46 protein-coding genes, 1 tRNA gene, 2 rRNA genes and 1 pseudogene (2 of these 50 running past the window's edge) are annotated in these 57,671 nt (G+C 58.8%); 35 read left to right on the top strand and 15 right to left on the bottom strand.

What is annotated here, in order from left to right; translation table 11 throughout:
• The 3 genes from ACZ1HV_RS18350 to ACZ1HV_RS18360 form a co-directional block, all read left to right on the top strand.
• A 23S ribosomal RNA gene (locus ACZ1HV_RS18350) occupies nt 1-1,920 on the top strand; it begins 805 nt to the left of the window's first position.
• A 380-nt stretch (nt 1,921-2,300) separates the two neighbouring features.
• A 5S ribosomal RNA gene (gene rrf / locus ACZ1HV_RS18355) occupies nt 2,301-2,415 on the top strand.
• Nucleotides 2,416-2,660: 245 nt separating this feature from the next.
• Nucleotides 2,661-2,737 (top strand) — tRNA-Met (locus ACZ1HV_RS18360).
• Nucleotides 2,738-3,206: 469 nt separating this feature from the next.
• On the opposite strand, the gene ACZ1HV_RS18365 is transcribed toward ACZ1HV_RS18360, so the two are convergent.
• Nucleotides 3,207-3,371 carry a hypothetical protein gene (locus ACZ1HV_RS18365; protein ID WP_472715939.1) on the bottom strand — a complete coding sequence of 55 codons (165 nt, stop codon included), beginning with the start codon at nt 3,369-3,371 and terminating at the stop codon, nt 3,207-3,209.
• A gap of 224 nt (nt 3,372-3,595) precedes the next feature.
• Between ACZ1HV_RS18365 and ACZ1HV_RS18370 the strand changes: the two genes are divergently transcribed.
• A complete protein-coding gene (locus tag ACZ1HV_RS18370) occupies nt 3,596-4,285 on the top strand; it encodes a GntR family transcriptional regulator (protein ID WP_298984688.1) in 690 nt (229 codons plus the stop codon).
• 17 nt (nt 4,286-4,302) lie between these two features.
• On the opposite strand, the gene ACZ1HV_RS18375 is transcribed toward ACZ1HV_RS18370, so the two are convergent.
• A complete protein-coding gene (locus tag ACZ1HV_RS18375) occupies nt 4,303-4,722 on the bottom strand; it encodes a nuclear transport factor 2 family protein (RefSeq protein ID WP_472715940.1) in 420 nt (139 codons plus the stop codon).
• A gap of 236 nt (nt 4,723-4,958) precedes the next feature.
• Between ACZ1HV_RS18375 and ACZ1HV_RS18380 the strand changes: the two genes are divergently transcribed.
• The 5 genes and pseudogenes from ACZ1HV_RS18380 (at nt 4,959) to ACZ1HV_RS18400 (ending at nt 12,776) form a co-directional block, all read left to right on the top strand.
• Nucleotides 4,959-6,146, top strand: a complete 1,188-nt coding sequence (locus ACZ1HV_RS18380; protein ID WP_298984427.1) for an ABC transporter substrate-binding protein — start codon at nt 4,959-4,961, stop codon at nt 6,144-6,146.
• 94 nt (nt 6,147-6,240) lie between these two features.
• Nucleotides 6,241-7,109, top strand: a pseudogene (locus ACZ1HV_RS18385) (branched-chain amino acid ABC transporter permease).
• Nucleotides 7,110-7,113: 4 nt separating this feature from the next.
• Nucleotides 7,114-9,639, top strand: coding sequence for a branched-chain amino acid ABC transporter ATP-binding protein/permease (locus ACZ1HV_RS18390; protein WP_472718469.1), 2,526 nt, complete (start codon nt 7,114-7,116; stop codon nt 9,637-9,639).
• On the top strand, nt 9,636-10,895 hold the full coding sequence (locus ACZ1HV_RS18395) for an amidohydrolase family protein (protein ID WP_298984428.1): 1,260 nt from the start codon (nt 9,636-9,638) through the stop codon (nt 10,893-10,895). Before ACZ1HV_RS18390 ends, ACZ1HV_RS18395 begins: the two co-directional genes overlap by 4 nt.
• 312 nt (nt 10,896-11,207) lie before the next feature.
• Nucleotides 11,208-12,776, top strand: coding sequence for an amidohydrolase family protein (locus ACZ1HV_RS18400; protein WP_472715941.1), 1,569 nt, complete (start codon nt 11,208-11,210; stop codon nt 12,774-12,776).
• Here ACZ1HV_RS18400 and ACZ1HV_RS18405 read toward each other — a convergent pair.
• Nucleotides 12,751-13,680 carry a LysR family transcriptional regulator gene (locus tag ACZ1HV_RS18405; RefSeq protein ID WP_472715942.1) on the bottom strand — a complete coding sequence of 310 codons (930 nt, stop codon included), beginning with the start codon at nt 13,678-13,680 and terminating at the stop codon, nt 12,751-12,753. The two genes, ACZ1HV_RS18400 and ACZ1HV_RS18405, sit on opposite strands and share 26 nt — an antisense overlap.
• Before the next feature lie 139 nt (nt 13,681-13,819).
• Between ACZ1HV_RS18405 and ACZ1HV_RS18410 the strand changes: the two genes are divergently transcribed.
• The 26 genes from ACZ1HV_RS18410 to cysG all read left to right on the top strand — a co-directional run bounded on the left by ACZ1HV_RS18410 (nt 13,820) and on the right by cysG (nt 46,007).
• The gene (locus ACZ1HV_RS18410) at nt 13,820-15,445 is read left to right on the top strand and encodes an ABC transporter substrate-binding protein (RefSeq protein ID WP_298984431.1); all 1,626 of its coding nucleotides are present in this window, start codon (nt 13,820-13,822) and stop codon (nt 15,443-15,445) included.
• A gap of 5 nt (nt 15,446-15,450) precedes the next feature.
• Complete coding sequence (locus tag ACZ1HV_RS18415; RefSeq protein WP_298984432.1) at nt 15,451-16,476, top strand: ABC transporter permease; 1,026 nt, start codon at nt 15,451-15,453, stop codon at nt 16,474-16,476.
• Entirely contained in the window at nt 16,473-17,348 is an 876-nt protein-coding gene (locus ACZ1HV_RS18420) for an ABC transporter permease (protein WP_472715943.1), read from the top strand. Before ACZ1HV_RS18415 ends, ACZ1HV_RS18420 begins: the two co-directional genes overlap by 4 nt.
• Complete coding sequence (locus ACZ1HV_RS18425; protein WP_472715944.1) at nt 17,345-18,997, top strand: dipeptide ABC transporter ATP-binding protein; 1,653 nt, start codon at nt 17,345-17,347, stop codon at nt 18,995-18,997. Before ACZ1HV_RS18420 ends, ACZ1HV_RS18425 begins: the two co-directional genes overlap by 4 nt.
• 24 nt (nt 18,998-19,021) lie before the next feature.
• On the top strand, nt 19,022-20,845 hold the full coding sequence (gene atzF / locus ACZ1HV_RS18430) for an allophanate hydrolase (RefSeq protein WP_472715945.1): 1,824 nt from the start codon (nt 19,022-19,024) through the stop codon (nt 20,843-20,845).
• Between the two features lie 17 nt (nt 20,846-20,862).
• On the top strand, nt 20,863-21,846 hold the full coding sequence (locus tag ACZ1HV_RS18435) for an isopenicillin N synthase family dioxygenase (RefSeq protein WP_472715946.1): 984 nt from the start codon (nt 20,863-20,865) through the stop codon (nt 21,844-21,846).
• A gap of 251 nt (nt 21,847-22,097) precedes the next feature.
• Complete coding sequence (locus ACZ1HV_RS18440) at nt 22,098-23,210, top strand: BMP family ABC transporter substrate-binding protein (protein WP_298819585.1); 1,113 nt, start codon at nt 22,098-22,100, stop codon at nt 23,208-23,210.
• 118 nt (nt 23,211-23,328) lie between these two features.
• Nucleotides 23,329-24,444: an ABC transporter permease gene (locus ACZ1HV_RS18445; protein ID WP_472715947.1), complete on the top strand. Its 1,116-nt coding sequence runs from the start codon at nt 23,329-23,331 to the stop codon at nt 24,442-24,444.
• A 17-nt stretch (nt 24,445-24,461) separates the two neighbouring features.
• Nucleotides 24,462-25,364, top strand: coding sequence for an ABC transporter permease (locus tag ACZ1HV_RS18450; protein ID WP_298820155.1), 903 nt, complete (start codon nt 24,462-24,464; stop codon nt 25,362-25,364).
• An 11-nt stretch (nt 25,365-25,375) separates the two neighbouring features.
• Nucleotides 25,376-26,395, top strand: coding sequence for a formamidase (locus tag ACZ1HV_RS18455; RefSeq protein ID WP_472715948.1), 1,020 nt, complete (start codon nt 25,376-25,378; stop codon nt 26,393-26,395).
• Nucleotides 26,396-26,400: 5 nt separating this feature from the next.
• Entirely contained in the window at nt 26,401-27,138 is a 738-nt protein-coding gene (gene biuH / locus ACZ1HV_RS18460) for a biuret amidohydrolase (protein ID WP_472715949.1), read from the top strand.
• Nucleotides 27,135-28,676 (top strand): ABC transporter ATP-binding protein, encoded by a 1,542-nt coding sequence (locus tag ACZ1HV_RS18465; RefSeq protein WP_472715950.1) that lies wholly within the window; start codon nt 27,135-27,137, stop codon nt 28,674-28,676. The genes biuH and ACZ1HV_RS18465 overlap by 4 nt, the downstream gene beginning before the upstream one ends.
• Nucleotides 28,676-29,341, top strand: a complete 666-nt coding sequence (locus tag ACZ1HV_RS18470; RefSeq protein ID WP_472715951.1) for a cysteine hydrolase family protein — start codon at nt 28,676-28,678, stop codon at nt 29,339-29,341. Before ACZ1HV_RS18465 ends, ACZ1HV_RS18470 begins: the two co-directional genes overlap by 1 nt.
• 11 nt (nt 29,342-29,352) lie before the next feature.
• On the top strand, nt 29,353-29,538 hold the full coding sequence (locus ACZ1HV_RS18475) for a DUF4089 domain-containing protein (RefSeq protein ID WP_298819607.1): 186 nt from the start codon (nt 29,353-29,355) through the stop codon (nt 29,536-29,538).
• The gene (locus ACZ1HV_RS18480; RefSeq protein ID WP_472715952.1) at nt 29,535-30,953 is read left to right on the top strand and encodes an AtzE family amidohydrolase; all 1,419 of its coding nucleotides are present in this window, start codon (nt 29,535-29,537) and stop codon (nt 30,951-30,953) included. The genes ACZ1HV_RS18475 and ACZ1HV_RS18480 overlap by 4 nt, the downstream gene beginning before the upstream one ends.
• A gap of 2 nt (nt 30,954-30,955) precedes the next feature.
• A complete protein-coding gene (locus ACZ1HV_RS18485) occupies nt 30,956-31,726 on the top strand; it encodes a 5-formyltetrahydrofolate cyclo-ligase (protein WP_298984446.1) in 771 nt (256 codons plus the stop codon).
• Nucleotides 31,726-32,112, top strand: a complete 387-nt coding sequence (gene hpxZ, locus ACZ1HV_RS18490; RefSeq protein ID WP_472715953.1) for an oxalurate catabolism protein HpxZ — start codon at nt 31,726-31,728, stop codon at nt 32,110-32,112. Before ACZ1HV_RS18485 ends, hpxZ begins: the two co-directional genes overlap by 1 nt.
• 261 nt (nt 32,113-32,373) lie before the next feature.
• Nucleotides 32,374-32,961, top strand: a complete 588-nt coding sequence (locus ACZ1HV_RS18495) for an ANTAR domain-containing response regulator (RefSeq protein ID WP_298822400.1) — start codon at nt 32,374-32,376, stop codon at nt 32,959-32,961.
• A 59-nt stretch (nt 32,962-33,020) separates the two neighbouring features.
• The gene (locus ACZ1HV_RS18500) at nt 33,021-34,124 is read left to right on the top strand and encodes a CmpA/NrtA family ABC transporter substrate-binding protein (RefSeq protein ID WP_472715954.1); all 1,104 of its coding nucleotides are present in this window, start codon (nt 33,021-33,023) and stop codon (nt 34,122-34,124) included.
• A gap of 514 nt (nt 34,125-34,638) precedes the next feature.
• Nucleotides 34,639-36,039, top strand: a complete 1,401-nt coding sequence (locus tag ACZ1HV_RS18505; RefSeq protein ID WP_472715955.1) for a CmpA/NrtA family ABC transporter substrate-binding protein — start codon at nt 34,639-34,641, stop codon at nt 36,037-36,039.
• A gap of 96 nt (nt 36,040-36,135) precedes the next feature.
• Complete coding sequence (locus tag ACZ1HV_RS18510) at nt 36,136-37,218, top strand: ABC transporter permease (protein ID WP_298822403.1); 1,083 nt, start codon at nt 36,136-36,138, stop codon at nt 37,216-37,218.
• 11 nt (nt 37,219-37,229) lie between these two features.
• Complete coding sequence (locus ACZ1HV_RS18515) at nt 37,230-38,990, top strand: ABC transporter ATP-binding protein (RefSeq protein ID WP_472715956.1); 1,761 nt, start codon at nt 37,230-37,232, stop codon at nt 38,988-38,990.
• Nucleotides 38,991-39,007: 17 nt separating this feature from the next.
• Entirely contained in the window at nt 39,008-41,461 is a 2,454-nt protein-coding gene (nirB, locus tag ACZ1HV_RS18520; RefSeq protein ID WP_472715957.1) for a nitrite reductase large subunit NirB, read from the top strand.
• Nucleotides 41,458-41,805, top strand: coding sequence for a nitrite reductase small subunit NirD (gene nirD, locus ACZ1HV_RS18525; protein WP_298822406.1), 348 nt, complete (start codon nt 41,458-41,460; stop codon nt 41,803-41,805). The genes nirB and nirD overlap by 4 nt, the downstream gene beginning before the upstream one ends.
• Nucleotides 41,806-41,854: 49 nt before the next feature.
• Nucleotides 41,855-44,545: a nitrate reductase gene (locus ACZ1HV_RS18530; protein WP_472715958.1), complete on the top strand. Its 2,691-nt coding sequence runs from the start codon at nt 41,855-41,857 to the stop codon at nt 44,543-44,545.
• Nucleotides 44,520-46,007 carry a siroheme synthase CysG gene (gene cysG / locus ACZ1HV_RS18535; RefSeq protein WP_472715959.1) on the top strand — a complete coding sequence of 496 codons (1,488 nt, stop codon included), beginning with the start codon at nt 44,520-44,522 and terminating at the stop codon, nt 46,005-46,007. The genes ACZ1HV_RS18530 and cysG overlap by 26 nt, the downstream gene beginning before the upstream one ends.
• A gap of 2 nt (nt 46,008-46,009) precedes the next feature.
• Here cysG and ACZ1HV_RS18540 read toward each other — a convergent pair whose 3' ends face one another.
• The 12 genes in view from ACZ1HV_RS18540 to ACZ1HV_RS18595 are tightly spaced (at most 56 nt apart) and all read right to left on the bottom strand, a layout consistent with a single transcriptional unit that may run on beyond the window.
• On the bottom strand, nt 46,010-46,597 hold the full coding sequence (locus tag ACZ1HV_RS18540) for an HAD family hydrolase (protein ID WP_472715960.1): 588 nt from the start codon (nt 46,595-46,597) through the stop codon (nt 46,010-46,012).
• A 1-nt stretch (nt 46,598) separates the two neighbouring features.
• The gene (locus ACZ1HV_RS18545; RefSeq protein ID WP_472715961.1) at nt 46,599-47,861 is read right to left on the bottom strand and encodes a glycerate kinase type-2 family protein; all 1,263 of its coding nucleotides are present in this window, start codon (nt 47,859-47,861) and stop codon (nt 46,599-46,601) included.
• Between the two features lie 2 nt (nt 47,862-47,863).
• A complete protein-coding gene (locus tag ACZ1HV_RS18550) occupies nt 47,864-48,871 on the bottom strand; it encodes a LacI family DNA-binding transcriptional regulator (RefSeq protein WP_298987052.1) in 1,008 nt (335 codons plus the stop codon).
• Nucleotides 48,872-48,888: 17 nt separating this feature from the next.
• The gene (locus ACZ1HV_RS18555; RefSeq protein WP_472715962.1) at nt 48,889-50,052 is read right to left on the bottom strand and encodes a dihydrodipicolinate synthase family protein; all 1,164 of its coding nucleotides are present in this window, start codon (nt 50,050-50,052) and stop codon (nt 48,889-48,891) included.
• Nucleotides 50,053-50,081: 29 nt separating this feature from the next.
• The gene (locus tag ACZ1HV_RS18560; RefSeq protein WP_472715963.1) at nt 50,082-50,396 is read right to left on the bottom strand and encodes a Dabb family protein; all 315 of its coding nucleotides are present in this window, start codon (nt 50,394-50,396) and stop codon (nt 50,082-50,084) included.
• Nucleotides 50,393-51,985 carry a GMC family oxidoreductase gene (locus ACZ1HV_RS18565; protein WP_472715964.1) on the bottom strand — a complete coding sequence of 531 codons (1,593 nt, stop codon included), beginning with the start codon at nt 51,983-51,985 and terminating at the stop codon, nt 50,393-50,395. Before ACZ1HV_RS18565 ends, ACZ1HV_RS18560 begins: the two co-directional genes overlap by 4 nt.
• A gap of 9 nt (nt 51,986-51,994) precedes the next feature.
• Entirely contained in the window at nt 51,995-52,753 is a 759-nt protein-coding gene (locus tag ACZ1HV_RS18570; RefSeq protein WP_472715965.1) for a 3-ketoacyl-ACP reductase, read from the bottom strand.
• Nucleotides 52,750-54,234 carry a GMC oxidoreductase gene (locus ACZ1HV_RS18575; RefSeq protein WP_472715966.1) on the bottom strand — a complete coding sequence of 495 codons (1,485 nt, stop codon included), beginning with the start codon at nt 54,232-54,234 and terminating at the stop codon, nt 52,750-52,752. Before ACZ1HV_RS18575 ends, ACZ1HV_RS18570 begins: the two co-directional genes overlap by 4 nt.
• Nucleotides 54,235-54,237: 3 nt before the next feature.
• A complete protein-coding gene (locus ACZ1HV_RS18580; RefSeq protein ID WP_298987064.1) occupies nt 54,238-55,347 on the bottom strand; it encodes an ABC transporter ATP-binding protein in 1,110 nt (369 codons plus the stop codon).
• Nucleotides 55,348-55,351: 4 nt separating this feature from the next.
• Nucleotides 55,352-56,224, bottom strand: coding sequence for a carbohydrate ABC transporter permease (locus ACZ1HV_RS18585; RefSeq protein ID WP_298987067.1), 873 nt, complete (start codon nt 56,222-56,224; stop codon nt 55,352-55,354).
• Nucleotides 56,224-57,129 (bottom strand): carbohydrate ABC transporter permease, encoded by a 906-nt coding sequence (locus ACZ1HV_RS18590; RefSeq protein WP_298965567.1) that lies wholly within the window; start codon nt 57,127-57,129, stop codon nt 56,224-56,226. The genes ACZ1HV_RS18585 and ACZ1HV_RS18590 overlap by 1 nt, the downstream gene beginning before the upstream one ends.
• A 56-nt stretch (nt 57,130-57,185) precedes the next feature.
• Nucleotides 57,186-57,671, bottom strand: the end of a protein-coding gene (locus tag ACZ1HV_RS18595; RefSeq protein WP_472715967.1) for an ABC transporter substrate-binding protein. It continues 759 nt past the right edge of the window; the window shows 486 of its 1,245 coding nt (coding positions 760-1,245); its start codon lies beyond the right edge, outside the window; it ends in the stop codon at nt 57,186-57,188.

Consider the following 57,671-nt stretch of genomic DNA (forward strand, 5'->3'; position numbering starts at 1 on the left):
CGTCGGATGAATACTCTCGGGGGTAGAGCACTGGATGGGCTATGGGGGCTTACCGCCTTACTGATCCTAACCAAACTCCGAATACCGAGAAGTACTATCCGGCAGACACACAGTGGGTGCTAACGTCCATTGTGGAGAGGGAAACAACCCTGACCGCCAGTTAAGGTCCCTAAGTTATGGCTAAGTGGGAAAGGATGTAGGACTCCCAAAACAACCAGGATGTTGGCTTAGAAGCAGCCATCATTTAAAGAAAGCGTAACAGCTCACTGGTCTAAATAAGGGGTCCCGCGCCGAAAATGTACCGGGGCTCAAGCCATACACCGAAACTGCGGGTGCATCTTTGATGCGCGGTAGCGGAGCGTTCTGTAAGTCTGCGAAGGGAGACCTGTGAGGGCTCCTGGAGATATCAGAAGTGCGAATGCTGACATGAGTAACGATAAAGAGTGTGAGAGACACTCTCGCCGAAAGTCCAAGGGTTCCTGCGCAACGCTAATCGGCGCAGGGTTAGCCGGCCCCTAAGGCGAGGCCGAAAGGCGTAGTCGATGGGAATGCAGTTAATATTCTGCAGCTTGGTGGTAGTGACGGATGCCGTGTGTTGTATCTCCTTATTGGATTGGGGGTGCAGCGAAGGTGTTCCAGGAAATAGCTCCACCGTATAAACCGTACCCGAAACCGACACAGGTGGACTGGTAGAGAATACCAAGGCGCTTGAGAGAACTATGCTGAAGGAACTCGGCAAAATGCTCCCGTAAGTTCGCGAGAAGGGAGACCTCAGTTCGGGCAACCGGATTGGGGTGGCACAGACCAGGGGGTGGCGACTGTTTATCAAAAACACAGGGCTCTGCGAAGTCGCAAGACGACGTATAGGGTCTGACGCCTGCCCGGTGCTGGAAGGTTAAGAGGAGGTGTGCAAGCACCGAATTGAAGCCCCAGTAAACGGCGGCCGTAACTATAACGGTCCTAAGGTAGCGAAATTCCTTGTCGGGTAAGTTCCGACCTGCACGAATGGCGTAACGACTTCCCCGCTGTCTCCAGCATAGACTCAGTGAAATTGAATTCCCCGTGAAGATGCGGGGTTCCTGCGGTCAGACGGAAAGACCCCGTGCACCTTTACTACAGCTTCACACTGGTATTCGTCACGACATGTGTAGGATAGGTGGTAGACGTTGAAGCCTTGGCGCCAGCTGAGGTGGAGTCACCCTTGAAATACCACCCTTGTCGTCATGGATATCTAACCGCGGTACAACAATATCCGGGACCGTGTGTGGCGGGTAGTTTGACTGGGGCGGTCGCCTCCCAAATGGTAACGGAGGCGCGCGAAGGTGGGCTCAGAGCGGTCGGAAATCGCTCGTTGAGTGCAATGGCATAAGCCTGCCTGACTGCGAGACTGACAAGTCGAGCAGAGACGAAAGTCGGCCATAGTGATCCGGTGGTCCCTCGTGGAAGGGCCATCGCTCAACGGATAAAAGGTACGCCGGGGATAACAGGCTGATGATGCCCAAGAGTCCATATCGACGGCATTGTTTGGCACCTCGATGTCGACTCATCACATCCTGGGGCTGGAGCAGGTCCCAAGGGTTTGGCTGTTCGCCAATTAAAGTGGTACGTGAGTTGGGTTCAGAACGTCGCGAGACAGTTCGGTCCCTATCTGCCGTGGGTGTAGGAGAATTGAGAGGATCTGTCCCTAGTACGAGAGGACCGGGATGGACGTACCTCTGGTGGACCTGTTGTGGCGCCAGCCGCATTGCAGGGTAGCTATGTACGGAAGGGATAACCGCTGAAAGCATCTAAGCGGGAAACCCACCTCAAAACCAGCTCTCCCTGAAGAGCCGTGGAAGACCACCACGTCGATAGGAAGCGTGTGGAAGTGCGGCAACGCATGAAGCTTAGCTTTACTAATAGCTCGTTCGGCTTGATCCTCTCATTAGTCAATGTTCATCTTTTAAAGGCGCCCATGGCGCATTTAAAAGATCATGCGGTTTTGTTCTCACGGACGTACCGGTCCTCACGGACCTGTCCTGCGAACCACGCGGCCTGACCGGCCGGCGCGCACTTGCGCTTGCGGAGTAAAGCTCCGGAACGTGCCCAAACCGAAATCGATCAATAATTAAGAAAAGACCAGTGTTCTCAAAGCCTTCAGGCTCTTGATCTGCAAGGAAAAAGAGCCCGGACCGAAGGGTCCGCAAGGCTGACCGGCCGCCGCGCATGCTTGCGCGCCCCGTCCGGAGGTTAGGGCGAAGCCCGCTCAACCGTGAGGATAAACTCATCTTACCAGTTCACAACAAACTGCGCTTCGCCGGCCTGGTGGCCCCAGCGGGGAGCCCCCACCCGATCCCATCCCGAACTCGGCCGTGAAACTCCCCAGCGCCAATGGTACTGCATCTTAAGGTGTGGGAGAGTAGGTCGCCGCCAGGCCTGCTAAACGCAGTTTGAAACTCTTCAATTTGCTGTCGCTCACGCGCGTACCGCCCTTCGGGCTGCGCTCCGCGAGGGCGGCCTGACCGGCCGGCGGCCTCTTGGCCTTGCCTCCGCTGCGCTCCGGATCTTAAGTCCCATGTCAGCGCAGTCCTCCGGTCAACCCGAAATCACGGGCATGCCCCACATGGAGCAGCCCACGCGACGACCGAAGATCCAAAAGATCGAGGACGCGCAAAAAATAACGCGGGATGGAGCAGTCCGGTAGCTCGTCAGGCTCATAACCTGAAGGTCGCAGGTTCAAATCCTGCTCCCGCAACCAAATTCGACAACAGCCTCATCCCGTAAGGGGTGGGGCTGTTGTCGTATTCGGGTAACGGATACAGGATGTGGACCCAGCAAAGCGGGCCAAAAAGGCCCGATTTGCGGTTCACGACAAGGGCGAAGCCCGAAGGCGCAATGGAGCAAAGCGAACATAAAATCCTGCTCCCGCAACCAACAAAAACAAGCCGACCCTCCAGGGCGGCTTTTTTGTTGGAAGGGGTCGCCGATTTTAACCTCCCCGGGCCCCTTCAAGGAGGCCAAAGCCAAACGCAGAAACCAAATCCTGCGCACGCAAACAACAAAAACAAAACCAAAAATCCAACATGGGTGCTTCACTCAAGCGGGCTCTTTGACGTTATGGACATCAAAGCAACAACTGAAGAGTATCGATTAAATTTCAGACCCGGCGGGACTGACTGTCCAAGTCGGCAGAAAATAGATTCGCGGCTTTGGAGTTTCATTTGCCTTTAGAGGTCAGGCTGGGGCTGCCGCGGCTGGTCATGATAGAGGCCGCTATCGTAGTTATCGGCCTCTACACGCGCCATGGAGAGGACGCGGGAGATTATGGCCTTGCCGTGTTTCCCGGACGCTAAAGCGAAATGCGGTCCGACATTTGCGACGCGGTTGTTCATGCGGCCAGACCGGCCATTCTGGTCTGGTTGATGCGGAATGCAGATTGATCCGTCCTCCCTGGTGACAGGCTCAGGGCCTTCAAGCGGTAACAGTGATAGCCCAGACCGTCGTCAATCAACAAGCTGGCGTAGTTGAAACGCTTTGCTCTCGGCATACGGAGGCTTGAGAAAGCCGGCAGGATTTGCTTTTCTTGTCAGGACGTTCCCCGAGACCCGCACCATCCATGAACAGATCCGAACAAATCTGCGCAGCCCTGCGTACCGCCATTCTCGAGCGCGCACTGCTGCCGGGCATGAAACTACCCGAGGACACGTTGGGCGAACGCTTCGGCTCGAGCCGGACCATCGTGAGGCAGGCACTTGAACGCCTTGCCGCTGAAGGGCTCGTGGAGCTTCGGCGAAACCGGGGAGCGGTCGTCGCGACGCCGAGCCTTGAAGAGGCACGGGACCTTTTCGACCTTAGAGGCCAGATCGAGGACCTGGTGGTCAGCCGTTTGATCAAGGAATTCTCGAAGGACCATCTCCAGTGCCTCAACGCCCATCTGCAGAAGGAAATTGATGCGGAGACCGGGCCCGAACCGGTGTCGATCCGGCTGGCGACGGAATTTCACATCCTGCTGGCCCAGCTGACGGAGAGCCCCGTGTTGATCCGCTATGTCGAGGAAATCGGTTATCGCTGCGGCCTGACGCTGGCCCTCTATTCGCGGCCCCATTCCACCGATTGCGGTATTCAGGAACACCGGGAGATTATCGACGCCTTGTCGAGGGGCGACGAGACGCGCGCCCGCGAGCTGATGAGACGTCATCTCGGCGCTGTCGCCGACCGCGCCCTAATCAAGCCGGAGATCGAAGGTGCGCCGCTCTACCTGGACGCGCTGGAACCCTATGTCCGTGCCGTGCGCGAGGACGGCTGAGAGCGGCCAGCCATAAGTCAGGCCTTGATGCCCATCCGGGTCAGGATCCGTTCCGCGCTGTCATTCCAGACATCCATCCTGACGATCTTGCCGTCTTCCACCTCGAAGCGATCGACATACCGATTACCTTCGAAGGGGGTGCCGTCAGGCCATTCGCCGTAGAGTGTGCCGACAGAATAGACCACGGTGCGCTCGCCGTTTGTGGCAACGTCGAACGTATCCATCTTCTTTTTCACCCAGCTGTAGCGGCCCGCATTGAAGGCCGTTGGGCCGGACGGGTGTTTAAAGACCCGGCCGCCGGTGAAGGTGATGACGACGTTGTTGGCAACGAAGGTCGCCGCCAGGTCCGGATCCGGCTTCATCGAGGCGTCCAGGTAATCACGCACGATCCTGGCTTCTTCCGGCATCTCCAGTGAAAGTTGTTCTTCCAAGCTCATGTTTTGTCTCTCTGACTGGTTGGCCTAGTCCGAGCATACGAAGATGGTGATGGCTTTGCATGCAAATTTTGTATGCAAAAATTGCATGCAATTTAGGCGATGGGCACTGACCCGCTGACGGGGTCACAAGGAATTTTTACATAAGTTATTGAAAAATATAGATTCAAGAGTCTGGCATCGCATTTGCTCAGAGAGGTCGTTCGGACGTGAGGTTCGAACGACCAGAGGAGTCAGTTATGAAGTCAGCACAGTTTCTTCCGAAGGTGACCCGCCGCGTCCTGATGTCCGGTGTTGTCGGTCTCGCCGTCGCGACCAGTCTGCCCGCCTTCGCCGCCGATACGATCAAGATCGGCCTTGTCGCCGCCCTCAGCGGGCAGTCCGCGAAATCCGGACAGGCAATCACGCGCGGGCTCACCATCGCGATCGATGAAATCAATGAAAAGGGCGGCGTGCTCGGCAAACCGCTCGAACTGGTAAGCCGCGACGATGAAAGCAATCCGGGCAAAGGCCTTGTGGCAGCGCGGGAACTGGTGCAGCGAGAAGGCGTCGCCGCCCTGATCGGCGGGCTGGATACGCCGGTGTCCTTCGCCATCGTGCCCTTCGCCAACCAGGCCAAGGTCCCGTTTGTCGGTCCCTGGGCGGCCGGAACGGGCATCACCAAGAATGGCGCCGAGGAAAACTACATCTTCCGGGTTTCGGCCGTGGATGAGTATGTCGATGAGGCGATCACAGAATACCTGATTTCCAACTACGGCTCCAAGAAGCCGGGCATGATCCTGATCAACAATCCCTGGGGCGAATCCAACGAGAAGGGCCTGACCAAGGCGCTCGAGAAGCGCGGCATGGAGCATGCGGGCATTGAGAAGTTCGAGAGCAACGACGTCGATGTGGTGCCGCAGCTCACGCGCCTCAAGGAGAACGGTGCCGACGGTCTGTTCGTGGTGGCAAACGTTGCTCCGACGGCGCAGGTGGTGAAATCCCTAGACCGGATGGGCTGGGACGTGCCGATGGCCTCGCACTGGGGACCGGCCGGCGGCCGCTTTACAGAGCTGGCCGGCAAGAGCGGTGAAAAGCTGCACTTCATCCAGACTTTTCTCTTCACCGAGGGAGATGCCAAGGGAGAGGCGATGTTCGCCAAGCTTCAGGAAACCTTCCCGGAGATCAAAACCATGGCCGATGTGACACCCGCGACCGGGATTGCCAATGCTTATGACGCCATGCTGCTGCTGGCCGCCGCCATCGAGAAGGCCGGTTCCACGGACGGCCCCGCGATCCGTCAGGCGATGTACGAGATCGAGAACATCGAGGGGTTGATCAAGACCTATACAGACCCGTTCTCGCCGGAAGATCAGGACGCGATTGCGCCGGAGGATTATGTCTTCGCGCATTTCGTCGAGGGTGAAATCATTCCGATCAAGGACTGACGGAACACGCCTGCCGCCTCCCGCATTCCGCATGCGGGAGGTCTCTGTTTTCGGGCCGCAACGGTCCACCAAGACTTGGATTTGTCACATGACCCTGATGATCGCAGCGCTGGTGACCGGCATTGGCCTCGGCAGCATGTATGGCCTGATAGCGCTCGGCTTCCAGATTACCTATTCCGTTTCCTCCACCGTGAATTTCGCGCAAGGCAGCGTGGTGATGCTGGGCGCCGTACTGGGCTACGTCTTTACCGAAAGGCTCGGTCTTGCCTGGTGGCTTGCCTATCCGCTGGCGATCCTGTGCTGCGGTCTCTTCGGCATGCTGGTGGAAGCCCTGCTGGTGCGTCCTTTCGCTTCGCGTGGATCGGAGGCCTGGCTGATGGCAACCGTCGCCGGGGGTATCTTCCTTGACAATGCCGTCCTGTTTTCCTTCGGCAACGAGCCGCGGTCTCTGTCCTCGCCGCTTGTCGAGACCACCTGGCAATTTGCCGGAACGGGCCTCTATCCCCAGCAGCTGCTCATTCCCGTGGCCGCCATCGGCGTCGCACTGACCCTGCACGTCCTATTCCGCAGGACTCTGCAGGGAAGGGCCCTTTGGCAGTCGTCCAGAACACACTGGCAGCCCGGCTGATGGGCATCAACACAACTCTGATGATCTCCGGCTCCTTTGCCATTTCCGCGATGCTGGCCGGATGCGCGGGCCTGCTGATCGCTCCGCTGTTCTCGGTCCATTCCGACATGGGTACCCTGTTCGGGCTGAAGGCCTTTGCTGTCGCAATCCTTGGCGGCATGACGTCGGCATCTGGCGTCATGCTGGCCGGCTTTCTCTACGGCCTGACCGAGGCGCTGGTCACCGCATATCTCGGCTCTTCGTCGACCTATATCGTCGTCTTTGCCCTCGTGATCCTGGCGCTGACTTTGAAGCCTGATGGTCTGTTCGGCCGACCGGCAGTCAAGAAAGTCTGAGGTGATGCTGATGTTGTTTTCGGGCAAACGCCTCGGGCTGGATCTCACGATCCTGGCGGCGACGCTTGCGGGGACCGCCGCGGCGCTCGCAGCCGGCGGCTACACCCAGTTTGTGATCGGCCTTGTCGCGCTGACCACCATTCTGGGAGCCGGCCTCAACGTGCTTTACGGACTCACTGGCCTGGTCTCGCTCGGCCAGGTCGGCTTTTTCGCCATTGGGGCCTATGCCAGCGGCATCGCCACGCTGTCCGGACTGTCCTTCTGGGTCGCGCTGCCTCTGTCCGCCGGCATTGCCGGTGTCGCGGGCGGCTTGCTGGCCGTGCCCGCCGTACGCATGGCCGGACCGTTTCTGGCCATGGTCACGATCGCCTTCGCCTTTATCGTCGAACACGGAGCGGTCGAGTGGAGGTCTCTTACGGGCGGCCAGAACGGTCTGATGGGCTTTCCCATGCCCGCGATCGGGGGTTACCTCTTTTCCGAGCGTGATCTTGTGTTGCTGTCCGTTGTTCTGGCCGGGCTTTCGCTCTATCTGTTCCGGCGCCTTGCAGACAGCGGCTGGGGCATGGCCATGACCGGTATGCGCGATGCGGAGATCGCCGCATCCTCGCTCGGCTATCGGCCGTTCGTTATCAAGTCCGCGGCCTTTGTTATTGCGGCGGCCCTGGCTGGTCTGGCAGGTGGCCTGTTCACGCCGCTGATGATGTTCATCGCGCCGAGCAATTTTCCGTTCTCGCAATCGATTTTGTTCCTGTTTGCGATCCTGATAGGGGGCTCCGGTACCGTGCTCGGACCGCTCGCGGGCGCGCTGGTTACCGTGCTGCTGCCGGAATTCCTGTCCGGACTGGCTGAATACCGGCTCCTGTTCTTCGGCGGACTGCTGATCGGCGTTCTGCTGCTGGCGCCGCGCGGGATTGTCGGGACGGTGTCCTCTTTTATGCCCACGCGGAGGCAGGAGATCGCACCAGCATCAGTGGCGGATGTGGAAACGGTCCTTTGCAAAGAAGGCTCCGGGGTCCTGCTGGAACTCGACACACTCGGCATCTCCTTCGGCGGAGTGCGAGCGGTCGACGATGTTTCGCTGTCCATCAGACCGGGTGAGGTGACCTCGATCATCGGGCCGAACGGGGCTGGCAAGACGACCATTCTCAACATGGTCAGCGGGTTTTATGCGCCCTCCGACGGGCGGATCCTGCTGGGTGGAAAGAACCTGGCGGGAGCCCCAGCCCATGCGGTGGCACGCGCGGGGATTGCGCGCACCTACCAGACGACCAAGCTGTTCGAAAACCTGTCCGTCGTCGCCAATGTCGTCTCCGGGCTTTCCCGGGGCGCACTTGGTAATCCCTGGATTGACGTGCAATCCGCCGGGAACCTTGAACTGGCGGCCGGCCTGTTGCGTTTTTGCGGCTACCAGGGCGACCTGGAAAAGCGGGCCGGAGACCTGCCGCATGTCGACCGACGTCTCGTCGAGATTGCCCGGGCCATGGCAATGCGGCCGGAGATCCTGCTTCTGGATGAACCTGCCGCGGGCCTGATGCGTGCCGACAAGGAGGCGCTCGGCAACCTTCTTAGCCGGATCGCGGGTCTCGGCCTTTCGGTGGTTCTTGTCGAGCATGACATGGATCTTGTCATGGGTATTTCCGACCGGATCCTGGCGGTGGACGCGGGAACGCCGATCGCCTTTGGCACGCCCGCCGAAATCCAGGTGGACGAGACCGTTATCGCCGCCTATCTGGGTGATGGATCGTCTTCGGCCCATCCGCGTTCCGTACTGCTCGAGACGGTGGAGACACCTGTCCTGTCGACCCTCAGGTTGACCGCGGGCTACGGCGCGGCGCCTGTCCTGACAGAGGTCTCCGTGAAGGTGCGTCCCGGCGAGATGGTTGCGCTTCTGGGCGCGAACGGTGCGGGCAAATCCACTTTCCTGTCGGCGCTTGCCGGACTGCACCGGCCCGTCGGCGGCCGGATCATTCTGAACGATGCCGCGGTCCATGACCTGGCGCCGCATGATCTGGTGAAACGCGGTCTGGTGCTGGTGCCCGAAGGGCGCCAGGTGTTTCCCGAACTCACCGTTCTGGAGAATATCGAACTTGGTGCCTACAAACGCCGCAAGGACATATCGCAGGACGAAATCGCGGCCCACCTGGACCGGTTTCCGCGCCTCAAGGATCGGCTTTTCAGCCGCGCCGGACTGCTGTCCGGGGGCGAGCAGCAAATGATGGCAATTGCACGTGGTCTCATGGCCAAGCCTGAAATCCTGCTGCTGGACGAGCCATCGCTGGGGCTGGCGCCGGCTATGGTCAACGAGCTATATGCCATTCTTGGCGAGCTGCGGGACGAAGGCAAGACCATCCTTCTGGTCGACCAGATGGCGACCATGGCGCTGTCTGTCGCCGACTACGCCTATGTGCTTGAACAGGGCAGGGTGGTCGTCGAAGGGCCGGCCGGCGAGCTCGCCGCCGACCCGCGTCTGACGGCAGCCTATCTGGGGGGCGGCGAACCGGACGAAGCTGTAAAGGAGGCCATTGCATGAGTGAATGCGTCATTCGTGACGTCAGGCTTCCGGATCATGCGTCCCGCGTGGATCTTCTCGTCCGCAATGGCCTGATCGCGGCAATCGGGCCGCGTATCGTGACCGACGTCCGGCAGGTTTCAGGCAACGGGGCGCTGCTGACGCCCGGGTTCGTCGAAAGCCATATTCATCTCGACAAGGCCTGTATCCTGGACCGCTGTCACAACGAGACAGGTACGCTTGAGGGGGCGATCGCCTCTGTCGGAGTGGCGAAGATGGGCTTCACGGAGGAGGATGTCTACGCGCGCGGTGCCAGGGTTCTTAAGAAGGCGATCGTCCAGGGCACCAACGCCATGCGCACCCATGTCGAGATCGATCCGGTGATCGGCCTGACCGGTTTTAATGCCGTTCTGCGGTTGAAACGGGACTTTGCCTGGGCGCTCGACCTGCAGATATGCGTCTTTCCTCAGGAAGGCATGACCAACAATCCGGGAACTGAGGAACTGCTCGAGGCGGCGCTTTCGAAAGGGGCGGATGTGCTCGGTGGCTGTCCCTATACCGACACCGATCCGAATGCCCAGATCCGGCTCCTGTTCGAGATGGCAACGCGCCATGACGTCGATCTGGATTTTCATCTGGATTTTGATCTGGATCCGGGCTGGCGGCATTTGGACGAGATCGCGCGCCAGGCCATCGCCTTCGCCTGGCAGGGCAGGGTCGCCATTGGCCATGTCACCAAGCTGTCGGCCTTGCCGCCGCGCCAGCTTCGGGAGTCTGTCCTGCTGATGAAGGACGCCGGCATCGCTCTTACGGTGCTGCCGGTAACGGATCTCTTCCTGATGGGTCGGAACCGCGATCATCTTGTTCCGCGGGGTGTCGCGCCGGCGCATGTATTCCATGCTGCCGGTGTCTGTTGCACAGTCGCGACCAACAATGTGCTCAACCCGTTCACGCCCTATGGCGACTGTTCGCTGACGCGCGTGGCCAATCTTTATGCCAATGTGCATCAGCTGAGCACAGCGACCGAGCTGGAAGCCTGTTTCGATATGGTCACGGCGGCGCCCATGCAGCTGATCAGCCGGCCCCGTTCATTGGTGGTCGGCGAAGAGGCGACTTTCGTCGCCTTGCCCGCCGAGACGGGCGCACAGGCAATCGCCGAGATTGCGCGGCCTAGCTGGGGCATGAAGCTGGGACGCATCAGCTTCGAACAGCCGGCAGCGCGGCTGCTGACGCCGGAGACGGTCCAGGGACACGAGGTCGAAACGGAGACCGTTTGACAATTCCGGACAAGAAAAACCGATCCACGCTCCCGGAGCGCGCTGTCACAGAGCCCGAGCGTGCCTTCCTCGGCAAAGAACCATTCCTGATGCGAATAGCTTGCAATCGCCGATACTGAAGAAAAGTTTCGAGTACACAAAATGAGGTAGGCATGGCTTCCGGAGATGCGAGACGACACGCGATTGTCGTTCTATCAACCAGCAGCAGATGGAGATGGTCGATAGAACGGTCGCGGGCAGGCAGGCAGACAGCCGGGAAGCACTGCTGCGGCGCGCTGAAGGATTGTGCCGCACAGCATGGGGACAAGGGGCATGAGTGACTGTCCGGCCGACCGGGAATTCCTGATCCGTACCCGTGCCACGATCACTGGCGTCGACGATGCCTCAACTGGTGAGGTGGTCGAAGGCGCGGCTATCCATGTCCGGGACGGGCTTGTCGTCGCCGTGAAACCCTTTGGGGATCTGCGCACCGACCATCCGGACCTGCCGGTCGAGGGTGGGCCTGACGCAATTGCCTTTCCAGGCCTCGTCAACAGCCATCACCATTCGGGGCTGACGCCGCTCCAGCTCGGGGTTCCCTACGGGCCGCTGGAGCTTTGGCTGCCGCAGTTCCGGGGCATGCGTTATGTAGGGCACAGGCTCGACACGCTCTATTCGGCGATCGAGATGCTGGAATCAGGTACGACGACGGTCCAGCATATTCACCCCGGCCTTACAGGTGAACCGGACACCTGGACCAACCTGTCAAACAAGGTGATCGGGGCCTATCGCGACATCGGTATGCGAGTGTCCTTCTCCTTCATGATCCGGGACCGCAACCAGCTCGTTCACGAAGACGACGAACCGTTCCTGTCCGGATTACCGGAAGATGAGGCTGCCTACTGGCGGCCGAAGCTTGCCGCGAGCAAGGCGCCGATCTTATCCCACATGAGCTGGTTCGAGGAGCAAAAGACTGTCTGGGCAAAATCGGATCCGGACGGGGTGTCCTGGCAGCTCGCACCGGCCAACCTGCACTGGTGCTCAGATGACTGCCTGAGTGCCATTTTCGACACGGCGGCACGCACGGGTTCGAAGATCCACATGCATTTGGTGGAAACCCGGCTGCAGGCGGAATTTGCCCGGCGGACCTATGGCAAGTCAGCCATTCGCCATCTTGCGGATCTCGGCTGCCTGACCGGCAACCTTACGCTCGGCCACGGCATCTGGACCGACCCGGAAGACCTTGACCTCGTTCGCAACTGCGGCTGTACCATCTGTCACAATGCCAGTTCGGGCCTGCGTCTAGCCAGTGGCATCGCGCCTGTCAACGAGATGCTGAAGAGGGGTGTGCCCGTCTGCCTCGGCATCGACCAGGCCGGGATCAACGATGACCGCGACATGCTTCAGGAGATGCGGCTGGCCTGGGCGCTGCACCGGGAGCCTGGGTTGGACACCTTCCGCCCGTCTGCCGGGCATGTTTTCAGGATGGCGACGGAACACGGCGCGGCGAGCACGGGCTTCGAGGGGCGTATCGGGCGACTGGACGCTGGCAAGGCGGCGGACGTTGTCCTGGTCGACTGGGCCGACATTGCCCGTCCTTTCATAGATGACAGTGTGCCTCTGGTAGATGCGGTCCTGCAGCGCAGCAGGCAGATGGCCGCGCGGACGGTCTTTGTGGGCGGCTGCAAGGTCGTCGCCGATGGCAGGGTGATCTCGATAGACCGAGATATGGTTCTTGAGGAAATCGGCGCCTTGCTGTCCGCGCCCTTCACTGTGTCCGAAATGGAAGCACGGAACCGAACGGCGCGCCTTGTCCGATACATGGCGGACTGGTTCGAAGCCCGCTATCCGGAGACGAGCCCGCCGTCTTACCGGTTCAACGCGATTGCTGGGCAAGCCTGATCAGTTCGTTCGGCAAGCTGTTGAGGGCCGCCGCAAGCTGGTTGGCGAATCGAGCCGAGGCGACGGACAGGGTCCGGCCACGCATCTGCATCAGGGTCAGGTTGCCATAGGGCACGTCTTCCTTGGCGAGCGGGCGGAAGGTCAGGCGGTCATCGCCGGACAGGTTGAGCCCGATGGGGAACTGGAAGCCGACGGCCGCTTCCTGCTGCACATAGTGACGCATGAATTCAAAGGAATCGGCTTCTGCGGTCGGCTCCATCTTCTGGCTCATGCTGGCAACGGCAAGGTCGAGAAGGTAGCGGATGCCGATCCGCTTCGGCGGAACAATGTGCGGAAAGCCGAGGCAGTCCCGCAGGCGGAGCTTTTCCTTCGCCGCAAGGGGATGGTCCCTGGCCATGACCGCGTAAACCGGCTGTTCCACGGAGAGGAGCACATCGAAATCTCCCAGGTGAACCGGTTCGAATACGAGGGCGAGGTCGCTTTCGAAGGCGCGCAGGTCTTCTTCCGCCGCATCCCGGTCGCGCACGTGGACGGAGAAGGAGACGCTGGGATGTTCCGCCCGGTAGGCGGCAATCTGGGCTGGCATGAAATAGGGCTGAATCGCCTGGGAACAAGCGATGCTGACATGGCCGCGGCGCAGGCCCGATAGGTCGGCCACCTGGCTGCGGACCCGCTCGAGATCGGCGATCTGGCCGCGGATGTGCTGGATCAGCAGCTCACCGGCCGGGTTGAGGCGTACGCCGCCATGCAGACGCTCGAAAATGGGTGCGCCGAATTCCTCCTCGAACCCCAGGATGCGCCTATTCAGGGCGGACGAGGTGATGTTCATGTCTTCGGCGGCCTTGCGAATGGAGCCTGCCTTGTTCACCGCGTCGATCAGCTTGAGTGTTTGAAGGTGTTTCATTTTCAATGCCTTGCGTATAGTGCTGCAAATTACGAAGCACAAAGGTGCAAAAATAGCAATAGAAGTACTCACCAAAGACGCGCATCGTGAAGGCCAGTGGGAAGGGCCTTCTCCCCTTTCCTGCCAAGAGGGGATTGCTATGACCTATAAAACTTCACGCCGCGGGTTCCTGACAGGTGCCGGTGCAACGGTCCTCGGAGCGTCCGTTTTACCCTTTCTGAAAGTGCTTCCGGCCTCCGCAGCGGCAGGTGATGTGGTGGTGGCTGTTACTGGCCAGACCATCAACAGCCTTGACATTCAACGCACGGGCACGAACCGCCCGAGCTACCAGGTTGCGGTCAACGTCTATGACCGGCTGGTCAGTTTCGGCACCAAGACGCTCGAGGACGGCAGCCTGTCCTACGACTACTCGGTGATCGAGCCGGAAGTTGCCGAAAGTTGGGAATTCACCGATGACGACATGGCGATCGTCTTCAAGTTGCGTCCCGACGGCAAGTTCCAGGACGGTTCGCCGATCACCGCCGAGGATGTGAAATGGTCCTTCGATAGAGCGGTCAGCGTCGGCGGGTTTCCGACGGTTCAGATGAAGGCAGGTTCCCTTGAAAAGCCGGAGCAGTTCGAGGTCGTCGACGAGTTCACGTTCAAGATCAATCTGCTGCGCAAGTCCAAGCTGACCCTGCCGGATCTGGCGGTGCCGGTGCCGATGATCATCAACGCCAAGGTGGCGCGTGAACACGCGACCGAAGACGATCCATGGGCGATGGAATATCTGCACAAGACGCCAGCTGGTTCGGGCGCCTTCAAGGTCGCTTCGTGGAAGCCTGGCGAACAGCTTGTCTATGAGCGCAATGACGGCTGGACTTCCGGCCCGGTACCGGCAGTTCAGCGCGTCGTCCTGCGCGAGGTGCCGAGCCCGGCCACACGACGCGCGCTGCTGGAACGCGGTGACGTCAATATGTCGTTCAACATGCCCAACAAGGACGCCAAGGAGCTGTCGGGCACCGAGGACATCACGGTCGCCACGACGCCGATCGAGAATGCCATCTACTGCCTGTGCCCGAACCTGGCATTCGAGCCCTTCAAGGACAAGAAGGTCCGTCAGGCCATCGCATGGGCAGTGCCTTACGAGGAAGTGTTCCAGACCGCCGCCTATGGGCGGGGCGCACCTATGTGGGGCGGGCCGTCGACGGCGCCGGCAGATATCGCCTGGCCGCAGAAGTTTCCCTATTCGACGGATCTCGACAAGGCCAAGGCACTTCTGGCGGAAGCCGGTTATGCCGACGGTTTCGAAGTGCCGCTGTCGATCGACCTGTCGCAGAGCGACTGGATGGAGCCTGCGGCGCTGTTGATCCAGGAAAACCTCGCCAAGATAGGGATCACGGCAACCATCGAGAAAATCCCAGGTGCCAACTGGCGCACTGCCTCATTGGTCGAAAAACGCTTGCCGCTTCATCTGGAAACCTTCGGCGGCTGGCTGAACTACCCCTGCTACTACTTTTTCTGGGCTTACCAGGAAGGCCATCTCTTCAACTCGTCCAACTACCGGAACGAGGAGATCGAAACGCTGACGTCGGAAGCGTTGCACATGTCGGTCGAGGATCCGGACTATGCCCCTAAGATCAAGCGCATGATCGAGATCGCCTGGGACGAGGTGCCACGCATTGCCCTGTGGCAGCCGGCGCTGAATGTCGGTACGCGCAACCTCGAGGGCTACGAGTACTGGTTCCACCGCCAGCTTGATGTCCGCGGACTGAAAAAGGCCTGATGCCGATGGCCGGGCGCCTGTCGACGGTCGGGTTAAGGATCACACATGCCATTCCCGTGATCCTGGGAGTGGTCGTGGTCAGCTTCCTGCTGACCCGCGCCCTTCCCGGCGACCCGGCCGTCTACTTTGCCGGCGCCGCGGCCGATGAACAGTCGATCGCCGAAATCCGGACAGCGCTCGGTCTCGACAAGCCTTTGATGGAGCAGTTCCTGATTTATACCGGGGACGTGATCACCGGCAATCTCGGCAACTCGCTCTCTACGGGCCAGCCGGTACTCCAGGACCTCGCAAACCGGCTACCCGCGTCGCTCGAACTCACACTTACGGCACTGCTGCTTTCCTGCGGCATTGCCATTCCGCTTGGCGTGCTGGCAGCAACGCGCCCGGGGTCGGCAGTCGATCACCTGTGCCGGGTGCTCGTTACGGCGGGGGTATCGCTGCCGACCTTTTTTACCGGTGTCGTTCTGATTTACGTCTTCTACTACCTGCTTGGAATCGCACCGTCGCCGCTCGGCCGGCTCGATTTCATCTATATCGAACCGGACCGTGTCACCGGTTTTTACCTGATCGACGCAGCCATCGCCGGAGACTGGGAAACCTGGACCGGGGCTCTCAAGCAACTGGTGCTGCCTGCAACAACCCTGGCGCTGTTCACCCTGGCGCCGCTGGCGCGGATGACCCGCGCGGCGATGCTCAGCGCGCTCTCCTCAGACTATATCCGGACCGCGCGCGCGGCCGGTCTGACGGAGGACAAGGTGTTGTTCACCTATGCGTTCCGCAATGCGCTCCTGCCGGTCATCACCACCCTTGGCATGGTGTTTTCCTTCACGCTTGGCGCCAATGTCCTGGTGGAAAAGGTCTTTGCCTGGCCAGGCATCGGGTCCTACGCGGTCGAGGCGCTTGTGGTGTCCGACTATGCGGCCGTCCAGGGCTTCGTGCTGGCGATGGCACTTCTCTTTGTTGCCCTGAACCTGGTGATCGACCTCACCTACACGCTCATCGACCCTCGTATCGGATTTGAAACCAAATGAGCGACCTGGCTGTCTCCACTCCAAAAACCGACGGCGCCCTTGCGCATGTGGTCTATGTACTGCGGTCCAATCCGGTAACCCTGGTGGCCTTTTCGATGTTTGCGGTTCTGCTGGTGGCTGCGATCCTCGGACCTGTGCTCGTGCCTTACGACCCACTGGCCTCGAACGCAGCCTTGGCGCTTCAGCCGCCTTCGTTTGACCACTGGTTCGGCACCGACAACCTGGGTCGGGACGTCTTCAGCCGGGTCATCGTCGCCGCACGGCTGGATCTGGCGATTTCCGTGGCGGCGGTCGCCTTGTCGTTTCTGATCGGGTCGGTCCTCGGAAGCATCGCCGGATACTGGGGCGGCTGGTTGGACGCGGTGCTGAACCGCCTGTTCGACACGATCATGGCCTTTCCGCTGTTTGTGCTTGCCATGGGGATCGTCGCGGCACTGGGCAACACGGTGGAAAACATCGTCTACGCGACCGCGGTCATCAATATTCCCTTCTATGCAAGGCTGGTAAGGGCGGAAGTCAACATCCGCCGGGATTCCGGCTTCGCGCAGGCGGCCAAGCTGGCCGGCAATTCCGATGTTCGGGTGCTGGCGCTGCACATTTTCCCGAACGCGCTGCCACCGATGATGGTGCAGGTCTCGCTCAATCTCGGCTGGGCGATCCTTAATGCCGCCGGGCTGAGCTTCATCGGTCTCGGCGTCCGGCCACCCACGGCGGAATGGGGCATCATGGTCGCGGAAGGTGCGAACTTCATTGTGTCCGGCGAATGGTGGCTGGCGATCTTTCCCGGATTTGCGCTGATGTTCGCCGTTTTTACCTTCAACCTCCTGGGAGACGGGCTGCGCGACATTGTCGACCCCCGGCAGCGCTCATGAGCCTTCTGTCGATCAAGGACCTGAAAGTTTCTTTCAAGACCCGGCGCGGCGACGTCGATGCGGTGCGAGGTGTGTCGCTCGAGGTTGCCAAGGGCGAAGTGCTCGGCATTGTCGGTGAATCCGGATCCGGGAAGTCGGTCACCTCCTATGCGCTGATGCGGCTTCTGGAAAGCAACGGCCGCATCACCGGCGGCGCGTTGACCTACGGCGGCATCGATTTGCGAACCGTCAGGGAAAGCACGATGCGAGACCTGCGTGGCCGGGAAATCTCGATGATCTTCCAGAATCCGCGTGCGGCCCTTAATCCGATCCGCAAAGTCGGGCACCAGATCGAGGATGTGCTGCGCCGGCACGCCAAAGCCACGCGATCAAATGCGCGGTCCGAGGCTATCAAGGCGCTGGAGGCGGTCCGGATCCGGGACGCAGAGGCACGCTACAATGCTTACCCGTTCGAACTTTCTGGCGGCATGTGCCAGCGCATAGTCATCGCGCTTGCGCTCGCTTGTGATCCCAAGCTGCTGATTGCCGACGAGCCGACCACCGGCCTCGACATTACCACCCAGAAGGCGGTGATGGACCTGATTGCCGAGCTGATTACCGAGCGTGGTATGAGCGCCATGGTGATCACGCATGATCTCGGCCTTGCCGCGCAGTATTGCGGCCGGATTGCGGTGATGAAGGACGGCGAGGTCGTCGAGGAAGGCGATGCCGAGCATTTGTTCGCGGCACCCCGGCATGCCTATACCCGCAAGCTGGTGGATGCTACGCCGCGGGCGGGAGCTTCCGTGCGCTCGTTGTTGCCTGTGGACTTGCGTTCGCCGGCTCCGGTTCTCACGCCCTCTGAGGCACCGCTTCTTGATGTCCGGGACCTCGTGAAAACCTACCAGGGCAAGTCCGGTCCCGTGCATGCGGTCAAGGGCATTTCCTTCACAGTGAAGAAGGGCCAGAGCGTTGGTCTCGTTGGCGAAAGCGGATGCGGCAAATCGACGACCTCGTCCATCCTCGTGCGGCTCACGGACCCGACCAGTGGCGAAATTCTCTTCAACGGTGAGGACCTTGCGAAAACGCCCGCAAAGGCGTTCGCTCGTGATACCCGCCGATCAAGGATCCAGATGGTGTTTCAGGACGCCACCGACAGCTTCAATCCACGGCACACGGCGCGCCATTCCATCGGCGAACCTTTGGCGCGCCTGACAGGGCTGTCCGGCAAGCATCGCCGGGCGCGAATCGAGGAGCTGGCGGACTTGGTCGGCCTACCGCGCCCACTTCTCGACCGGTTCCCGCACCAGCTGTCAGGTGGGCAGAAAGCGCGTGTCGGCATTGCGCGGGCGATCGCGGTCGATCCGGATTTTCTCATTCTCGATGAACCGACCGCAGCATTGGACGTCTCCATCCAGGCGATCGTGCTCAACCTGTTGGTCGACCTTAGGGCAAGGCTCGGTATCAGCTACCTCTTTGTCAGCCACGACCTGCATGTCGTGCGCCTGCTCTGTGACCATGTCATCGTCATGCGGGACGGCGAGATCGTCGAGGAGGGACCTGCCGACAAGGTTATGGAGATGCCCGCCCATCCCTATACCCAGGAATTGCTGGCCGCTGCGCCGGCCCCGCCTGTCCTGGCGGAGCCGGCCAGTTCCGCCGCCGAATGAGAACAAGAGACATTGAGGACAAAAATGTTCGATCTTCCCTTTACGCTTTCATCCCTGAAGACCGCCTATTCTGGCGGAGCAAGCCCCGCGGATATTGTCGAGGAAGTCTACAGGCGGATCGAAACCATCGACGATCCGGGCATTTTCATCTATCTCCTCGACAAGCAGGAAGTGCTTGAGCAGGCGGCCGAACTCGGCGCGTTCAACGCCACGAAACCGCTCTGGGGTATTCCCTTTGTCATCAAGGACAATATCGACGCGGGTGGCAAACCGACCACGGCCGCTTGTCCAGCCTACGAGTATCAGGCCAGGGAAGATGCCTTTGTCGTCAGGAACCTGCGCCAGGCGGGCGCACTTCTGATCGGCAAGACGAATCTCGACCAGTTCGCGACCGGGCTGGTCGGCGTGCGATCTCCCTACCAGCCGCCAAAAAATTCCGTCGACCCGGCTATCGTTCCGGGTGGCTCATCTTCCGGGTCCGCCGTTGCGGTCGGTCATGGCATCGTCAGTTTCTCGCTCGGAACGGATACGGCCGGCTCCGGCCGGGTGCCGGCGGCGCTCAACAACATCGTCGGCCTGAAGCCGACGCTCGGCGCTCTCTCCGCATCCGGTGTTGTACCGGCCTGCCGCACACTCGACACGATTTCGATTTTCGCCCTCACGGTGGAGGATGCCTACACCGCATATCAGGCTGCCGCCGGTTACGACGAAGCCGATGCCTATTCCAGAAAGATCGCCGCTCCGGACCTGTCACCGGTGCCGCCCAGCCTGCGGATCGGCATACCGGATGCGGGATCAATCGAGTTCTGCGGAGATGCCGTCCAGGAACAGTCCTTCCGCGACACGGTCGCACTGCTGAGGGCGGAAGGGGCAGAGATCGTCGAGGTCGATTTCACGCCCTTCTACGATGTCGCACACATGCTTTACGAGGGGGCCTGGGTCGCCGAGCGGCATACGGTCATCGAAGAACTGATGAACGAGAATCTGGAGGCAGTCCACCCGGTGACCCGCAAAATCGTCGGGGCTGCGCTAGACCTGAGTGCGACGGACGCGTTCCGGGGGTTCTACCGGCTGAAGGAGCTTGCCCGGAAAACGGAGCCGGTCCTGGCTGAATTGGATCTTCTGTGCGTACCGACCATGCCGACCTTCTACAGCGTGGCCGATCTCGAAGCCGATCCGGTTGGTCCGAATTCGCGAAACGGCACCTACACCAATTTCGTCAACCTTCTGGACATGTGTGGCCTCGCTGTGCCGGTGAAACCGCGTTCGGACGGACGGCCGGGCAACGTGACCCTGTTGGCGTCCGCGGGCCGCGACGGTTTCCTGGCTGCGGTCGGCAGCCGGCTGGAACAGATGGCGCCGCACACGCTTGGTGCGACAGGCTGGGCGCTGCCCGCCCCGGCAGATCTTCAACCCGCTCCCGATACCAGTGAGATCGCCATTGCGGTCTGTGGCGCACACATGTCCGGTATGGCGCTGAACGGCGAATTGACTGGGCGCGGCGGGCGCTTTCTGAAGTCTGCCGAGACCAGCGATGCCTATTCACTTTTTGCGCTTACGGGCGGTCCGCCGAAACGGCCCGGTCTCGTGCGTGGACCTGCGGGCTCAGGTGCCGCGATCGAGTTGGAAGTCTGGGCGCTGCCCGCCACGGAAGTGGGCGGGTTCCTGGCCGGTATTCCGGCGCCGCTCGGCCTGGGTACGGTGGACCTCTCCGACAGTACCAGTGTGACCGGCTTCATCTGCGAGGCCGCCGGGGTTGAGCGCGCGGAGAACATTTCCCATCTCGGCAGCTGGCGGAAATTCATTGCGTCGGTGACGGCGCAGCAGCCCGTTGCGGCGGCTGAGTGAAAAGGCGGATGCGCAGGATGACTGACCTGGATCTTCCGATCATCGATCTAAAGCCGCTGGTGTCCGGCGCGCCGGGTGGTCTTGAGACCGTCGCTGCGGAGATCGGCTGCGCGGCCCGCGAAACCGGGTTTTTCTATGTGAAGAACCACGGGGTCGATCAGGTCCTGATCGGGGAGGTCTTCGCGGCGGCACATAAGCTCTTTGCGCAGCCGCTGGATGCCAAGATGGCGCTGACGAAGGATTTCTTCAAAACCAATCGTGGCTATGTGCCGATGAAGGGAGAAAATCTTGATCCGACGAAACCGTCCGACCTGAAGGAAGCGTTTAATATCGGGCTCGACCTTGCTGAGGACGATCCGCGGATCCTTGCCGGGGAACCCTTCCGGGCTGTCAATCTCTGGCCCGACCTGCCCGGTTGGAAGGAGGTCGTGTTGGCCTATTTCAACGCCGTCTGGATGTTGGGGCAGCAGATGCACAGGGCGGTCGCAGCGGATCTCGGAGCGCATCCGGACTTCTTCGAAGACAAGCTCGATGCGCCGATGGCAACGCTTCGGCTGCTGCATTACCCGCCGCAGCACGCTGGCGCGGAAAAGGGGCAGATCGGCGCGGGAACCCACACGGATTACGGCAACATTACAATATTGCTACCCGATGCTGTCGGCGGTCTGGAAGTGCGACGGCGGGACGGCGTCTGGCTCAAGGCGCCCACGCTGGAAGGTGCCTTTGTCTGCAACATCGGCGACTGCCTGATGCGCTGGACAAACGATGTCTATGTGTCGACGCCTCACCGGGTGGTCAATGCAAGTGGTCTTGAGCGTTACTCGATCGCGTTCTTTCTGGACCCCAATCCGGATGCGGACGTGGCCTGTCTGCCCAGCTGCGTAGCACCGGGCGATGAAGCGAAATATGACCCGATCTCGGGTGCCGATTACCTGAAATCCAAACTCGACGCGAGCTATGAGCCGGTGAAGGCGGCCACGGGTCATGTCCGAATTGAATGAAATATAATCAAAAACAGCAAGTGATTAATAAATAGGCAAAATCAAAAGTGCCGTTCACTTGAAAAGGCTTGGGGTAATGGCCCGGGGACTGGGGAAGGAACAGGAAAACAACTTGTAAGTCAGCACCTTGAAAGATTCCGGACTGTTGTGCCCGGAGCAGGGCGAGTTGGCACAGGGATTGCTAAAATTAACCAGAGGCAAGACGGAGGCAGGCGGGTACTGCGTGGCTTCGTCATAATACGGAGGACGTCATGTCTAAATTCGAACTCTCTCGCCGAACCATCCTGAAATCATCCGCAGCCGGCCTTGCCGCGTTGTCCTCGGCCGGGTTGCCGCGGCTGGCGCAAGCGTCAGAGCTGACTGTCGGCATTGTCTATGTCGGTCCGCGTGACGACTTCGGTTGGAACCAGGCTCATGCCGTTGCCGCCACCGCCCTGAAGGACGTGCCGGGCGTAACGGTGGTGGAAGAGGAAAACGTGCCGGAAACGATCGCGGTTCAGAAATCCATGGAATCCATGATTAACCTGGACGGCGCCAAGCTGATCTTCGCGACCTCCTTCGGCTACTACAAACCGTTCGTGCTGGATCTGGCGGCGAAATATACCGACGTCGAATTCCGCCACGCTGCACCGCTCTGGACCGAGGCCGACCCGAAGAATGCCGGCAGCTATTTCGGATATCTCGACCAGGCGCATTATGTAGACGGTGTTGCTGCTGGCCTGTCGACGACAAGCAACAAGCTCGGTTTTGTCGCAGCCAAACCGATCGGCACAGTCCTGCGCAACATCAATTCCTTCCTTTTGGGCGCACGCAAGGTCAATCCGGAAGCCACGGTCCAGGTGATCTTCACCGGTGAATGGTCGATGCCGGTTCGCGAAGCCGAGGCCGCCAACGCCCTGGTCGATGCCGGTTGCGATGTGCTCACCTGTCATGTCGACGGACCGAAGGTGGTGATCGAAACTGCCGAGTCCCGCGGCATCAAGTGCTGTGGCCACAATGCCTCCCAGGCACCTCTGGCACCGAATGGCTTTATCACCGGCGCGGAATACAAGTGGGAGACCATTTACAAGATGTTCGCCACGGATCTGGCCGAGGGCGAGCCGTTGCCGAACTTCACTGGCGGCGGGTTCGATGTCGATTTCGTGCGCTCCACGCCTTACGGCGCTGGCGCGACGGAAGCCGCAATCGCGGCCGCTGACGCGGCCCGCGCGGACGTCAAGGCCGGTAAGTCGATCTTTGTCGGCCCGATCAACAAACAAGACGGTTCGCCGCTATTGGCTGCAGGCGCCAGCTTCGAAAATTACGAACCCTCCCTCGACCAGACCGACTACCTGATCGAAGGCGTGATCGGCTCGATCACCTGATCGAAGAAAACCGCCACATTGGACGAGCCCGTTGGAAAACGGGCCTCCGGTGTGGCCAGGAACTCGGTGCGTCTGTCGACGAATGGTGTGGCAGCAGCCCAATCTTCAGGGAGAAGGTATGGCAGATACCACGGAAACACCCGGCATTGCCGTTCAATCCAGCTTCGCGGCCGATCTTCTGGATAGGTTTCGACGCTCGGCGGAATATGTGGTGATTCCCCTTCTGGCGCTGGTCTTTTCTGGCATCCTTTTCTCCATTTTCCTGCTCACACTCGGCAAGTCTCCAGCTGACTTCTTCTCGCTGGTTTGGCGCGGCGGCTTCGGCACGAGTTTTTCCTGGCAGAACACACTGGTGCGCTCCGCGCCGTTCATTTTCACGGCGCTGTGCGTTGCCGTTCCGGCGCGGCTCGGGCTTGTCATCATCGGCGGCGAGGGCGCGCTGGTGCTCGGCGGTTTCGCTGCAGCTGCGATCGCCATTCCCATGGTCGACTGGGCGCCCGGCTTCCTGCTGCTCGGTGTCATGGTGATCGCCGCCATGCTGGCGGGTGGCCTCTGGATCGGCTGCGTCGGTGCGCTGCGCCACTACCGGGGTGTCAACGAGACTATCGCCTCGTTGCTGATGTTCTACATTGCCGTCTCGATCCTGAATTTCTTCGTCGAAGGCGCCCTGCGCGATCCCTCCGATCCGAACAAGCCGTCAACACGGCCGATCGGCTCGGACAACATGATCGGCGCAATCCCCGGCACGGACGTGCACTGGGGACTGCTGATCGGCGTTGTCCTGTGCGGGCTGCTCTATCTGCTGATGAACCGGACCACCTTCGGCTTTGCCGCTCAGATCGCCGGCGGCAATCTCAGGGCCGCCCAGGCGCAGGGCCTGCCTGTTGGTCGGCTGGTCGTGGTGTCCTGCGCAATCGCGGGGGCCTGCGCGGGGCTTGCCGGTTTCTTCGAGGTGGCGGCCATACACGGTAAGGCCAATGCCTCGCTGATCGCGGGCTACGGCTTTACCGGGATCCTTGTTTCGTTTCTCGCACGCCACAATCCACTGGTGATCATACCCGTGGCCATCTTCCTCGGAGGCATCGCCGCTTCGGGTGGGTTGATCCAACGGCGTATGGACCTGCCGGATGCAACGGTGCTGGTCCTGCAGGGGCTGCTGTTTCTGGTCATCCTGGTGTCCGAAACCTTCTACGGACGCTTTGCCATCTTCAGGTCGAAAGGAGGGGTGCTGTGAGCGGCGACGCGGGTCTCATGACCGTGCTTCTGGCGATGTTTGCCGGAGCCATCCGGGTTTCGACCCCGTTCCTGTTCGTCAGTCTGGGTGAAATGCTGACGGAGAAATCCGGCCGCATCAATCTGGGTCTCGAGGGGACACTCGTCTTCGGTGCCATGTCCGGTTACGCGATTTCTTATCACACGGGCTCACCCTGGCTGGGCGTGCTCGTCGCCGGCATCTGCGGCTCGGGCTTCGGGGCACTGCACGGCTATCTGTGCAAGCTGCCGAAGGTCAACGACATTGCCATCGGCATCGCCCTGATGCTGTTCGGCACGGGCCTCGCCTTCTTTTTCGGCAAGGCCTATATCCAGCCATCCGCACCGCGCTTGCCGTCGATCTCCTTCGGCACCTGGAGCGAACATCCGGGCGTACGCCAGGCACTGGAAATCAATCCGCTGTTCCTGCTTGGCATCGCGCTGGCCGTGTTCCTTTGGTGGGCGCTCAAGAACACCCGGTACGGCCTGACCATCCGCACCACCGGTGACAGTGCACCGGCAGCCCTCGCGCTCGGCATCAATGTCGACAAGGTCCGGTTGCTGTCGACCATGGCGGGCGGGTTTTTCGCCGGCATCGGCGGTTCCTTCCTGTCGCTCTACTATCCGGGCAGCTGGACGGAAGGTCTGTCGTCGGGTCAGGGCCTGATGGCGGTTGCGTTGGTGATCTTTGCCAGGTGGAACCCGATCGCCTGCTTCTGGGCGGCGCTGCTCTTCGGCGCGGCAGGGGCGCTCGGACCAGCGCTGCAGTCCATCGGCATCTCGCGCGGCTATCACTTCTTCAATGCGGCGCCCTATATCCTCACCCTCTTGATCATGATTGCGAGCTCCTCACCGAGGCGGTCCCTTAAGGGTGCGCCGGGCGAACTCTCGATCACCAAATAAGGAGCCACGACATGAGCGGACTTGGTGGACTGAATAAAGCCCCGAACGGCGTGGTCCTGGGCATGGTGCAGCTGCAGCTGCCGACGGTGGTGAGCGAGGTCGACCTTGCGAACCAGACGCAGGTGATCGTCGACATGGTGGCCAAGGCACGGCGCAACATGCCGAGCATGGATATGGTCGTCTTTCCTGAATACGCCCTGCACGGCCTGTCTATGGACATCAACCCGGACATCATGTGCTCGCTCGACGGGCCGGAGGTTGCCGCCTTCAAGCAGGCCTGTGTCGACAACGACATCTGGGGCTGCTTCTCCATCATGGAGCTGAATCCCGGCGGCATGCCCTACAATTCCGGGCTGATCATCGACAATACCGGCGAGCTGAAGCTCTATTATCGCAAGATGCATCCATGGGTGCCGGTGGAGCCGTGGGAGCCAGGAGACCACGGCATTCCGGTGATCGACGGCCCGAACGGCTGCAGGATGGCGCTGATCATCTGCCATGACGGCATGTTTCCGGAAATGGCCCGCGAATGCGCTTACAAAGGCGCGGAAATCATGATCCGGACAGCTGGCTACACGGCCCCGATCCGTGACAGTTGGAAATTCACCAACCAGTCCAACGCGTTCTGCAATCTCATGGTGACTGCCAATGTCTGCATGTGCGGCACTGACGGAACTTTCGACAGTATGGGCGAGGGCATGATCGTCAATTTCGACGGCACAATCCTGGCCCATGGTACCAACGGTCGGCCGAACGAGATCATCACCGCCGAGGTCCGGCCGGATCTCGTGCGCGAGGCACGCGTCAATTGGAGCGTGGAAAACAATATCTACCAGTTTGGCCATCGCGGCTATGTTGCCGTGAAGGGCGGGGCGCAGGACTGTCCCTACACCTACATGACTGATCTCGCGGCGGGTCGGTACCGGTTGCCGTGGGAAGACAAGGTCCTGCACACGGACGGAACCTCCTGCGGCTTCGAAGAGCCGGTGCGGGTTTTCGGTGAAAAAGCCCTCAGCGACGCGGCGGAGTGACTTACATGAGCCTTGCGCAAACGCTCGATGCGGACGAGGTCAAGGGGCAGGTCGCCTCGGTTCCCTATAGCTGGCCCTATAACGGTGATCTCAGGCCGGAGAACACGGCGCTGATCATCATAGACATGCAGACCGATTTCTGCGGCAAGGGCGGCTATGTAGACAGCATGGGCTACGATATCGGCCTGACACGCGCGCCGATCGTGCCGATCGGCAAGGTGCTCGCGGCCATGCGTGCCAGAGGCTATCACATCATTCACACCCGCGAGGGGCACCGCCCGGATCTCGCCGATCTGCCGGCCAACAAGCGCTGGCGGTCCCAACAGATCGGAGCGGGGATAGGTGACCCGGGTCCCTGCGGCAAGATCCTGGTTCGCGGCGAGCCAGGCTGGGAGATCATTCCCGAACTTGCGCCGGCCGACGGCGAACCGGTTATCGACAAACCGGGCAAGGGCTCCTTCTGCGCCACGGACCTGGAACTGCTGCTCAGAACCCGAGGCATCGACAACCTGATCCTGACCGGAATCACCACCGATGTTTGCGTGCACACCACCATGCGCGAGGCCAATGACCGCGGCTTTGAATGTCTGATTGTGTCGGATTGCTGCGCGGCGACCGATCCAGGCAATCACGAGGCGGCGCTGAAGATGGTGACCATGCAGGGCGGGGTTTTCGGTGCGGTCGCCGACAGCGACGCGCTGCTGGCCGGACTGGAACTTGCCGTCGGAGGAGCGCCGAAATGAGTGTTGCACAGTTCGCGGCCCCGGAGTTCCGAGCCATTGGCGTTGAAACCCTCGGCATGACCAAGGTGTTTGCGAGCCTGACCGCACTCGACGACGTGTCGATCCGGGTCACACCCGGGTCCTTTCACGCGCTTTTGGGCGAGAACGGTGCCGGGAAATCCACGCTCGTCAAATGCATGATGGGCTTCTACCAGCCGACAAGCGGCACGATGCTGGTCGACGACAGCGAAGTCGAGATCCCCAATCCACGCGCAGCACATGCGCTCGGGATCGGCATGGTCTATCAGCATTTCACGCTTGTGCCGTCCCTGACCGCGGCGGAAAACCTTGTCATCGCCCGCGCCGACACCCCGGCGGTGATCGACTGGAAGAGTGAACGCAGGGCGCTCAATGCTTTTCTCGAGACAACACCCTTCAAGGTCCCGCTGGATGTACAGGTCTCGAGCCTTTCCGCGGGTGAAAAGCAGAAGCTGGAGATTCTGAAGCAGCTCTACCTCGATCAGCGCTTCCTGATCCTCGACGAGCCGACATCGGTGCTGACGCCGGACGAGGCGGACGAGGTGCTCGGGCTCCTGCGCGGCATGACCGAAGCGGGCGAGCTCACCATTCTTATGATCACCCACAAGTTTCGGGAAGTGACGGCCTATGCCGATGATGTCACGGTGCTGCGGCGCGGGCGTGTCGTCGACAGTGGCCGGGTTCAGGATCTCTCCGTCGAGGAAATGAGCCGCATGATGATCGGCGAAACGGAGATCCGCGAAAGCGCGGCCCGGGTAGACCAGCCGGAGAAGGCCCTGAAGCTGGAGCTTGCCGGTCTGTTCGCGGATGACGATTCTGAGCTGCCTGCCATTGAGGCGATCAGCCTGAAGATCCACGCGGGTGAGATCCTCGGCATCGCAGGTGTTTCCGGCAATGGCCAGTCCGAGTTGATCGAGGTCCTGTCCGGGCAGCGGCAGCCAACGGACGGACGGATTTTCGTCGACAAGCAGCCCTATGAACCGGAGCGGGACCAAATGGACCGGTTCAAGGTGTTCGGCTTTTCCGAGGAACCCTTGAAAAACGTGGCCGTGCCAAACATGAGCGTTGCGGAAAACATGGCCTTCCGAACCTTCGACAAGGCACCGATCTCGCCTTTCAAGGGCTGGCTTTCGCCGCCGCCGATGCGCAAGCGGGCACGAGAGCTGATTGCCGCCTACCGGGTCAAGACCCCCTCGACCGAAGAGCCGATCGAGAACCTCTCCGGCGGCAACGTGCAGCGGGCGATCCTGGCGCGGGAATTGTCTCACGAGGTCGATATCCTCATCGTCGCCAACCCGTGTTTCGGGCTCGATTTTGCCTCGGTCGCGGAAATCCGGGCGCAGATCATGGACCAGCGCAACAAGGGTGCCGCCATCCTTCTAGTGTCCGAGGATCTCGACGAGATTCTGGAGCTTGCAGACACGGTCGCGGTCATGTCGGAAGGCAGGGTCACCTACCAGTCGCCTATGACGGAAACGGACAGGGCAACGATCGGCCATGCAATGGCGGGGCATCACTGATGATCACGGTCGATGCTTCGCCTTTCGAGTTCACGTTTGACCCCGCCGCAACGGCCCTGGTCGTCATCGACATGCAGCGGGATTTCATAGAGCCGGGCGGCTTCGGCGAGACGCTCGGCAACGACATCTCCCACATGCAACGGGCCATCGCCCCAACGGCAATGCTGCTTCGCTTGTTCAGGGAGGAGGGCTGGCCTGTCATCCATACGCGGGAGACGCATGCGCAGGACCTGAGCAACTGTCCGCCCGCCAAACGGGACCGTGGCAGCCCGGCGCTTCGGATTGGCGACATCGGGCCTATGGGGCGGATCCTGATCCAGGGCGAGCCGGGTGCCGAGATCATCGCCGAGTGCGCGCCGGTCGCCGGGGAAACCGTCATCGACAAACCTGGCAAGGGCGCGTTCTACGCAACGGAGCTGGGCATCATCCTGGAAGGGCTTGGTGCGAGAAGCCTGGTCTTTGCCGGCGTCACCACGGAAGTCTGCGTCCAGACAACCATGCGCGAGGCCAATGACCGCGGCTTCGAATGTCTCCTGATCGAGGAGGCGACGGAAAGCTATTTCCCTGCGTTCAAGGCGGCGACACTCGACATGATCCGCGCGCAGGGCGGCATTGTCGGCTGGACCGCGCCGCTGGCTTCGTTCGAAAAAGCAATACAGCAATAACGGGAGTGTCCATGAGCGCTGAATTCGATGCCAATTCGCATGTCGCCCACATGGAAAAAATCATGGGGCTGGCCATTGAGGACGACTGGCGTCCCGTCGTGGAAGCCCATATCGCCGCCACGCAGAAAGCCGCAGAACTTGTGCTGTCCTTCCCACTCGGGGAAGACATCGAAGCTGCTCCGGTGTTCGAGGCATGAGCGCTGTACCGGAAAGCGCGGCCGCGATTGCCTCCGCCGTCGGATCTGGCGAGCTGAGGGCAGTCGACGTCGTCCGGTCGTCGCTGTCGCGGATCGAGACGCTCAACCCGGTTTTCAATGCGTTCACCGATGTGACCGCGGATCGGGCCATGGCCGAGGCCGAGAGCGTTGATGCTGCGATTGCCGTCGGTGCGGATCTGCCTCTGGCCGGGGTGCCTTTCGCGGTCAAGAACCTGTTCGACATCAAGGGTTTGGTGACCCGGGCCGGGTCGAAGATCAACCTGGAAAACCTGCCGGCCACGACCGATGCGACCCTGACAACCAAGCTGTGCCGGGCCGGCGGTATCCTGATGGGCGGCTTGCACATGGGCGAATACGCCTATGACTTTACCGGCGAAAACGCACATGACGGGAATTGCCTCAATCCGCACGATCCCGGCCGCATGAGCGGTGGCTCCTCTTCCGGAGCCGGTTCGGCGGTGGCCAGCGGCATGGTTCCCGTTACCCTCGGTTCGGACACCAACGGCTCCATCCGCGTGCCCTCTTCTTTCTGCGGCCTGTTCGGGCTGAAACCTACCTATGGCCGTCTGTCGCGCCACGGAACCTTTCCGTTTGTCGGCAGTCTCGATCATCTCGGCCCTCTGGCCCGCTCGGCGCAGGATCTTGCGCTGGTGTTCGATGCGCTGCAGGGACGCGACATCAGCGATCCGGCCCAACCGGATCGGCCGGTCCTGTCAACGGGCGGGGAGCTGGTAAAGGGCACGGATGGCCTGCGGATCGCCGTCGCCGGAGGCTATTTCAGGCAGAAAGCCGAACCGGAAGCTCTTGCTGCCGTGGACGCGGTTGCCAACGCGCTTGGCGTCTCGGCTGAAATCGACATTCCCGAAGCTGCGAGGGCGCGCGCGTCCGCCTATGTGATCACTGTGGCGGAAGGTGCCGCCCTTCATCTCGAGCGGATCACCAACAGGCCGCAGGACTTCGATCCGGACACGCGCGACAGGTTCCTGTCCGGCACCATGGTCCCTGCCCTCTGGGTGCAACAGGCACAGCGCTTCCGAAGCTGGTTCCGGGCGATGATGCGCGGCATCTTCGAGCATGTCGATGCCTTACTGGCACCAGCAACGCCGTTCTCGGCGCTTCCCTCCGGAACGAAAACCATCACGCTCGACGGGGAGACTATGCCCGCGCGGCCGAATATCGGCCTCTTCACCCAACCGATCTCCTTTATCGGCCTGCCTGTCGTCGCGGTGCCGGTCTGGCTTGAAGAGGCTTCGCTTCCGATCGGCGTCCAGGTGATCGCACCGGCGTGGCGGGAGGATATCGCGCTCAGGATTGCGTCGCGCCTCGAACGGGACGGCACCTGCAAAGCGCCAGTCGCGGCCCCGCGGGCCGAACTTGTGAGCCAGGAGACATGATCATGGACAACGCGCGCTGGGCGGGCCGGAATCAGGACAAGGACAAAATCCGGCAGGCGGTCTGGGCCGGTCTCGAAGACAGCGGGACCAGCATTGGGCCCGCTTTCAGCTGCATCCCGAATTTCGCCGGCGCGGACCTGGCGGCTCGCAACCTTGCCAGGCTGCCGGAATGGCAGGCGGCCAGGGTCGTCAAGTGCAATCCCGATCCGCCGCAGATTCCGGTCCGGCTGCGCGCGCTCTACGAGGGCAAGATCGTCTATGCGCCCGTTCCGGAACTCCTGAAGCCTTTTCCCTTCGTCCGGCTGGACCCCGAAACACTTGCGCGCAAAGGCATCCAGTTCGAACTGGCGGCGACCTCGCAAGGCTTCGTCGAACATGGCGACCCGGTCGAGTTCGAGGATATGGAGCTTCTGGATTTTGTTGTCGTCGGTTGCGTTGCGGTCAGCCGTCAGGGCGCGCGCACGGGAAAGGGCGGCGGATTTGCCGACCTGGAACTCGGCATCTTCCGTGAACTCTCGAAGCTGAAACCGGACGCGCCGATCACGACGACGGTGCATTCTTCACAGGTCGTCGACAACGACCGGCTGGTGATGATGGGTCATGACAGCCCGCTGCATGCCATCGCGACGGAAGCGGAACTTATCGAGACCGGGACGGCCTTCGCACAGCCGCGCGGTGTCGCCTGGGATAAAGTGCAGCCGGACCAGTACCGGGACATCCCGTTCCTAAATAAACTGCGTGCACGCATGGAAACTGCAGGGAGCCAGGACTGATGGAGATCAACATCGCAGCCGTTAAGGCAGAGGTCGAGGCGGTTTTCGAGGAATATGAGACGGCGCTGGTGAGCAATGATGTCGATACGCTGGACCGGCTGTTCCTGAACGCGCCGACCACGATCCGCTATGGCGGTGGGGAAAATCTCTACGGCTACGCTGAAATCGCCGCGTTCCGGTCGGCAAGGGCCGGTGGCAATCTTGATCGGACATTGGCCAAGACCGTCATTACCACCTACGGAGCCGATTTTGCGACAGCTGCAACGCTCTTCTACCGCGACCCGTCTCCGGGCAAGGTCGGCCGCCAGATGCAGACCTGGGTCAGGACGGATGCAGGATGGCAGGTCGTGGCGGCTCATGTCAGCGTGATCGACGAATACGCCTGAGCCGGAAGGTCGATGCCCTGCAAAGCCAGCTGAAACTTTCAAAACGCGCCGAAGAACCATAAGCGCAATTCTCCAGAAGGGGAAAGCACTACGACCATATCAAACAGGAACCAAACCTGCGGGCATTCTTCGTGAAACAAACACGGCCCAAAAAGAAAGGTTGGATGGCAATGTTAGCCTTGTTGCCTTGCTCTCAGGAATTGAAATGACGCAGTGCAGCAAATTGATTGCATAAAAAATAGTCCTGCGCATAATGGCGGCATGAATGGTGGTTTGTCCATACTGGTCATAGATGACAACAAGATCCGAGCGTCGATCATCGAAGAAGGCTTGCAGGACGCGGGACATGACAAAGTCATTGTCGTTCATCAGATGGACGGTCTCGTTCGGCAAATTGCCGACATCAATCCCGATGTAATTGTTATCGATCTGGAAAATCCAAATCGCGATCAGCTCGAACACATGTTTCAGGTGTCACGGGCGGTTCACAGACCGATTGCCATGTTCGTGGACAGTGCCGACAGTCAGTCGATTGAAGCTGCAGTCGATGCCGGTGTCTCGGCGTATGTTGTTGACGGGCTCCGACGGGAACGGGTCAAGCCCATACTGGATATGGCGATCAGCCGCTTCCGCGCTTTTTCAAAACTTGCGAGTGACCTTGAAGAAGCGCGAACAGAACTTGCCGATCGGAAAACTGTCGACCGGGCCAAAGGTATCTTGATGAAATCGAAAGGGCTGTCAGAGCAGGAGGCCTACGATCTTCTGCGCAGAACAGCCATGAACCAAAGCCGCAAGATTATAGATGTCGCGCAAAGTCTGGTTATCGCCAGCGGTTTGCTGGGAGACTAGATCATGACAGTCAGATTGAACGGTCGGGGAGGAGCGGCCTACCAGGGGAGCGAAGAGTAATGGACCCTAAGTTAAGACCCGTCATAGCTGGTTTCATTCCGTTGCTTGATTGCGCTGTTCCGGTAATTGCCGCTGAGAAGGGATTTGCCGAGGAAGAGGGGGTTGCTCTTAAACTGGTCCGCGAAACTTCCTGGGCAAACATTCGAGATCGCATCTCGGTCGGTCATTTCGATGTTGCTCACATGCTTGCCCCGATGCCGATCGCTGCGACGCTCAATCTCACGAGTTTGGCGGTCCCCATGAAAGCTCCAATGCTTCTGGGCCTCGGAGGTAACGCCATCACGGTGTCGATGGACCTGTGGCAGCAAATGACCGACTCTGGAGCTGATTTGAAAGGGGATCCGGTTACAACTGGCAAAGCATTGGCATCCATAATCTTTTCGCGGCACTCCGACGGAAATCCGCCTTTGCGGTTTGGTGTCGTGCATCCCTTTTCCGGGCATGCTTACGAACTTCGATATTGGCTGGCGGCAGCAGGCGTCGATCCGGACACTCATGTTGAGATTTCAGTCCTTGCGCCTCAGGTCATGGCAGATGCGTTGCAAGCAAAGCAGATTGACGGATACTGCGTTGGCGAACCATGGAATACGGCGGCGGTTTCGGCGGGAACCGGTCGGATTGTCACATACAAACAAGCGATCTGGCCGGATAGTCCTGAAAAAGTACTGGGTGTGACGCATACTTGGGCGGAACGTAATCCCGAAACACTTGCTGCCTTGCTACGCGCATTTTCAGCGGCGGCCGAATGGTGCGCATCTCCGGAAAACGCCGAGCAACTGGCTGGCATACTCTCCCGTCCGGATCTTCTTTCTTGTCCAAGGGAAATTTGCATGCCTGCAATCACCGGACAGATGCGTTTCGATATTGGCGAGCCGGAGTTATCCCAACCTGATTTTTTGAGTTTTTCCGGAGGCTCCAAAGCGGCGCCAATGCCCGCCCATGGCCGATGGTTTTTTGAACAAATGGTGCGTTGGGGACAGGCGTCTGCATCTGAAGAGGCCTTCAGTCAGGCGGAAGCAGTTTTTTCTCCGCAGATCTACCGGTCTGCGCTCGGGCTTGAGGAAAGTTGGCTGGAGCCCGCGATCAAACTCTTTGATGCCTAGCGCCAACGAGATGCTCTGTTCAGTCGTTACACCATCCCTTTGAAAGAGATTGGAGACTGCCGAAGCGTTCCCTTGCACCATGATGTGTGAGCGGATCGGGTGCAGATGATATGAAGTGCGACCCTTGTTACCAGGGTATCGGATCAGACTTGCGAATGAGCCGGTAAACAAACACTGGATTTCGCTGCGTTGCACAAAAAAAGATCATTTGCCTGCAGCATTAGCTGACTAAACGAGCAGGTTAGGGAAATGCATCGAGACCATATTTTCAATTAAGTGTCTGTTTTTAAGCAATAAAGAAAGTTTTCCACGAACTGGCACACTTCATGCTTTTAATGTCGCGTGGCCGACGTTGGCCCAACCGATATCGCGTCCATCGAAGGGCGCACAGGCAAAGCCGCCGCTCTGATCTGCATGTTTCCTCCTCCCATACATGCAGGGTCAGTCGGCGGCTTTTCTTTTGTTTGGCCCCAATGCCAAGGCAGCGGGGCAAAAGAGGGAACAGGACGTGACAATGGCAAAAACCTTCCAGATGACTCGCCGGGTTGCTCTTGGCGCACTCATGGCTGCAACCGCCTTGGTGCCGTCTTCCGGCGCATTTGCAGAAATGCTTGATGTCGAAAAAGATGAATTGACCTTCGGTTTCATCAAACTGACAGATATGGCACCGCTCGCGGTCGCCTATGAACTTGGCTATTTCGAAGAAGAAGGGCTCTTTGTAACCCTGGAGCCTCAGGCGAACTGGAAAGTTCTGCTGGATCGGGTCATCACAGGTGAACTTGATGGCGCACATATGCTGGCCGGTCAGCCGCTTGCGGCCACGATTGGTTTCGGCACCAATGCGCATATCGTTACACCGTTCTCCATGGATCTCAACGGCAACGGCATCACCGTTTCCAATGAGATTTGGGAAATGATGAAGCCGAACATTCCGAAGATGGATGATGGGCGCCCGCAGCATCCGATTTCAGCAAAAGCGCTGAAGCCCGTGGTCGACAAGTTCATTGACGAGGGCAAGCCGTTCAACATGGGGATGGTTTTCCCGGTTTCCACGCACAATTACGAACTGCGTTACTGGCTTGCGTCGGGTGACATTCATCCAGGTTTTTATTCGGAGTCAGATATTTCCGGTCAGATCCAGGCAGAAGCCATGCTGTCTGTTACGCCGCCGCCCCAAATGCCGGCAACCCTGGAAGCCGGTACCATCTATGGCTATTGCGTGGGAGAGCCATGGAACCAGCAAGCCGTCTTCAAAGGGATCGGCGTCCCGGTCATCACCGACTTCGAGATCTGGAAAAACAATCCTGAAAAAGTCTTCGGTCTCACCAAGGCGTTTACCGAAGAAAACCCGAACACGACGCTTGCAATCACGAAAGCTCTGATTCGCGCGGCCAAATGGCTCGATGAAAACGACAACGCCAATCGCATGGAGGCCGTCGAGATCCTGGCGAGGTCCGAATATGTCGGTGCCGATGCGGAGGTCATTGCGAACTCCATGACTGGCACTTTCGAATACGAAAAAGGTGACAAGCGCGACGTTCCGGACTTCAATGTCTTCTACCGCTACTTCGCGACCTATCCCTACTATTCTGATGCCGTCTGGTACCTTACCCAGATGCGCCGTTGGGGGCAGATCGGCGAGCACAAGCCCGACAGTTGGTATGATGAAGTTGCCAAGTCGGTTTATCAGCCGGAAATCTACCTGGCGGCAGCACGATTGCTGGTCGAGGAAGGCCATGTCGCCGAAGAAGACTTCCCTTGGGACACGGACGGATACCGCGCTCCGACCCCGGCTGAAGACATCATCGATGGCATCCCCTACGACGGCAAGCAACCCAATGCCTATCTCGACAGCCTCCCAATCGGCCTGAAAGGCAAGCAGGTCGTCGATGGCAACGAGGTTGTGGGCGGCTAAGCCACAGAGAAACTGGAGTGGCGGATATGCAGCCTTCGCCGCTCCTCTTTTCCGAGTTCAAACGAAACAAAAGAAATCCGACCAAGGACACTCATCATGGCCAATGCCGATATTGCAGGCAGCCAGGACCTTGAGCGCATCGCGCGCAAGGAACGGCTTTTCACCCGAATTAACAAAGCTGCCGGTTGGCTGGATGCACTTGGCCTGTCCTGGTCTGTGCCGCTCTTGAAAATCGCTGCCGGCGACAGTCCAAAAGAGCAACTCGGTGAGCTGAAGCGCGTTCTTTTAATTCCCATTCTCGGGATTGTTGCATTTCTGGCGCTCTGGGGTGTTCTGGCGCCACAGGTTCAAACGTCTCTTGGAGCGGTGCCCGGGCCCGCGCAGGTTTGGGCGCAAACAATCAATCTTTGGGAAGATCATGTCCGCGAACGCGAAAAAGCCGCTGCGTTTTATGAGCGGCAAGACACGCGCAACGCCAAATTTGAAGCCGAAGGTAAGACCGACAAGATTAAGTGGCGTACCTATACAGGCAAGCCGACTTACATCGACCAGATCGGGACATCGCTTAAAACCGTTGGCCTCGGTTTTCTAATCGCCACAATCATCGCGGTGCCGCTTGGCATTGCGTCCGGTCTTTCCAGAACCTTCAACGGTGCGATCAACCCACTCATACAGATCTTCAAACCTGTTTCGCCGCTCGCCTGGCTGCCTATCGTGACCATGATCGTGTCGGCAACCTACGCCAATCCCTATGACTGGTTGTCGAAGTCGCTCCTGATCTCTGCCGTCACTGTTACGCTCTGCTCCATGTGGCCGACGCTGATCAACACCGCGCTCGGCGTCGCATCGGTCGACAAGGACCTGATGAATGTCGGTAGAGTTCTTCAGCTGCCGACATGGAAAACGGTGACCAAGCTGGTCCTGCCGTCTTCACTTCCTTTGATTTTCACTGGTTTGCGCCTGTCTCTCGGCGTGGGCTGGATGGTGTTGATTGCAGCGGAAATGCTGGCCCAGAACCCGGGTCTTGGAAAGTTCGTTTGGGATGAATTCCAGAATGGGTCTTCCCAGTCGCTTGCGAAAATCATGGTCGCTGTACTGACCATCGGGATTATCGGCTTCATGCTCGACCGTCTGATGTTTGCCCTCCAGCGTGCCTTCACTTTCTCGGCCAACAGATAAGGAGTGCAGATATGTCCTTTCTGGAAATAGCCGGCGTCTCCAAATGTTATGGCGAAGCTGCAAGCCGGACTGACGTCCTTGAAGACATCAACCTGAAAGTGGAAGAAGGCGAATTCATTGCCATTGTCGGGTTCTCCGGCACCGGCAAGACAACGCTCATCTCGCTTCTGGCTGGCCTCATGGAACCTGATGCGGGCGGCATTGTGTTCAAAGGCAAGGAGATAGATGGGCCGAGCCCGGACCGGGGTGTCGTGTTTCAGTCCTATTCGTTGATGCCGTGGCTCTCGGTTTCAGGAAATGTCGCGCTCGCGGTCGACAGTGTCTTCAAAAAGAAGAGCGCCAAGGAACGCAAGGAAATCTGCGACAAGTATATCGACATGGTGGGGCTGGGTCATGCCCGTGAGCGAAAGCCTGCTGAGCTTTCCGGCGGTATGCGCCAGCGTGTTGCGGTTGCCCGTGCGCTTGCGATGCAGCCGGAGTTGCTGTTGCTTGATGAGCCGCTATCGGCGCTCGACGCTCTGACCCGGGCGAAGCTTCAGGACGAATTCGCGGCAATTTGCGAAGAGGAGAAGAAGACGATTGTCCTCATCACCAATGATGTGGACGAAGCCATTCTTCTTGCCGACCGTATCATTCCGCTCAAACCGGGCACGCCAGCGACGCTTGGTCCTGAATTCAAGGTGCCGTTCAAGCGGCCACGTGAACGGGGTGAACTGAACCACGACGACGATTTCATCAGATTGCGTGCCGAAGTTACGGAATACCTGATGCAGGTCGGCGCCGAGCGTGGAGCTAATCTGGAACGCGACATCGTCTTGCCCAATATTGTGCCGATCACGCAGCGGGCCAAGAAGGGCGACAAACTGCCCGTCGCCTATGAGCGCGCGGCAGAGAGCTTCAATCAGGACCGTTTTCTCGATTTCTCACAGTTGAAGAAGGTCTATCCGACCTCCAAAGGGCCGCTGACCGTTGTCGACGGTTTTGAACTGAAGATGAAGAAGGGCGAGTTCATCACCCTGATTGGTCACTCCGGCTGCGGCAAGTCAACGGTCCTTTCAATGGTCGCAGGGCTAAACCCGATCACGGAAGGTGCGATCGTCCTCGACGGCACTCATATCACCCAGGCCGGTCCTGACAGGGCCGTTGTATTTCAGGCTCCAAGTCTGATGCCCTGGCTGACGGCTTATGAGAATGTCGAACTGGGTGTCGACAAGGTGTATCCGGATGCATCCAAGGCAGAAAAGCGCGATGTCATCGAATACTACCTGTCGAAAGTTGGCCTGGCAGATGCCATGCAAAAGGCGGCGGTGGATCTTTCCAACGGCATGAAACAACGCGTCGGTATTGCACGTGCATTCGCGTTGTCACCGAAGTTGCTTCTGCTCGACGAGCCTTTTGGAATGCTGGACAGCCTGACGCGTTGGGAGCTTCAGGACGTTCTGATGGATGTCTGGAAGCGCACGCAGGTGACTGCGGTCTGCGTCACTCATGACGTCGACGAAGCCATTCTGCTCGCAGACCGGGTTGTGATGATGTCGAACGGGCCGAATGCCCGGATCGGCAACATCATGGAGGTCGATCTTCCGCGCCCTCGTTCGCGCAAAGAGCTGCTCGCGCATCCGGATTATTACGCCTATCGCGAAGAGCTTCTCGATTTCCTTGAAGCTTATGAGGGCGGCGCAGATCCAAGTGAAGACCAACTGAAATCCATCCAGGAAAAACGCGCAGCCCGCATGGCCAGGCAGAGAGCCGCGATAGAGGCAGCTGAGTGAAGCCGGGGAGGAAGACAATGAGCAAACAGAAACTTGTCATCGTCGGGAACGGCATGGCCCCAGGGCGGATGCTTGAATATCTGCTCGAAAAGGACAAAGAGGCCTACGAGGTCACAATTTTCAACGCCGAGCCGAGGGTCAACTACAACAGGTTGATGTTGTCCCCTGTCCTCTCTGGGGAGAAAACCTATGAAGACATCATCACCCATGGTGATGATTGGTATGCCGAGCATGGCATCACGCTTCACAAGTCGGCGCGTGTGAGCAATATCGACCGGACCTCAAAAACCGTCACGTCGGAAAACGGTGTTACTGCCACGTACGACAAGCTGGTGATTGCGACAGGTTCCAACCCATTCATCATTCCGCTTCCGGGCAAAGACCTCGATGGCGTTCTGACCTACCGGGATCTGGATGATGTGGACAAGATGCTTGCAGCGGCTGAACGCGGTGGGCGCGCAGTGGTGATTGGTGGCGGACTTCTGGGATTGGAAGCGGCCGCCGGTTTGAAAATGCAGGGTATGGAGGTCACCGTTCTTCATCTCATGCCGACCCTTATGGAACGTCAGCTCGACCCGGCCGCAGGGCACCTACTGGAAGAAGAATTCAAGCGGCGTGGCATTGATGTCCGTACCAAAGCCAATAGCCACGAGATTGTCGATGACGGCAATGGCAATGTGAAGGCTATACGTCTGGATGACGGTGCGGAGATCGAAGCGAGTATCATCGTCATGGCTGTTGGCATCCGGCCATCAACCGGACTGGCGAAATCCATCGGGCTAGACGTTAATCGCGGCATACTTGTCACGGATGACATGCGGACCAGCGATACCGACATTTTCGCCCTTGGCGAATGTGTCGAACATCAGGGCGCCTGCTACGGTCTGGTTGCACCCCTTTATGAAATGGCGGAGGTGATTGCCGACAATCTGCTGGAGGGATCGTCGGGTTACGCCGGCTCTGTCACGGCGACCAAGCTCAAGGTAACCGGAGTTGATCTTTATTCCGCTGGCGACTTTGCAGAAGGCGAGGATCGCGAAGAGATCGTACTGCGGGACGCGGCTGCTGGTGTCTACAAACGCCTTGTCCTGAAGGACGACAAGATCATTGGAGCGGTCCTTTATGGGGAGACGTCCGATGGTCCTTGGTTCTTCGATCTTCTCAAGAAGGGAACGGATGTCTCGGAAATGCGCGAGACACTGATTTTTGGCCAGGCCTACCAGGGGAGTGCCCCGCTGGACCCTATGGCGGCCGTTGCAGCCTTGCCGGATGATGCGGAAATCTGCGGCTGCAACGGCGTATGTAAAGGAAAGATCGTTACCACGATCAGGGACAAGGACCTGACCAGCCTGGATGATGTCCGGGCGCATACCAAGGCTTCTGCGTCTTGCGGAACCTGCTCCGGCCTGGTCGAGCAGCTGATGCAAGTGACCCTTGGCGATGCATACAACCCGGCGGCGGTGACACCCATGTGCGGCTGTACCCCTCTGGGCCATGACGAGGTTCGTCGTCTTATCAAGTCGAAGGAACTCAAAACCATTCCGTCAGTCATGCAGGAACTGGAGTGGACGACGTCCGGTGGCTGTGCCAAGTGCCGCCCGGCGCTGAACTATTATCTGGTTTCGGACTGGCCGGATGAATATGCCGATGACTATCAATCCCGGTTCATCAATGAGCGTGTTCACGCCAACATTCAGAAAGACGGCACATATTCGGTTGTTCCGCGGATGTGGGGCGGGATGACATCGTCCAAGGAACTGAGGGCGATAGCCGACGTTGTCGACAAATTCGACATCCCGGCGGTCAAATGTACCGGCGGTCAGCGCATCGACATGCTGGGTATCAAGAAAGAAGACCTGCCGGCGGTCTGGGAAGACCTTGGGAAGGCGGGATTTGTTTCCGGTCAAGCGTATGCAAAGGGCCTGCGTACCGTCAAAACCTGTGTTGGATCCGACTGGTGCCGTTTCGGAACTCAGGATTCTACCGGTCTCGGCATCAAGCTCGAAAAATTCATGTGGGGGTCCTGGACGCCGGCAAAACTGAAACTGGCGGTCTCCGGCTGCCCGCGCAACTGTTCTGAGGCGACTTGCAAGGACATTGGCGTGGTCTGTGTCGACAGCGGATTTGAGATCCACTACGCAGGTGCCGCCGGCCTCGATATCAAGGGGACGGAAGTCCTTGGGCTGGTCAAGACCGAGGAAGAGGTCCTTGAGCATGTTGTCGCGCTCACGCAGATGTACCGGGAGCAGGGCTGGTATCTGGAGCGGATCTACAAATGGGCAAAGCGTGTCGGATATGACGAGATCCGGCAACAGATCATGGAAGATCATGATCGGCGCAAAGCCTATTTCGGGCGCTTCGTCTTCTCGCAGAAATTCGCGCAGGTTGATCCCTGGTCAGAGCGTGTGTCCGGGAAGGACAAACACGAATTCAATCCTATGGCTGTATTCACCAGGGAGGCTGCGGAATGACGGCGGAAACCAGAAACTGGGTCGCTATCGGAGCGTTGTCCGACATACCTCGCGAGGGCGCACGGGTTGTGAAAACATCGGCTGGTTGTATCGCGGTGTTCAGAACCGTCAATGATGAGGTCTATGCGCTTGATGATCGCTGCCCTCACAAGGGCGGGCCGCTCAGCCAGGGCATCGTCCACGGGACGTCGGTGACCTGCCCCTTGCACAACTGGGTTTTTGATCTCGCAACGGGCCTCGCACAAGGCGCTGACAATGGCAAGGTTCCCGTCACGACCGCAAAGATCGAGAACGGAACGATTTTGCTCGCAGCCGACGATCTGGCCCGCCGAACGGCTGCCTGAACAAACACATCAAAACAAAAATCGAGGAAAGCCCAAGGAGCTTCGCCGTATGGCCGGTCAAGAAACAGTAAAAACGGTCAAGACAACCTGCCCCTATTGCGGGGTGGGTTGTGGCGTGCTTGCACAGGTCAAGGAGGATGGGTCGGTCGCTATTTCAGGTGATCCGGAACACCCGTCGAATTTCGGGCGACTGTGTTCCAAGGGCTCGGCCCTGGGTGAGACGCTTTCACTGGACGATCGGCTGCTTCATCCGGAAATCGAGGGCACACAAGCAAGTTGGGACGAGGCTCTCGATCTTGTCGCAGGGCGCTTCTCCCAGGCTGTTCGCGAACACGGGCCCGATAGCGTTGCCTTTTATGTATCAGGTCAAATACTGACTGAAGATTATTACGTCGCGAACAAGCTGATGAAGGGGTTCATCGGGTCGGCCAATATCGACACGAATTCGCGTTTGTGCATGGCCTCTTCGGTTGCCGGCCATAGGCGCGCATTTGGCAGTGATACGGTCCCGGGAACCTATGAGGATCTGGAGACCTGTGAGCTGCTGGTGCTGGTCGGGTCCAATCTTGCCTGGTGCCATCCCGTTCTATTTCAGAGAGTCGAAGCTGCGAAGGCGGCCAATCCGCAGATGCGGGTCGTTGTGGTTGACCCGAGAGAAACAGCAACCTGCGCCATTGCGGATCTGCATCTGGCGCTGAAGCCCGACGCTGACGTTGCCCTGTTCAACGGTCTGCTGGCATTCCTTTCGGAAGCGGGGGCGTTGAACCAGGCCTATATCAAGACCCACACGAAGGGATTTAAAGACGCGTTGGCGACGGCTGGCGCTTGTGAAATCAAACAGATTGCAAAGGCGACAGGTCTGGCGCCGCGTGATCTGGCAACTTTTTACACTATGGTTGCGCGCACGGAAAAAACCGTCACCGTTTATAGCCAGGGCGTCAATCAGTCCACCACCGGGACCGACAAGGTCAATGCGATCATCAATACCCACCTGGCAACCGGACGCATCGGTAGAGCAGGCATGGGCCCCTTCTCGGTGACAGGGCAACCCAATGCTATGGGTGGGCGAGAGGTTGGCGGCCTTGCCAATATGCTTGCAGCGCATATGGCGATCGAGAACCCGAGGCATCGCGCCATTGTACAAGAATTCTGGCAAAGTCCGGTCATTGCCGAAAGGCCAGGGCTCAAGGCGGTTGATCTGTTCCGTGCGGTGCGCAGCGGTAAGATCAAGGCTTTGTGGATCATGGCGACAAACCCTGTCGACAGCCTGCCGGATGCCGATGGCGTTGCCGATGCTCTGAAAACGTGTCCGTTCGTTGTTGTTTCCGACGTGACCAGGGCCGCTGATACGGTTGAGTATGCCAATGTGCTGCTGCCAGCAGCTGCCTGGGGCGAAAAAGATGGCACTGTTACCAATTCCGAACGGCGGATTTCAAGGCAGAGAAGCCTGCTCGATCTTCCGGGAGAAGTCAGACCTGATTGGTGGCAATTGAGCGAGGTTGCCTGTCGCATGGGCTTCGAAGAGGCCTTTGACTATTCAGGTCCTGATGCGATCTTTCGCGAACACGCCGCTCTCTCCGGACATGAAAACCAGGGCAGCCGCGATTTTGATATCAGCGCCTTGGCTGGCCTGACACTTTCGGAATTCGATGGCCTGGAACCCCTCCAGTGGCCGCAGTCGAGTAAGAGGCGGTCAGACGGAGATACACGTTTTTTCGCACACGGAAACTTCTTCACCCCAGATAGCAAGGCGACTTTCGTGGCGACGAAAGTCGGAGAGCCGCGCGAGATCGGACGCAAATATCCTTTTGTTCTCAACACAGGCCGTATCCGCGATCAATGGCATACGATGACCCGGACCGGTAAGACTCCGCGCCTCGCCGCACATATTGCAGAGCCTTACCTGGAAATTCATCCATCGGATGCAGAGCAATCCGGCATCAATGCGGCTGACCTCGTTGAGGTGAAAAGCCCGTTTGGCGCGGTCATGGTGCGTGCGCAGGTGACGGAAAAAGTCCTCAAAGGCACAGTGTTTGTGCCGATGCACTGGACGGATCAGGTCGCCTCACAAGCGCGGGTGGACGCCGTTGTCGCACCTGAAACCGACCCTGTCTCCGGTCAACCGGGATCGAAATTCACCCCGGTCGCAATTCGGAAAATACAGTTTTCCTGGTACGGCTTCGCTGTGGTGCGCATCAAGCCACAGAAGCTGGACGTTGATTATTGGGCGGTCGCACCGACCAGAGGCGGCTGGCGGATCGAGATGGCCGGAATTGAGCAGATCGATCTCACAGCTCTTGCCGAAAGCCTTATGGGCGACGCAATAGAGCCGCTCAGTTTCGAAGATCGCAAGTCTGGAAATCTGCGCGTTGCCGGGTGGTGCGGCGATGATTTGGACGGGGCATTTTTCTTTTCAAAAGATCCAGTTTCCGTGTCGCGTCAATGGGCCTGCAGCCTGCTTGAGAACCCTGCCCTTTCCAGGGACCAGCGTTTCAAGGTTCTGGCGGGTCGCTCTCCAGCTGATATGCCCGACAAGGGCGCTATCGTGTGTTCCTGCTTTCAGGTCGGCAACAGCCAGATTGCGGCTGCTGTCAAGGATGGAGCCACCAGTTTAAGCGCCATTGGTGCTTGCCTGGAGGCCGGAACGAATTGCGGGTCTTGCCGTTCTGAGATCCAGGCGATCATTGATGGTTTCAGCAGGGAGATCTCGGAGGATGTCGACATTGCGCAGGCCGGTTGAAGTCGGGTCCAAACGCCAGGTTGTCCGGGTCGAACCCCTAGCAATTGTGCCTTTGTTTTTCTCCCTGGAAGGCAAGCGGGTTGTTCTGGCCGGTGGAACGGATGCCGCAGCCTGGAAGGCTGAACTTCTGGCGGCAGCAGGAGCGGAAGTTCACGTTTTCGCTGAGCAGTTGGAGCAGACTTTCGAGCGGTTGCTCGAGGCCGGAAGTGTCAAAGGGCGTTTTGTTCACCACCAAAAGCGCTGGTCGATGGACAGCTTTGAAGGTGCATGCCTTGCGATCGCCGATGCGGGGTCACAAGGTGAAGCTCAAGCTTTTTACTGCGCTGCAAAGTCAGTCGGTGTACCTGTCAACGTTATCGATAATCCGCCGTTTTGTGAGTTCCAGTTCGGATCGATAGTAAATAGATCGCCCGTCGTTATTGGCGTTTCAACCAATGGGGCTGCGCCCATCTTGGGGCAAGCGATTCGCCGGCGGATTGAAACTCTATTGCCGTCCTCACTGCGCGTTTGGGCTGTGCTGGCGCAACAAGTCCGCGGGCGCGTTATGAAATCGCTGGCGGTGGGGGCTGAACGCCGCCGCTTCTGGGAGCGTTTCGTCGATCTGGCGTTTTCATCCAGATCAGTCCCCGAAACAATGGATCTTGAAGAATTCGAACAACTCCTCGACGAGGCCGGCCATGTAAGGCAAGGGCGCGTGACGCTGGTCGGAGCAGGCCCGGGCGATGCGGAAAACCTGACGTTGAAAGCGATGCGGGCCTTGCAGGCCGCCGATGTCATTTTGTTCGATGATCTAGTTGACGACACTGTGTTGGAGCTCGCCCGCCGAGAGGCGAAACGAATGATGGTCGGAAAGCGGGGTGGCCGGGAGAGCTGCCGGCAAGAGGATATCAACGATCTGATGGTCTCCCTGGCAAGGCAGGGCAAGAATGTGGTTCGGCTGAAATCCGGCGACCCGATGATATTCGGCCGTGCGGGCGAGGAACTTCAGCGCCTTTCTGATGAGGGTATTCCAGCGAGCGTTGTGCCGGGCATTACTTCTGCATCCGCGATGGCTGCCGAACTCGGCATTTCGCTGACCCATCGCGATCACGCGCAATCGGTACGGTTCGTGACGGGGCATGCGCGCAATGGAAAGTTGCCAGAAAACGTCGACTGGAAAGGGCTCACAGACCCTGCGACCACGACGGTGTTTTACATGGCCGGGCGTATGGCAGAGCGGATCAGTGCGCGATTGATTGCCGAGGGCCTGTCATCACAAACGCCCGTGAGAGTGATGACCAATATCTCCCGCCACAACGCGGCTTCATGGTCAGGTTGCCTTTCAAATTTGGCAAAAGGTGTCGACAGTCTGCAGTCAACAGGTCCGGTTCTCATTGCTGTGGGCGATGTCTTTGCGCAAACATGCATTGAACAGCACACATTGCCCGGGCAACAGCGCGCGGCGCAGACTGCAACTGCGTGAGACTACATAAGACCGCTTACGTCAATTGCTGACATCCCGGCTCTTTCGGCGGCAAGTAGCCCCTGTGGACTATCTTCAAAGACCAGACAGGCCTTTGCTGGAATTGCCAGATTTTCGGCAGCCAAAAGAAACAGGTCCGGCGAGGGCTTTGCGTTGGCGACGTCGTCCATTGTGACGACGGACTTGAAAAGCGGCAGTAAACCGGCCGCCTCCAAAGCCGGGATCACAATGGCCTTTGGGCCTCCCGATGCCACAGCGACCGGTTTTCTGTCATGATACTTGCGGGCAATTGATGCGATGGCAGGGATTTCCGCGACCGTGTGCATTTGCCGAAGGACGGCCTTTCGGAGGTCGCGTACTGTCTGGCTGCGATCGAGGGTCACGCCCCTTTCCGCCTCGAACTCATCCATGAGCACATGTTCGGACATGCCGGCGCGCGCGTGATACCAATCTGCATCCATCTTCAGCCCTGCTGCGCCAAAAGCTGACTGCCAGCCAAGCGTATATAGATCCGGCGTCTTCAAGAGCGTCCCGTCGCAATCGAAAATCAATGCTTCTGCGGCATTGATCCGTGCTTCAAGGTCCCGCATTTCAGACACTTTCGATCAGGATTGCCCGGAAATCGTTCACATTGGTCAAAGTTGGGCCTGTGACAATCTGGTCGCCGATCAAATCAAAGAAACTGTGACTGTCGTTGCCCGCCAGCATGGCCGCCGCATTGACCCCATTTTCTGATGCCTTTGACAATGTCTGAGGACTGACGCGTGCCCCGGCAACATCCGCTGCTCCGTCCACACCATCCGTATCGCAGGCAATTGCGTAAATGCCCGGCTGGTTGTTCAAAGCCAATGCGAGCGCGAGCGCATATTCCGCGTTTGGTCCACCGATACCGTCACCTCGGCGCGTGACGGTACATTCTCCACCTGAGAGGAGCAGCCGGGGCTTGTCACCGGGTGATAGCTCTGCCTGTACCTTAAGGGCCAGGCTTGCATGCTCTTGTGCAAGGTCACGCGCTTCGCCCTCAATGGCATCGCCCAAGAGCGTAACCGCAATTCCCTCCGCCTCAGCCAATTCGCTTGCCGCCTTTAGGGACAAGGAAGGTGCGGCGACAATGATGTTTTCAGTCTGTGACAGCTTTGGTGCACCCATCGGCAATACGCCGGTTGGCGCCATCAGCACCTCTTCAATAGATTTTGGAATTTTGATTTCGTTGCTTGCCAAAATCAACTTAGCATCTTCAGAGCTGGTGTTGTCTCCAACAGTCGGACCAGATGCAATAAAGGCGGGGTCGTCGCCTGCGACGTCGGAAACGATCAGCGAGGTCATGTGCGCAGGATAGGCGGCCGCTGCCAACTGTCCGCCTTTGACGCGGCTCACATGCTTCCTCACCGTATTCATCTGATCGATGGGCGCGCCGGAGGACAGAAGATCCTCGTTGAGTTTACGTAGGTCTTCGAGCGAGATTTCACCAGCTGGATTTTCCAGTAATGCGGACGCACCGCCGGAGATAAGAGCGATGACCCTATCACCGTCTTCAAGACCTTCGAGGAGTTCCAAAAGTCTGGCAGTGGCGTCGAGACCTCGCTGGTCCGGGACCGGATGAGACGCTTCTATTATCTCTATTCCGGTGCAGGGCCTCGCGTAGCCATCGCGTGTAATGACAAGCCCGTCAACCGGACCCCACGCCGCTTCAAGCGCTTCCGCCATGCGCGCAGAGGCTTTGCCGGCTCCAATAACCAACAAGCGGCCAGAGGGTTTTTCCGGCAAGTGTTTTGGAACACAGACCATCGGATCGGCCGCCGCGACGGCAACATCGAACAGGCGCTTCAAGAGCGCATCAGGGCTAGTTTTCATGATCAGATTCCGAGGCTGGATTGGCGTTTGATCAGTTCCACGTCGTAGCGCTTGGTGTCGGGTGGACGTACGCCATCCACAATCCACGCAAGCATGGCTTCTGCCGCATGTTCTCCGAACGCTCCGGTGTCGCACCGTACAGAACTGAGACGGGGATAGACAAGGGAACTTTCTTCAATGTCGTCGAAGCCGATGAGCTTGAATTCATCTCCAACGCGCGCACCTGCTTCAGCAAAACCGGACAGCATGCCGAGAGCCACCAGATCACTGAAGCATATCGCCGCGTCGATATCCGGATGCTTGGTCGTGATCTCCAGTGCGATTTCACGGCCGAAGGCTCGCGACGGGCGGCCATAGAAAGTTTCGACGGGAAGGCCTCGCGCCTTCATGACATTGCAGTATCCCGACATCCTTTCCAGGGTAACCGGGCGCTCTTCCAGGCCCCCGGCGAAGGCTATTTTTCGGCAACCTGCTTCAATCAAGTGGTTTGTTGCCAACTCTCCCCCGGCAACATAATTGTGCGAAGCGAACGGAAAGACGCTGGTTCTCTCATCGATCTGTCTGAGGACCTGTAGCGTTGGAATGCCGGCACGCTGGATGCTGTCAAAGGCTGAGCCACTTGCGTCATAGGCTGGAGAAATCACGAATGCCGAGACGCCATGCTCAATCATGGAAGCGATCACCTGAGATTGAGTCTCAGGGTCTTCGTCCGTGTTGGCAACAACTGTTGAATAGCCTTTGCGCGCAAAGGTCATCTGAGCCGATGCTGCGAACTCGGTGAAGAACGGATTTCGCAAGTCATTGATAATCAGTCCGACCAGTCCTGATGACGCGCCGCGCAAACCGGCCGCTGATCTGTTGTAGACATAGCCGAGGATTTCGATGGCGTGGTTGACTTCATCGCGGGTCGACTTCTTCACCGACGGGGAATTCTGCAAAACGAGCGACACGGTCGATTTTGATACACCGGCGTGTTTTGCGACATCCAGGATCGTCGGTCTTTTCTTCATTCGCCTTCCAAAGCTGATCAACCAACGCCGTGAAGCTTTAACAAAAGTCGCATTCGTTCCACGGCTATATCAGGCTTTGACAACAATCGGGCCTTGTCTGCAAGCCGAAAGACCTCGGCATAATGCGTAATTTCACGCGAAGATTGAAACCCGCCCGGCATGACGAAGTGGTTCTGGGCATCGTTCAACCACGCCAGAAAGGCAATTCCCGCCTTGTAGAAACGGGTTGGCGCCTTGAACAATTCGCGGCTGAGGGGAACTGTCGGTGCGAACAGCGCGTGGTAGGTTTCAAGATCATTTTCCGCAAGCGCTTCCAATGCCTGGCTCGCCACCGGCGCAATGGCTGCGAAAGCACCCAGAAGTGCGTGGGAATGGCGCGTGCCATCGCCCTCAATCAACGGAGCGTAGTTGAAGTCATCACCGGTATAGAGACGGACACCTTCGGGTAGCCGTGCACGAAAGCTTTCTTCGTGCGCCTGATCCAAAAGCGATATCTTGATGCCGTCGACCTTCGATTTGTTTGCATTGATGATCTGAAGAACGAGGTCTGATGCTGTGTCAACGTCTTCACTGCCCCAGTACCCTTTCAAAGCGGGATCAAACATGTTTCCCAGCCAGTGAAGAACCACTGGTTCGGACGCTTGCTCAAGCAATGCACCATAGGCTTTGGCATAGTCGTCGGCACTGGCATCGATAGCTGGAAAGGCGCGTGATGCCATCAAGATGATTTGCCCGCCTGCGGCCTCAATCGCTTCCATCTGCTCGCAATAGGCTGCTTGAATGTCATGGAGTGTTGCCAGCTCTTCCGGCGCTTTCTGGTCCGTCCCGGCACCACAGGCAACACGCGGTTTCATCGGATGCACCTTGGCTTCTCGCATGGTGCGTTCGATAAGTTCCTTTGCCGTTGGCCAGTCAACGCCCATGCCGCGCTGTGCCGTATCCATGGCCTCTGCCAGTCCAAGGCCCTGGTCCCAGAGCCAGCGACGGAATCGCAATGTATTGTCCCAGTCCACCGCGGGGGATCCCTCCCAGGGCGCGCGTTCAGCAAGCGGGTCGGAGACCACATGGGCGGCTGCAAAAGCGGTACGGGTCAAGGTTGTTCGTGGGGCTCGCGGTGTCAGGGCATCGCCTGTCGGCGTATAAACTTCGAGCCTGTTTTCGTAAGTCGGGAGGTTCAGCATCTGCGGCTCCGGATTTTGTTGGCAGCTGCTCAGGCCGGCACTGGAATATCCAGCACCAGAATGCCGTCAATTCCGCCGATGGCGTTGGCGACCAGTTTGGCGCCGAGCGCCTTGTGGTCAGGATGGGTCTGATATCGTTCCAGTGCGTCCCAGTCATCGAAGTCGACCACAAAGCCGTGCATGTAACCGCGTTCAATCTTTTCCGGGCTCTCGCTGCGTCCGGACGTGATGTCGCGGATGCCCGGTACCTGCTTTTCGATCTCGCGAAGCTCCTGAAAGAGCTCGGCGATCGTCTCTTCCGTTACATCCGGATTGAATTTGATGAGAACGATATGGCGGATCATGATGTGGTTCCGTGATCTTGGCGGATCATGTCGGAGGCTTTTTCGCCGATCATGATGGCCGCAGCATTGGTGTTGGACGAAATGACATTCGGCATGATGGAGGCATCGACGACACGCAAATTTTCGATGCCGTTGAACCGCAATCTGGGGTCAACGACCGCCTGGTCGTCAATGCCCATCCGGCATGTGCCGGCTGGGTGGTGGGACGTCTTTGAGTGTTCGCAGATGAAGCGAAAGTAGGCCTCATCGCTCTTGATATCGGGGCCAGGAAGTCGCTCTGCCTTTATGAACGGTTTCAACGGTTCCTGTGCCAGGATTTCCTGTGTGAGCCTGAGCCCTCGGATCGACATCTCGCGATCTTTGGGGTCTTGCAGGTAGTTCGGGTCGATCAGAGGCTCATCCGAGGGGTCTGAACTGCGGAGCCGGACGGTTCCGCGCGAGCGCGGTCGCAGGTAGCACGAATTGAGCGTGACGCCGCCGTCCGGCATTGCCGCGACACCGGATTCGATGCCGGTACCAAGACCAAGGTGAAACTGAAGATCCGGCGAGCGTGCTTCCGGATCTGCGTACCAGAAGCCTCCCGTTTCAAAGAGACTGGAGGATACCGGCCCACGCCGCGTGAAGATGTATTGCAGTCCGGCAAGCACTGACAGATGCGGTTTGGCGAAACGGTCGTAAGTGTGCGGGCCGCTGACCTCGCAGATACAATAAAGATCCAGATGATCCTGAAGGTTTGTACCGACGGAAGGACGATCGAGTACGACGTCAATTCCAAGATCACGCAACTCCGCCGCTGGGCCAATGCCCGAAAGCTGAAGAAGACGCGGTGAACCGATGGAGCCGGAAGAAAGGATGACTTCCGTGCCCGCTGAGAGCCTGGTACCGTCGACCAATTCCACGCCTGTTGCCCTTCCGCCCTCCACAACGATCCGGCGAACATTGGCGCCGGTGCGCACATGCAGATTGGAACGGTCAAGATTTGGGGCGAGATAGGCCATCGCCGCCGACGACCTGCGCGCATTTTTCTGGGTCAACTGATAGTAGGCAACTCCGTCCTGTGTCTCGCCGGTCACGTCTTCGTTTTTTGGAATGCCCAGCTTGGCCGCTGCTTCGAAATAGGCTTCGCAAATCGGAAGAGGCGCACAAGGCTTCGAAACGCCGAGCGGTCCACCCTTGCCGTGATACCGGTTGTCATAAGTGTCGTTGTCTTCAGCTTTCCGGTAGTAGGGCAGGACATCGTCAAAACCCCATCCCTCGCATCCCAGTTGACGCCATTCGTCGTAGTCCCGGGCGTTTCCGCGTGTGTAAATCTGAGCGTTGATTGCGGACCCGCCGCCAATCACCTTGGCTTGCGTATAGCGGAAGACCCTGTTGTTCATGTGCTTTTGCGGGACTGTGTGCCAACCCCATGACCCGATGCCCTTGGTCATTTTCGCGAAACCTGCCGGCAAATGATAAAATGGGTGACGGTCACGCCCTCCGGCTTCCAGCAGAAGCACCTGGATGTTCGGATCCTCGGTCAGTCGGGCCGCAACAACCGACCCTGCGCTTCCGCCACCGATTATGATGAAGTCGTAGCCGTTTTCCATTTTCATCTCTCAAAGGCGTGGGATTGAAAGCCCGCCGTCAACCTTGATCGTCGTGCCTGTTGCGTAGGCCATTTGTCCCTGCACCAGGGGGACAACCGCAGAGCCGATGTCCTCCGGCTGGCCCCATCGCCGGACCGGTACGAGGCCGTCATCGATGCGTGTGGTGTATTTGTCTTTCACACTTGCGGTCATCGGGCTTTCAATGATGCCTGGCTGTATCTGGAAGACACCAATGCCGTGAGGCGCCAGCCTTGCGGTAAAAAGGTCCGCCATCATCGCTGCACCGGCCTTCGACACGCAATATTCGGCGCGCTCTACGGACACCATCTCGGCACTGACCGAGGTCACGAAGATCAAGGACCGGTAGGCCTCTGAAGGCACTGCAAGCATTCGCCGTGCTACTTCTTGCGCAAGAAAGAAAGCACCCCGCAGGTTGACGCCCAGAACGAAATCAAAACTGTCTGGTTGAACCTCAAGCAGGTCACCACGTGATTTGGCCGGCACGCCCGCATTTGAAACAAGTGTGGTGATGGAGCCGAACTCGTTTTCGATGCGGTCGAGTATGGCAGCGTGACCCGCTACCTCCTGAAGGTCGTGACGATAGTACCGAGCTTTTGAGCCGAGCTGATCGAGCGCATCGATTACGTCCCGATCGTCGGATTCGACCTGAGCAAGAAGCGCGACCTGGTAGCCCGCCTTGACGAGCGCTTCGCAAATGCCGCGTCCAATGCCTCTTTGTCCGCCTGTGACGAGCGCAGTCTTGGTCATGCCGCCATATCCTTTTCAATTCTTTTGGCGGCGCGAAGGGCAAGGGCTGCGACCGTCAGTGCCGGATTGACGGCAGCTGACGTCGGCAGTGCTGCTGCGTCTGCTACAAAAAGGTTCGGGTGGTCCCAGGAACGGCAATCAGGATCAACAACGGATGTTTCCGGATCGCTTCCCAATCGAACCGTGCCACATTGGTGCGAAGGCACACGTCCGTCGAAGAGGCGCGTCAGAATAATCGGAAAGCCTGCCTTTCGAAGAGTTTTCTTTGTCTTGGCGACGAGTTTGGTGTGCGCGGTCATGTTCGACCGCCGCCAGCGCAGTTGGATCTTGCCACCCTTCAGAACCACCCGGCTTTCAGGATCCGGCAGGTCTTCTGAGATCAGATAAAGGTCCAATGCGTGGTGTGACACCCAGCGGGCGGCGAACATCGGCAAATGAGGTACCTGAATTTTCAAGATATCGGGCGTGACCCGTCCGAGAAGTTGCACATTGCCAAGCGGTTTCCCCTCCGACCCGTCGGACAGATACCAGTCGTTGATGCCGAAGGTTTTTTGGTAGACAGCATCGTTTCGAAATCTCGGATCGACGGCGATGACAGCTGTTGCGTTGTGATTCATGAAACAGCGGCCAACGTAACCGGAGCTGTTGGCAACACCTGACCGGAGCAGCGTGGCCGCGGATTGAACTGCGCCTGCACATAAGACGACATATGCCGGTTTCAACGACCTGTCCGTTCCGTCCTTGCTGTAGGTTACAGAGGTGATGCGCCGTGAACCCGGCTCCATTTCAAGCCGGGTGACTTCGGCGCCTGTGATCAGGTCAACATTGTCATGGGAAAGGGCTTCCGCGAGTGCACAGGTCTCGGCATCCATCTTGCCGCATCTAACATCCGGATAGCCGTCCCAGCCGGTTTCACCGGCTTGGAGCCAACGGTCGATGTCGATGCCAAGCGGCAGACTGAATGGTTTGGTGTCTGCATTCTCAAGCCGCTGACGCGCTATTTTGATCGCGGGCTCATCAGGGACAGGTGGAAAAGGATAATCGGATGCATGCGGAGGTTCCGTGCTGTCTGAGCTGCTGTCGCCGCGCACATTGTAGAGCGCTTCGGCGGCATCGTACCAGGGTGCCAGCTCCTCATAACCAAACGGCCAGGCTGGAGATACGCCGTCAAAATGCTCCAGTTCGCCGAAATCTTCCTGCCGGTAGCGGAGCAGAACGGCGCCGTAAAGTTTGGAATTCCCACCAACATTGTAATAGTTGCCTGGTTCAAAAGGCCTATCTTCGGCGTCCAGCCAGGTCTCATCGGACCGGAATGCACTGTTGGTATAAATCCGCCATGGATCCCGCGTTGGCGCATCGTCGGGTATGTGATGCCCGCGTTCCAGAATCGTTATGCGTGCACCGGACGGCGCCAGACCTGCAGCAAGGGTCGCGCCGCCCATGCCGCTGCCAATGATGACGATGTCCGGTGCGGTTTTCATATGTCAGGCGATCCGGTTTTCTGTCTTCGGATCAAAGGCGACGGCCTTTTCCATGTTAAAGGCAAACGGGAAGACATCGCCCGCATTCACCGCAACATCTGCCCGGAAGCGTCCGGTCACGTCCTTGCCGCCAATCTGGCTGACGACAAAGGTGTCGGACCCTGCCGGTTCCGTAACCTCAACAGGGGCCTCTACAATGTGCACAGCTTGTGAGTTGCGGTCCGCGCCATCCTTGTCGGTAATCGCTTCCGGCCGGATGCCAAGGATTATGTCGCGTCCGATGCTGGAGGCCAGTGCGTCCTTGGCAAATGGCACTGCCGCAGTCTTGCCGTCGGCAAGCTTGATTTCAGCAGCAGGTTTGCCGTCGCCGGAAACAACTTTGGCCGGAAACAGATTCATGGATGGAGACCCCATGAAACCGGCAACAAACATGTTTGCCGGATTGTCGTATATTTCCTTCGGTGTGCCGAGCTGTTGTACATAGCCGCCGAACATGACTGCAATTCGGGTCGAAAGGGTCAGCGCCTCGATCTGATCGTGTGTCACGTAAACAATGGTCGTTCCAAGTTTTTGGTGAAGCTTCTTGATTTCGGTGCGCATGTCGACACGCAGCTTGGCATCAAGATTGGACAGCGGTTCGTCGAACAGGAATACATCCGGCTCGCGCACAAGTGCCCGCCCCATGGCAACACGTTGCCGTTGGCCGCCAGAGAGCTGGCCGGGTTTGCGGTCAAGCAGATGACTGATCTGCAGAAGATCGGAAACCTGGTCGATACGCTTTTCCCGTTCTGGTTTCTGGATGCCGTGCATTTCCATGCCGAAGGAGATGTTTCCACGTACTGTCATGTTCGGGTAGAGCGCATAGGACTGAAACACCATCGCGATGTTGCGGTCTGCGGGTTTGACGCCGTTCATGCTTTTGCCGCGTATGGCAATTTCGCCCGATGTGATGTCCTCAAGCCCGGCAATCATGTTGAGCAGGGTAGACTTGCCGCAACCTGAAGGCCCGACGAGCACGAGGAACTCACCTTCTTCCACCGAAATGTCGGTTTCCTGAAGAACCTGGAGGGCACCATAGGACTTGGTCGCTTGTTTGATGTCGAGAAAGCCCATTGTTTTATCCTTTTACTGAGCCAGCCATCAGACCGCGGACGAAGTAGCGTCCCGCCACGATGTAGACGAGGAGTGTCGGCAGCGCGGCCATGATCGCGCCTGCAAAATGGACGTTGTATTCCTTCACCCCGGTCGAAGACTGAACCAGGTTGTTCAGGGCAACGGTCATCGGCTGACTGTCGAAGTCGGAGAAAGACGCTCCGAACAGGAAGTCGTTCCAGATGTTGGTGAACTGCCAGATGATGCAGACAACCGCGATCGGACCGGATGAGGGCAGGAGAATGCGCCAGAAGATGCGGAAGAAACCGGCACCATCGATTTGCGCGGCACGGACGAGTTCGGTCGGGAATGCTGCATAGTAGTTGCGGAAATAGAGCGTCGAGAACCCGATGCCGTAGACAAAGTGAACGAAGATCAGCCCAGGCACCGAACCTGCCAGTCCCATCAGCCCAAGCATGCGGGCCATCGGGATGAGAACCATCTGGAACGGGATGAAGCAGCCGAAGAGAAGCAGGCCGAAAAGGACCGTTGACCCCTTGAATGCCCATTTGGTCAAGACGTAGCCGTTCAAGGCACCCACGAGGGTCGACAGGGCAACGGCCGGAACGACCATGATGATGGAGTTGAGGAAGTATGGACGCAGGCCCGTTGCCTCAACTCCAACCTGTGCGGTCGACCAGGCGCTGAACCAGGGTGCCGCGGTCCAATCCCGCGGCAACGCCATCATGCCGCCTGCGGTAATCTCCGACAGCGGCTTGAGCGAATTTACCACCATCACATAGAGCGGCAGGAGGTAGTAGATGCAGAACAGCAAGAGCAGGATGTACAGAATGATACGGCCCGCGCTGAACGAAGAGGATTTTGCTGCGGTCGACATCACTTCTTCTCCCGCAGTTCCGACCAAAGATATGGCACGATGATCGCGGCAATCGTCATCAGCATGATGACCGCGGAGGCTGCGCCTATGCCCATCTGGTTTCGTGTGAAGGTGTAGGAATACATAAAGGTTGCCGGCAATTCGGTTGCCGTGCCGGGGCCGCCGCCGGTCAGTGCGATAACGAGGTCGTAGGACTTGATCGCCATGTGGGCGAGGACGACAAAGGCCGACATGAAAGCGGGCCGCAGCTGCGGGATGACGATCCGGCGGTAGAGCGCAAATGTCGAGGCGCCGTCAATCTGGGCAGCCTTCATCATTTCACTGTCGATTCCGCGCAGACCTGCAAGAAACATCGCCATGACAAAACCGGATGTCTGCCAGACCGCAGCAATCACGATCGTGTAGATCGCCATTTCACGGTCCTTGATCCAGTTGAATTCAAAACTGGTCCAGCCCCAGCCCTGAACCACGGCCTCGATGCCGATACCAGGGTCGAGAAACCACTTCCAGGCAACACCTGTCACAATGAAGCTGAGCGCCATCGGATAAAGATAAATGGTCCGAATGAACCCTTCGGCGCGGATCCGCTGATCGAGCAGGATGGCAAGCAGAAGGCCGAGCACGCAACAGACGACAATGTAGAGCGAACCGAAAATGACAAGGTTCCAGACAGCTGTATCCCAGGCTCGGATCCGGAACAGGTTTTCAAAGTTTTTCCAGCCAACCCAGCCGAAGGAGGGCAGAATACGGCTGTCGGTGAAGGACAGATATAGCGTGAAGAAGATGAACCCGTAGACGAAGATCGCAACGATTGCGACAGTCGGACTCAGGACGAGTTTGGGCAGCGCATCACGCAGTCTGTCAACAACGGAACCCCTTGGGTTCGCCGTTTCAGAAATAGACATTGTCGGTCCCCGGTCCCATGCGAGAGCGGTGACGTATCACCGCTCTCAAGGGCAGATTACTTGTTGATTTGTACTGCGGTCACGAGTTCCTCAACGGCGGTGGCGCTGTCGTATTCGCCGTTGAAGTGTGCCGTGATGACATCGTACATGGCGTTCTTCACCGCTGCCGGGTTCGCATGGCCATGGGCCATCGAGCCATAAAGGTTGCCGCTGTCAGCAGCTGCCTTCAGATCCGCCATGCCTTTCTTGCCGCAGGCATCAAAAGCATCGTCGGAGACATCCGTGCGTGCCGGAACAGACCCTTTGACCACATTGAAGGCTGACTGAAAGCTCGGGGACAGGATTGCAGTTGCAAGTGCAGCCTGCTCCTTGCCGACTTCCTTGCCCTGCGCAAACATTGCGAACTGATCGGCATTGAATGTGACCTGGTCCTGAGTGCCCGGGAAACGGAAACACAGGAAGTCCGTGTCCGGCTTCTTGTCGGCGTTGAGGAATTCACCCTTTGCCCAGTCGCCCATCATCTGGAAAGCGGCATCGCCGTT

Source organism: Roseibium sp. JB4-4 (assembly GCF_055693425.1).

Excerpts from the sequence above, each read along its gene's own strand:
- ACZ1HV_RS18495 (WP_298822400.1), top strand. The coding sequence starts at position 32,374 with ATGAATGGTGGTTTGTCCATACTGGTCATAGATGACAACAAGATCCGA.
- ACZ1HV_RS18505 (WP_472715955.1), top strand. The coding sequence starts at position 34,639 with ATGGCAAAAACCTTCCAGATGACTCGCCGGGTTGCTCTTGGCGCACTC.
- ACZ1HV_RS18395 (WP_298984428.1), top strand. The coding sequence starts at position 9,636 with ATGAGTGAATGCGTCATTCGTGACGTCAGGCTTCCGGATCATGCGTCC.
- atzF (WP_472715945.1), top strand. The coding sequence starts at position 19,022 with ATGTTCGATCTTCCCTTTACGCTTTCATCCCTGAAGACCGCCTATTCT.
- ACZ1HV_RS18590 (WP_298965567.1), bottom strand. The coding sequence starts at position 57,129 with ATGTCTATTTCTGAAACGGCGAACCCAAGGGGTTCCGTTGTTGACAGA.
- ACZ1HV_RS18420 (WP_472715943.1), top strand. The coding sequence starts at position 16,473 with ATGAGCGACCTGGCTGTCTCCACTCCAAAAACCGACGGCGCCCTTGCG.
- ACZ1HV_RS18405 (WP_472715942.1), bottom strand. The coding sequence starts at position 13,680 with ATGAAACACCTTCAAACACTCAAGCTGATCGACGCGGTGAACAAGGCA.
- ACZ1HV_RS18510 (WP_298822403.1), top strand. The coding sequence starts at position 36,136 with ATGGCCAATGCCGATATTGCAGGCAGCCAGGACCTTGAGCGCATCGCG.
- ACZ1HV_RS18390 (WP_472718469.1), top strand. The coding sequence starts at position 7,114 with ATGCTGATGTTGTTTTCGGGCAAACGCCTCGGGCTGGATCTCACGATC.
- nirB (WP_472715957.1), top strand. The coding sequence starts at position 39,008 with ATGAGCAAACAGAAACTTGTCATCGTCGGGAACGGCATGGCCCCAGGG.
- ACZ1HV_RS18375 (WP_472715940.1), bottom strand. The coding sequence starts at position 4,722 with ATGAGCTTGGAAGAACAACTTTCACTGGAGATGCCGGAAGAAGCCAGG.
- nirD (WP_298822406.1), top strand. The coding sequence starts at position 41,458 with ATGACGGCGGAAACCAGAAACTGGGTCGCTATCGGAGCGTTGTCCGAC.
- ACZ1HV_RS18530 (WP_472715958.1), top strand. The coding sequence starts at position 41,855 with ATGGCCGGTCAAGAAACAGTAAAAACGGTCAAGACAACCTGCCCCTAT.
- ACZ1HV_RS18440 (WP_298819585.1), top strand. The coding sequence starts at position 22,098 with ATGTCTAAATTCGAACTCTCTCGCCGAACCATCCTGAAATCATCCGCA.
- ACZ1HV_RS18515 (WP_472715956.1), top strand. The coding sequence starts at position 37,230 with ATGTCCTTTCTGGAAATAGCCGGCGTCTCCAAATGTTATGGCGAAGCT.
- ACZ1HV_RS18415 (WP_298984432.1), top strand. The coding sequence starts at position 15,451 with ATGGCCGGGCGCCTGTCGACGGTCGGGTTAAGGATCACACATGCCATT.
- ACZ1HV_RS18470 (WP_472715951.1), top strand. The coding sequence starts at position 28,676 with ATGATCACGGTCGATGCTTCGCCTTTCGAGTTCACGTTTGACCCCGCC.
- ACZ1HV_RS18410 (WP_298984431.1), top strand. The coding sequence starts at position 13,820 with ATGACCTATAAAACTTCACGCCGCGGGTTCCTGACAGGTGCCGGTGCA.
- ACZ1HV_RS18575 (WP_472715966.1), bottom strand. The coding sequence starts at position 54,234 with ATGAAAACCGCACCGGACATCGTCATCATTGGCAGCGGCATGGGCGGC.
- ACZ1HV_RS18455 (WP_472715948.1), top strand. The coding sequence starts at position 25,376 with ATGAGCGGACTTGGTGGACTGAATAAAGCCCCGAACGGCGTGGTCCTG.
- ACZ1HV_RS18445 (WP_472715947.1), top strand. The coding sequence starts at position 23,329 with ATGGCAGATACCACGGAAACACCCGGCATTGCCGTTCAATCCAGCTTC.
- ACZ1HV_RS18485 (WP_298984446.1), top strand. The coding sequence starts at position 30,956 with ATGGACAACGCGCGCTGGGCGGGCCGGAATCAGGACAAGGACAAAATC.
- ACZ1HV_RS18560 (WP_472715963.1), bottom strand. The coding sequence starts at position 50,396 with ATGATCCGCCATATCGTTCTCATCAAATTCAATCCGGATGTAACGGAA.
- ACZ1HV_RS18480 (WP_472715952.1), top strand. The coding sequence starts at position 29,535 with ATGAGCGCTGTACCGGAAAGCGCGGCCGCGATTGCCTCCGCCGTCGGA.
- ACZ1HV_RS18425 (WP_472715944.1), top strand. The coding sequence starts at position 17,345 with ATGAGCCTTCTGTCGATCAAGGACCTGAAAGTTTCTTTCAAGACCCGG.
- ACZ1HV_RS18550 (WP_298987052.1), bottom strand. The coding sequence starts at position 48,871 with ATGAAGAAAAGACCGACGATCCTGGATGTCGCAAAACACGCCGGTGTA.
- ACZ1HV_RS18570 (WP_472715965.1), bottom strand. The coding sequence starts at position 52,753 with ATGACCAAGACTGCGCTCGTCACAGGCGGACAAAGAGGCATTGGACGC.
- ACZ1HV_RS18565 (WP_472715964.1), bottom strand. The coding sequence starts at position 51,985 with ATGGAAAACGGCTACGACTTCATCATAATCGGTGGCGGAAGCGCAGGG.
- ACZ1HV_RS18370 (WP_298984688.1), top strand. The coding sequence starts at position 3,596 with ATGAACAGATCCGAACAAATCTGCGCAGCCCTGCGTACCGCCATTCTC.
- ACZ1HV_RS18555 (WP_472715962.1), bottom strand. The coding sequence starts at position 50,052 with ATGCTGAACCTCCCGACTTACGAAAACAGGCTCGAAGTTTATACGCCG.
- cysG (WP_472715959.1), top strand. The coding sequence starts at position 44,520 with ATGTCGACATTGCGCAGGCCGGTTGAAGTCGGGTCCAAACGCCAGGTT.
- ACZ1HV_RS18380 (WP_298984427.1), top strand. The coding sequence starts at position 4,959 with ATGAAGTCAGCACAGTTTCTTCCGAAGGTGACCCGCCGCGTCCTGATG.
- ACZ1HV_RS18500 (WP_472715954.1), top strand. The coding sequence starts at position 33,021 with ATGGACCCTAAGTTAAGACCCGTCATAGCTGGTTTCATTCCGTTGCTT.
- ACZ1HV_RS18435 (WP_472715946.1), top strand. The coding sequence starts at position 20,863 with ATGACTGACCTGGATCTTCCGATCATCGATCTAAAGCCGCTGGTGTCC.
- ACZ1HV_RS18585 (WP_298987067.1), bottom strand. The coding sequence starts at position 56,224 with ATGTCGACCGCAGCAAAATCCTCTTCGTTCAGCGCGGGCCGTATCATT.
- ACZ1HV_RS18540 (WP_472715960.1), bottom strand. The coding sequence starts at position 46,597 with ATGCGGGACCTTGAAGCACGGATCAATGCCGCAGAAGCATTGATTTTC.
- biuH (WP_472715949.1), top strand. The coding sequence starts at position 26,401 with ATGAGCCTTGCGCAAACGCTCGATGCGGACGAGGTCAAGGGGCAGGTC.
- ACZ1HV_RS18365 (WP_472715939.1), bottom strand. The coding sequence starts at position 3,371 with ATGAACAACCGCGTCGCAAATGTCGGACCGCATTTCGCTTTAGCGTCC.
- ACZ1HV_RS18580 (WP_298987064.1), bottom strand. The coding sequence starts at position 55,347 with ATGGGCTTTCTCGACATCAAACAAGCGACCAAGTCCTATGGTGCCCTC.
- ACZ1HV_RS18465 (WP_472715950.1), top strand. The coding sequence starts at position 27,135 with ATGAGTGTTGCACAGTTCGCGGCCCCGGAGTTCCGAGCCATTGGCGTT.
- ACZ1HV_RS18475 (WP_298819607.1), top strand. The coding sequence starts at position 29,353 with ATGAGCGCTGAATTCGATGCCAATTCGCATGTCGCCCACATGGAAAAA.
- ACZ1HV_RS18450 (WP_298820155.1), top strand. The coding sequence starts at position 24,462 with ATGACCGTGCTTCTGGCGATGTTTGCCGGAGCCATCCGGGTTTCGACC.
- ACZ1HV_RS18400 (WP_472715941.1), top strand. The coding sequence starts at position 11,208 with ATGAGTGACTGTCCGGCCGACCGGGAATTCCTGATCCGTACCCGTGCC.
- ACZ1HV_RS18545 (WP_472715961.1), bottom strand. The coding sequence starts at position 47,861 with ATGAAAACTAGCCCTGATGCGCTCTTGAAGCGCCTGTTCGATGTTGCC.
- hpxZ (WP_472715953.1), top strand. The coding sequence starts at position 31,726 with ATGGAGATCAACATCGCAGCCGTTAAGGCAGAGGTCGAGGCGGTTTTC.